At 45.3% G+C, this 56489-nt stretch carries 58 protein-coding genes and 1 pseudogene (1 of these 59 running past the window's edge); 17 read left to right on the top strand and 42 right to left on the bottom strand.

The features are described from left to right. The 24 genes and pseudogenes from traK to HDC92_RS21170 all read right to left on the bottom strand — a co-directional run. Positions 1–367: the 5' portion of a conjugative transposon protein TraK gene (gene traK, locus HDC92_RS21275; RefSeq protein ID WP_183877012.1), read on the bottom strand. The gene continues 254 nt to the left of window position 1, outside the view; 367 of the gene's 621 nt are visible here — the first part of the coding sequence; it begins with the start codon at positions 365–367; its stop codon lies off the left edge, out of view. Positions 368–387: 20 nt separating this feature from the next. Further along, a complete protein-coding gene (locus HDC92_RS21270) occupies positions 388–1527 on the bottom strand; it encodes a plasmid transfer protein (RefSeq protein ID WP_255484618.1) in 1140 nt (379 codons plus the stop codon). A 9-nt stretch (positions 1528–1536) separates the two neighbouring features. Then, positions 1537–2322 (bottom strand): hypothetical protein, encoded by a 786-nt coding sequence (locus HDC92_RS21265; RefSeq protein ID WP_183877011.1) that lies wholly within the window; start codon positions 2320–2322, stop codon positions 1537–1539. A 9-nt stretch (positions 2323–2331) separates the two neighbouring features. Beyond that, on the bottom strand, positions 2332–2997 hold the full coding sequence (locus HDC92_RS21260) for a hypothetical protein (protein ID WP_183877010.1): 666 nt from the start codon (positions 2995–2997) through the stop codon (positions 2332–2334). Further along, positions 2994–3674, bottom strand: a complete 681-nt coding sequence (locus HDC92_RS21255) for a hypothetical protein (RefSeq protein WP_183877009.1) — start codon at positions 3672–3674, stop codon at positions 2994–2996. The genes HDC92_RS21260 and HDC92_RS21255 overlap by 4 nt, the downstream gene beginning before the upstream one ends. Next, positions 3674–4339, bottom strand: a complete 666-nt coding sequence (locus HDC92_RS21250; protein WP_183877008.1) for a hypothetical protein — start codon at positions 4337–4339, stop codon at positions 3674–3676. The genes HDC92_RS21255 and HDC92_RS21250 overlap by 1 nt, the downstream gene beginning before the upstream one ends. A gap of 116 nt (positions 4340–4455) precedes the next feature. Next, complete coding sequence (locus HDC92_RS25260; RefSeq protein WP_255484625.1) at positions 4456–5664, bottom strand: TraG family conjugative transposon ATPase; 1209 nt, start codon at positions 5662–5664, stop codon at positions 4456–4458. Next, a complete protein-coding gene (locus HDC92_RS25255; protein WP_255484617.1) occupies positions 5654–6919 on the bottom strand; it encodes a hypothetical protein in 1266 nt (421 codons plus the stop codon). Before HDC92_RS25255 ends, HDC92_RS25260 begins: the two co-directional genes overlap by 11 nt. Then, a complete protein-coding gene (locus HDC92_RS21240) occupies positions 6891–7199 on the bottom strand; it encodes a DUF4133 domain-containing protein (protein WP_183877007.1) in 309 nt (102 codons plus the stop codon). Before HDC92_RS21240 ends, HDC92_RS25255 begins: the two co-directional genes overlap by 29 nt. Next, complete coding sequence (locus HDC92_RS21235; protein ID WP_183877006.1) at positions 7199–7513, bottom strand: DUF4134 domain-containing protein; 315 nt, start codon at positions 7511–7513, stop codon at positions 7199–7201. Before HDC92_RS21235 ends, HDC92_RS21240 begins: the two co-directional genes overlap by 1 nt. 41 nt (positions 7514–7554) lie before the next feature. Next, positions 7555–7869, bottom strand: a complete 315-nt coding sequence (locus HDC92_RS21230; RefSeq protein WP_183877005.1) for a DUF4134 family protein — start codon at positions 7867–7869, stop codon at positions 7555–7557. A 25-nt stretch (positions 7870–7894) separates the two neighbouring features. Then, entirely contained in the window at positions 7895–8227 is a 333-nt protein-coding gene (locus tag HDC92_RS21225) for a hypothetical protein (protein WP_183877004.1), read from the bottom strand. Beyond that, positions 8224–8601: a hypothetical protein gene (locus HDC92_RS21220; RefSeq protein ID WP_183877003.1), complete on the bottom strand. Its 378-nt coding sequence runs from the start codon at positions 8599–8601 to the stop codon at positions 8224–8226. The genes HDC92_RS21225 and HDC92_RS21220 overlap by 4 nt, the downstream gene beginning before the upstream one ends. Next, positions 8598–9236, bottom strand: a complete 639-nt coding sequence (locus tag HDC92_RS21215; protein WP_183877002.1) for a ParA family protein — start codon at positions 9234–9236, stop codon at positions 8598–8600. Before HDC92_RS21215 ends, HDC92_RS21220 begins: the two co-directional genes overlap by 4 nt. A gap of 17 nt (positions 9237–9253) precedes the next feature. Beyond that, entirely contained in the window at positions 9254–10510 is a 1257-nt protein-coding gene (locus tag HDC92_RS21210; protein ID WP_183877001.1) for a relaxase/mobilization nuclease domain-containing protein, read from the bottom strand. After that, positions 10507–10923, bottom strand: a complete 417-nt coding sequence (gene mobC / locus HDC92_RS21205; RefSeq protein ID WP_183877000.1) for a plasmid mobilization relaxosome protein MobC — start codon at positions 10921–10923, stop codon at positions 10507–10509. The genes HDC92_RS21210 and mobC overlap by 4 nt, the downstream gene beginning before the upstream one ends. A 91-nt stretch (positions 10924–11014) precedes the next feature. Next, positions 11015–11485, bottom strand: coding sequence for a hypothetical protein (locus HDC92_RS25250; RefSeq protein WP_255484616.1), 471 nt, complete (start codon positions 11483–11485; stop codon positions 11015–11017). Between the two features lie 151 nt (positions 11486–11636). Beyond that, positions 11637–11993: pseudogene (locus tag HDC92_RS25395) on the bottom strand (DNA cytosine methyltransferase); the annotation flags it as partial. Between the two features lie 648 nt (positions 11994–12641). After that, entirely contained in the window at positions 12642–13025 is a 384-nt protein-coding gene (locus HDC92_RS21195) for a hypothetical protein (protein ID WP_183876998.1), read from the bottom strand. Between the two features lie 87 nt (positions 13026–13112). After that, a complete protein-coding gene (locus tag HDC92_RS21190; protein ID WP_183876997.1) occupies positions 13113–14039 on the bottom strand; it encodes a hypothetical protein in 927 nt (308 codons plus the stop codon). Between the two features lie 33 nt (positions 14040–14072). Beyond that, positions 14073–14345, bottom strand: a complete 273-nt coding sequence (locus HDC92_RS21185) for a hypothetical protein (protein ID WP_221270996.1) — start codon at positions 14343–14345, stop codon at positions 14073–14075. A 277-nt stretch (positions 14346–14622) separates the two neighbouring features. Beyond that, the gene (locus HDC92_RS21180) at positions 14623–14901 is read right to left on the bottom strand and encodes a hypothetical protein (protein WP_183876996.1); all 279 of its coding nucleotides are present in this window, start codon (positions 14899–14901) and stop codon (positions 14623–14625) included. Between the two features lie 250 nt (positions 14902–15151). Then, positions 15152–16534: a hypothetical protein gene (locus HDC92_RS21175; protein WP_183876995.1), complete on the bottom strand. Its 1383-nt coding sequence runs from the start codon at positions 16532–16534 to the stop codon at positions 15152–15154. Between the two features lie 128 nt (positions 16535–16662). Continuing rightward, positions 16663–17547, bottom strand: a complete 885-nt coding sequence (locus HDC92_RS21170; protein ID WP_183876994.1) for an RteC domain-containing protein — start codon at positions 17545–17547, stop codon at positions 16663–16665. 120 nt (positions 17548–17667) lie between these two features. Here HDC92_RS21170 and HDC92_RS21165 point away from each other — a divergent pair, with 120 nt between their 5' ends. The 5 genes from HDC92_RS21165 (at position 17668) to HDC92_RS21145 (ending at position 22159) form a co-directional block, all read left to right on the top strand. After that, positions 17668–18270 (top strand): Crp/Fnr family transcriptional regulator, encoded by a 603-nt coding sequence (locus tag HDC92_RS21165; RefSeq protein WP_183876993.1) that lies wholly within the window; start codon positions 17668–17670, stop codon positions 18268–18270. 46 nt (positions 18271–18316) lie between these two features. Further along, positions 18317–19885, top strand: a complete 1569-nt coding sequence (locus tag HDC92_RS21160) for a hypothetical protein (protein WP_183876992.1) — start codon at positions 18317–18319, stop codon at positions 19883–19885. Positions 19886–19944: 59 nt separating this feature from the next. Continuing rightward, a complete protein-coding gene (locus HDC92_RS21155; RefSeq protein ID WP_183876991.1) occupies positions 19945–20301 on the top strand; it encodes a hypothetical protein in 357 nt (118 codons plus the stop codon). A gap of 464 nt (positions 20302–20765) precedes the next feature. Next, positions 20766–21713, top strand: a complete 948-nt coding sequence (locus tag HDC92_RS21150; RefSeq protein WP_183876990.1) for a hypothetical protein — start codon at positions 20766–20768, stop codon at positions 21711–21713. 38 nt (positions 21714–21751) lie between these two features. Beyond that, on the top strand, positions 21752–22159 hold the full coding sequence (locus tag HDC92_RS21145) for a hypothetical protein (protein ID WP_183876989.1): 408 nt from the start codon (positions 21752–21754) through the stop codon (positions 22157–22159). Positions 22160–22182: 23 nt separating this feature from the next. On the opposite strand, the gene HDC92_RS25390 is transcribed toward HDC92_RS21145, so the two are convergent. Next, complete coding sequence (locus tag HDC92_RS25390; protein WP_183876988.1) at positions 22183–22413, bottom strand: helix-turn-helix domain-containing protein; 231 nt, start codon at positions 22411–22413, stop codon at positions 22183–22185. A 558-nt stretch (positions 22414–22971) separates the two neighbouring features. Between HDC92_RS25390 and HDC92_RS21135 the strand changes: the two genes are divergently transcribed. Genes HDC92_RS21135 through HDC92_RS21125 form a run of 3 tightly spaced genes read left to right on the top strand, consistent with a single transcriptional unit; the run spans position 22972 to position 28671 of the window. After that, a complete protein-coding gene (locus HDC92_RS21135) occupies positions 22972–25953 on the top strand; it encodes a SusC/RagA family TonB-linked outer membrane protein (protein WP_183876987.1) in 2982 nt (993 codons plus the stop codon). Between the two features lie 8 nt (positions 25954–25961). Then, positions 25962–27326 carry a RagB/SusD family nutrient uptake outer membrane protein gene (locus HDC92_RS21130; RefSeq protein ID WP_183876986.1) on the top strand — a complete coding sequence of 455 codons (1365 nt, stop codon included), beginning with the start codon at positions 25962–25964 and terminating at the stop codon, positions 27324–27326. Between the two features lie 19 nt (positions 27327–27345). Then, positions 27346–28671 (top strand): TlpA family protein disulfide reductase, encoded by a 1326-nt coding sequence (locus tag HDC92_RS21125; RefSeq protein WP_183876985.1) that lies wholly within the window; start codon positions 27346–27348, stop codon positions 28669–28671. Between the two features lie 45 nt (positions 28672–28716). On the opposite strand, the gene HDC92_RS21120 is transcribed toward HDC92_RS21125, so the two are convergent. The 10 genes from HDC92_RS21120 to HDC92_RS21075 all read right to left on the bottom strand — a co-directional run bounded on the left by HDC92_RS21120 (position 28717) and on the right by HDC92_RS21075 (position 41846). Beyond that, complete coding sequence (locus HDC92_RS21120; protein ID WP_183876984.1) at positions 28717–29004, bottom strand: hypothetical protein; 288 nt, start codon at positions 29002–29004, stop codon at positions 28717–28719. Positions 29005–29039: 35 nt separating this feature from the next. Then, the gene (locus tag HDC92_RS21115) at positions 29040–29528 is read right to left on the bottom strand and encodes a MauE/DoxX family redox-associated membrane protein (protein WP_183876983.1); all 489 of its coding nucleotides are present in this window, start codon (positions 29526–29528) and stop codon (positions 29040–29042) included. Positions 29529–29641: 113 nt separating this feature from the next. Beyond that, positions 29642–30229: a Crp/Fnr family transcriptional regulator gene (locus HDC92_RS21110; RefSeq protein ID WP_183876982.1), complete on the bottom strand. Its 588-nt coding sequence runs from the start codon at positions 30227–30229 to the stop codon at positions 29642–29644. 181 nt (positions 30230–30410) lie between these two features. Further along, on the bottom strand, positions 30411–31184 hold the full coding sequence (locus HDC92_RS21105; protein WP_183876981.1) for an AraC family transcriptional regulator: 774 nt from the start codon (positions 31182–31184) through the stop codon (positions 30411–30413). Positions 31185–31398: 214 nt separating this feature from the next. Continuing rightward, positions 31399–32865 (bottom strand): TlpA family protein disulfide reductase, encoded by a 1467-nt coding sequence (locus HDC92_RS21100; RefSeq protein ID WP_183876980.1) that lies wholly within the window; start codon positions 32863–32865, stop codon positions 31399–31401. Between the two features lies 1 nt (position 32866). After that, positions 32867–34240, bottom strand: a complete 1374-nt coding sequence (locus tag HDC92_RS21095) for a RagB/SusD family nutrient uptake outer membrane protein (RefSeq protein ID WP_183876979.1) — start codon at positions 34238–34240, stop codon at positions 32867–32869. Positions 34241–34250: 10 nt separating this feature from the next. Further along, on the bottom strand, positions 34251–37808 hold the full coding sequence (locus tag HDC92_RS21090) for a SusC/RagA family TonB-linked outer membrane protein (RefSeq protein ID WP_183876978.1): 3558 nt from the start codon (positions 37806–37808) through the stop codon (positions 34251–34253). 232 nt (positions 37809–38040) lie between these two features. Then, positions 38041–39201: a FecR family protein gene (locus tag HDC92_RS21085; RefSeq protein WP_183876977.1), complete on the bottom strand. Its 1161-nt coding sequence runs from the start codon at positions 39199–39201 to the stop codon at positions 38041–38043. Positions 39202–39270: 69 nt separating this feature from the next. Continuing rightward, positions 39271–39852: an RNA polymerase sigma factor gene (locus HDC92_RS21080; RefSeq protein WP_183876976.1), complete on the bottom strand. Its 582-nt coding sequence runs from the start codon at positions 39850–39852 to the stop codon at positions 39271–39273. Positions 39853–40247: 395 nt separating this feature from the next. After that, complete coding sequence (locus HDC92_RS21075; protein WP_183876975.1) at positions 40248–41846, bottom strand: hypothetical protein; 1599 nt, start codon at positions 41844–41846, stop codon at positions 40248–40250. A 296-nt stretch (positions 41847–42142) separates the two neighbouring features. Between HDC92_RS21075 and HDC92_RS21070 the strand changes: the two genes are divergently transcribed. Both HDC92_RS21070 and HDC92_RS21065 read left to right on the top strand, forming a co-directional pair. Next, positions 42143–42391 carry a hypothetical protein gene (locus tag HDC92_RS21070; protein WP_183876974.1) on the top strand — a complete coding sequence of 83 codons (249 nt, stop codon included), beginning with the start codon at positions 42143–42145 and terminating at the stop codon, positions 42389–42391. A gap of 2 nt (positions 42392–42393) precedes the next feature. Continuing rightward, on the top strand, positions 42394–43212 hold the full coding sequence (locus tag HDC92_RS21065; protein ID WP_183876973.1) for an SOS response-associated peptidase: 819 nt from the start codon (positions 42394–42396) through the stop codon (positions 43210–43212). A gap of 4 nt (positions 43213–43216) precedes the next feature. Here HDC92_RS21065 and HDC92_RS21060 read toward each other — a convergent pair whose 3' ends face one another. Both HDC92_RS21060 and HDC92_RS21055 read right to left on the bottom strand, forming a co-directional pair. Next, positions 43217–43480 carry a hypothetical protein gene (locus HDC92_RS21060; protein ID WP_183876972.1) on the bottom strand — a complete coding sequence of 88 codons (264 nt, stop codon included), beginning with the start codon at positions 43478–43480 and terminating at the stop codon, positions 43217–43219. 129 nt (positions 43481–43609) lie between these two features. Further along, a complete protein-coding gene (locus HDC92_RS21055) occupies positions 43610–44482 on the bottom strand; it encodes a restriction endonuclease (protein ID WP_183876971.1) in 873 nt (290 codons plus the stop codon). Positions 44483–44624: 142 nt separating this feature from the next. Here HDC92_RS21055 and HDC92_RS21050 point away from each other — a divergent pair, with 142 nt between their 5' ends. Genes HDC92_RS21050 through HDC92_RS21040 form a run of 3 tightly spaced genes read left to right on the top strand, consistent with a single transcriptional unit; the run spans position 44625 to position 45642 of the window. Beyond that, entirely contained in the window at positions 44625–44870 is a 246-nt protein-coding gene (locus tag HDC92_RS21050) for a hypothetical protein (RefSeq protein WP_183876970.1), read from the top strand. After that, a complete protein-coding gene (locus HDC92_RS21045) occupies positions 44870–45100 on the top strand; it encodes a hypothetical protein (protein WP_183876969.1) in 231 nt (76 codons plus the stop codon). Before HDC92_RS21050 ends, HDC92_RS21045 begins: the two co-directional genes overlap by 1 nt. Before the next feature lie 11 nt (positions 45101–45111). Beyond that, entirely contained in the window at positions 45112–45642 is a 531-nt protein-coding gene (locus HDC92_RS21040) for a cupin domain-containing protein (protein WP_183876968.1), read from the top strand. Positions 45643–45647: 5 nt separating this feature from the next. On the opposite strand, the gene HDC92_RS21035 is transcribed toward HDC92_RS21040, so the two are convergent. After that, positions 45648–46274, bottom strand: a complete 627-nt coding sequence (locus tag HDC92_RS21035; protein WP_183876967.1) for an alpha-ketoglutarate-dependent dioxygenase AlkB family protein — start codon at positions 46272–46274, stop codon at positions 45648–45650. A 195-nt stretch (positions 46275–46469) separates the two neighbouring features. Between HDC92_RS21035 and HDC92_RS21030 the strand changes: the two genes are divergently transcribed. From HDC92_RS21030 to HDC92_RS21015, 4 genes are all read left to right on the top strand, one after another. Then, positions 46470–47216, top strand: coding sequence for an ImuA family protein (locus tag HDC92_RS21030; RefSeq protein ID WP_183876966.1), 747 nt, complete (start codon positions 46470–46472; stop codon positions 47214–47216). A 5-nt stretch (positions 47217–47221) separates the two neighbouring features. After that, entirely contained in the window at positions 47222–48730 is a 1509-nt protein-coding gene (locus HDC92_RS21025) for a Y-family DNA polymerase (protein WP_183876965.1), read from the top strand. An 11-nt stretch (positions 48731–48741) separates the two neighbouring features. Continuing rightward, positions 48742–51972, top strand: coding sequence for an error-prone DNA polymerase (locus HDC92_RS21020; protein ID WP_183876964.1), 3231 nt, complete (start codon positions 48742–48744; stop codon positions 51970–51972). A 75-nt stretch (positions 51973–52047) separates the two neighbouring features. Further along, positions 52048–52305 (top strand): hypothetical protein, encoded by a 258-nt coding sequence (locus tag HDC92_RS21015; protein ID WP_183876963.1) that lies wholly within the window; start codon positions 52048–52050, stop codon positions 52303–52305. A gap of 417 nt (positions 52306–52722) precedes the next feature. On the opposite strand, the gene HDC92_RS21010 is transcribed toward HDC92_RS21015, so the two are convergent. The 4 genes from HDC92_RS21010 to HDC92_RS20995 all read right to left on the bottom strand — a co-directional run bounded on the left by HDC92_RS21010 (position 52723) and on the right by HDC92_RS20995 (position 55913). After that, complete coding sequence (locus HDC92_RS21010) at positions 52723–53967, bottom strand: hypothetical protein (protein WP_183876962.1); 1245 nt, start codon at positions 53965–53967, stop codon at positions 52723–52725. Positions 53968–54075: 108 nt separating this feature from the next. Continuing rightward, complete coding sequence (locus HDC92_RS21005) at positions 54076–54516, bottom strand: hypothetical protein (RefSeq protein ID WP_183876961.1); 441 nt, start codon at positions 54514–54516, stop codon at positions 54076–54078. 61 nt (positions 54517–54577) lie between these two features. Beyond that, complete coding sequence (locus tag HDC92_RS21000; protein ID WP_183876960.1) at positions 54578–55294, bottom strand: hypothetical protein; 717 nt, start codon at positions 55292–55294, stop codon at positions 54578–54580. Between the two features lies 1 nt (position 55295). After that, positions 55296–55913, bottom strand: coding sequence for a hypothetical protein (locus HDC92_RS20995; RefSeq protein ID WP_183876959.1), 618 nt, complete (start codon positions 55911–55913; stop codon positions 55296–55298). Between the last annotated feature and the right edge of the window lie 576 nt (positions 55914–56489).

The raw sequence follows: 56489 nt of genomic DNA, 5'->3' as shown, positions 1-56489 counted from the left end.
CCGAATTGAAAAAGCCTTTTTCTTTCAGGTTTTCGTATTGCAGGGCCCCACTTTCATCGATCAGGTACATGGCCCGCTTCATCTGGTATTCGATGAACTTGTCATCCGGGGTCAGGGAAAAGAACAGGGTGTGGAAGAGGTTGATGTGCGCCCGGTATTCTGCCGGGCGGTTTAGCTGTACATCAGTTTGTTTGGCGAGCAGCGGAACGCTCGATGCGTCCATCACATAAATGCTCTTGCGGGCCGAACTTACCTGCTGGTAAGCAAACCAGGAAACCGCCAGCACAATCAGTCCGGCAGTGATAAAACTGCCCACAGAAAGCACAGTTGCCAGCCTGATTTTGGCTTCAATGTTTTTAATGATCATGAGGAATTGATTGGTGAGTGTTATTTGCCTTTCATTAATTTAGTGGCCATGCGCGCGAACGTAGAGGCGCCGCGGAACATACTGGAAGTAGCGGAAGAAATACCTGAAGTAGATACGATCCAGGTAGAAATGCTGGGTACGGTAAGCATGGTTAGCCCCCCGATCAGGAAAGTGACGATTACCATCCCATAGGAATAGATGCCGTTGGTGGAAAAAGCATACAGCCTGTCCATCAGTTCAGCATCAGGCTTTAAAAGCGCGCCATACCTGTAGATCTCAGCATCCAGGGCATACTGCTGGAACAAGCTGGCTACATACAGCACCAGGTAGGCAATCCCTGAATACAGGTTTACCGAAATGAACCTGGCGACCCAGGTACTGAAAGAGTCCCGGAAAGCAGGCAGAATGCTGATGGCAACTGAAAAAGGCCCCAATATGATCAGGATGGTTGAGAAAATGATCTGAATGAGCAGGATTACATACACGCAGATCCGCAGGAACCACAGGGCAAGGGTTTCAAGAATTGTCGTCACCAGGAGTTGCAGGTTTACCTGCATTCGGTTGCGCAGTTCCACAATGGGATTCCAGACTTCTGAAAATCCTTCCTTAACAGAAGATTTGACCGACTCCCAGGCATTTTCATACCAGGTGTCCGCTTCCACTTTGGCGGTTTCGGTCTCGGCCTGAACTTTCAGCAGCTGGTTGGATACCTCGAACATGAGCTGCGCACGCTGTAAACGCAGGTTGGTGATTACGGCCTGGTTGCCCTCGAACATGGCCTCGGTCTTATTGGCCACCAGGTCGGTAGGGTAAGCCACGACCTTTACAAAGATGCCCCACCAGAGGATGACCATGACCAGGCCGAATGGCCGGAGCAGGGGCATGATCTCCAGCTGCTTATCGCCTGCGATCATTTCATACGACTTGATCGCAAAGAAGATGAGCATAAAGATGGCGGCAAGCGCCTGGGCATCATTGATAAATGCACCATAGTGACTCCAGATGGATGACTTCATCACCTTCAGGAAATGCATCATGCCTTCCTCGTAAACGCCGTTTCCCTGTAAGTAATGAAAGGTCTGCTTAAAGTTTTCCGGGACAACCCCGGATCCGGGATCCTGCATAAAGGATACCCGGCTGGTTGGAATTAAAGAATTCATAAGGATGGATTAAAGTTTTGAATTGCGCAGGATGGCATCCGCGATCTGCTTGTCCGAGCGGTAACTGCTGCTTTGGGGGATTACAGTTTCCCCGGTGCGGATCTTACTGAGGCTTTCCAGCAGTCCCAGGTAATGGGCAGCATGCTGTTTTTTGCTTTCCCAGGAAGCCTGAAGCTTACGGTAATCTGCCAGCAGGCGGTGATAGTTGATGATCCGGCTGCCCCGGTCCGCATTGGTCTGCATGGCACCCAGCAGGCGGTCCCTGAGCAGATCACTTTGTTCACCATACCAGGCTGCCAGGCCTGAATTGTACAGGTAAGCCCTGACATTGGGAACCATACCTTCCAATGGGTCGTGCATTTCAGCTTGCAGCAGCGGCACAAATTCCGACTTATAGTACAATAGCCATAGCGGATCGATACTGGAAAAAGCGGCAGAATAATTGACCATTTCAATCAGGGCGGTGCCAGCCAGGGTGTCTGCGTGGAGCTTATAGGCACCGGCGGTTTGCTGCATGGCAAGGGCCAGCCCGAGCCTTTGGGTTTGCGGGCCGTATGGCCCTAAGGGACGAAGATCCGTTTTAGGATAGTTAGGATGCAGGAACCAGGTGATCCAGTAGTCGGGATTTAAGCCCAGGAAGCCGCTTGTGGGTGTAAATTTATTGCGGTCCCACTGTTTAAATACCATGCGTTCCTGCTGGTTGGTAATGTGCTTGTCCCGTATCTTCTTTTGAGCCGGGCATAACCCGGCCTGCCCTGCAAGTAATGCTAGGATCAGTATACCTCTGAAGTTCATAAGCTTAAATTATTGGAGCAGGTGCCGGGCATCACGGATGATCTGATCTGCCTTTTGCCTGTCCTGGTTAAAGAAATTCCGGTAAGGGTTGGCCGTTTTCAGTACCCCGTTGAATTTGGCCCAGTACATGGCCCTGCCCATGCTGTACACCTGGGAGCGGATCACCTGGAGTTCCAGGCTGACTTTACGCAGCAGAAAATCCCGCTTTTCGTAATCCATCAGCACCCCTTCGCCTTCTTTGAGCACAAAGTCCGAAACTTCAGTGACCAGGCGGAGCCCCCGGTTTTTCACCTGTGCGGCCACATCTTCTGCAAAAAGCAGCAGGTAGGGATCCGAGGAGGCAATACTGATCATCTGGTTGGATTCTGAAACGATCTCGCTGGTCAGCCTTCCGATCTGCACCACTGCAAGCCCCTCTTTAAGGGCCTGGTTCACTTCTTTGAGTGAACCAAGGATCAGGTTCTGCACCAGCACGACTGAGGCCAGGTTGAGTTTGATGTCACTTAGCCTGCCGTTTACAGTATTCAGGTAACTGTTGTGAATGTTATCGGCAGCCAGGCGCATGGCCCCGTTCTCATTGACGATGTTAAAATGATCGCGGTCAAATACCACACGCTGGGCAAAACCGGAAAGTACCGGCACCAGCAGCAAAAAACTGAAAACAACTCTTTTCATGGCTTGAATAAACTATTGGTGTTTCGGATGATGTCATCTACCATCCGCTGGTCCTGGTTGATAAAATCACGGAATGGACTGAGGTTTTCCAGGCTGCTGCGCCGCGAAGCGTAATACATAGTTGAGGCCAGGCCTCTTGCAGCGCCCGCAATCCGCCTGAGCTCGGTAAGCACGTAACTGAAAAGCATCCTGCGGTCACTGGCTTTCATCTGGTTCAGATCCCCGATGCTTAGGAAAAGCCCGTACAGGTAATTACATAACTTCCTGGCGCGCATGACCATATCTGCTTCACTGTCATAAGCCAGGGGCAGCAGCAATGGCTGGTGCCAGGCAAGCGTGAAAATATTGCTTTGCTGCTGGATGATCTCCTCAACAACGGGTGCGGCCTGCAAGCCGATCTGCGCGGCATCGATGGCCAGCGCGATGGCCTTAAACCTGTTTTGCAGTTCCCGGTACCGGGTTTTAAGTTTGGAAAGCTGGGTTTTGTTGTATTCCTCATTCGCCGAGACAACTGCCTGCCTGTTTTTTGCGTCCTGCTGCCTGCTGTGTTCGGACTTGCTTTCCTCTACCAGCTGGTGCAGCAGCTGAACATTCAGCTGCGCGCTGCTTTCACTTAAACCGCAAAAGCACAGCAGGATCAGAAAAATGCCGCCTTTAAAATTCATCAGTTTGTACATCAGCGTTTGAAAAGTTTAGAGTTCAGCAGGATGTCATCGGCGATCTGCTTGTCGATATTGATAAAGCCTGAATAGGGATTGAGTGAGTTCAGGATACCGCGCTGTTTGGTCCAGAACATGGTGCGGTGCATCCCGTAGGCTACCCCCCGGAGGATCATCAGGTCCGTGCGGATCTTGTCCAGGATCTTAGCCCGTTCCCCGGAATCCATGAGGCCGTTGATCCCGCCCTGCAGGGCAAAACTGCTGACCTCTGCGGCAAGGGCAAGCGCCCTGCTTTTGAATTCCCTGGCACCCTGTTCGGCAAAAAGCAGCAGCACCGGGTTGGCCTGGGCAAGGGTGACCGCTTTGGTGGCATCGCGGGCAATATCAGCGCTGATCTCGGCAATGTCCTTTACCGCAAGCAGGGACCGGACCGCGCCGGAGACCTCGGAAAGTCCGCGGTAGATCTGATTTTGCAGGTCGTTGGCTATTGCCAGTTCACCTGTGACGGCCAGCTGCGCCCTTTGGATCAGCGTCAGGTTCTCATTGGTCCTGCCCAGCTGGTTGTTGATGACCCCGGAATGGGCCGCTGTTGCGGCGGCCACCGCCGGGTCTACATAGATTTGCGCATGGACCTGACTGGCCCATGTGAGAAATAACACGAAGGTTGAAAATAGACGTTTCATAAAATAGCTTTTAATTAAAGAATAGCGGGTGCTTAATTGAAGGGATCGCTGCTGATGAAACCCAGGAAAATAAAAGTGCCGCAAACCGGAGAACCGTATTTGCTGAAAGCTGGCCCTCAGTTCCCTGACGACCAGGCGACCGATTGATTTACTTTGGTTACAAATTCTGGCAGCTGCATTCCCGAACTTTTCAGGTCAGCAACAAAAGCGTCGAGGCCCGACCGGTAAGAACCGTGCCTGGAAACATAGCCTTCCACGGCAGATTTTTCCGGCTTTTCGGTAGTATAAATTAAATACTGGTGCAGGGCATTCTCGACACCGTAGACCTCGCCGCTTGAACCCCTGCGAATGTAAACCTCCTTAAACCGGCTGCGCCCTTCTTTATTGTCCAGCTGGTTGATCGTAAAGATCTTACGCCGCTCCACCTCATTGATGGACAATAAGGCTGCGATTTCATCAAAGCGGTCCCGGAACTTGCTTTGGTCCAGCAGAAAAAAGGTATCTGAGTTGGCAATAATGCTGTCTTTTACTACAGCGTTGCCCACAATGTCACCCAGTTCCTGAGTCACCACCATCACTTCACCCCAGAATTTGCGTACGGTCTTATAGAGGTAGACAAGCTGGCCCGACATCAGCGGTGAAGACACCGCTTTCCAGGCTTCTTCCACAATAAGGGCCTTTCTGCGGTTGGTCCGGTTACGCATTTTCTGGATAAACACGTCCATTATGATCAGCGTCACCAGGGGAAATAAAATCCTGTGCCCCTTTATCGCGTCGATTTCAAAGACAATGAAGCGCTCCAAGAACAGCGACTGGTCGGCCTGCTCATTGAGCAAAGCTTCAAATTCACCGCCCTTGGAGTACTTTTTCAGCACATAACGGAATTCTTCCAGATCAAAGGAAATGCGCTCTGTTGCCTTGATCCCTGGTATCCGCTGACAGGCGAATTCATAGAAGGTGTCGAACTTAAGTTCATCAATCTTTTGCTCCCCGGAGAACCAGCTGCTGTAGTAAGCTGAAATTACTGAAGCGATCACATCCCGTTCTACAGTACCCAGCTCACCATCTGCGCCCTTCCAGGCCAGGCCGATCAGCGTGCACAGAAAATCCTTCTTTTCAATATTATATTCAGCTTCGCTGATTGCGAAGGGGTTCATCGTGATTGGGCTTTCCTCTGAATAGGTGATGTATTTGCCCCCGAAATAGGCGCAAAGGCCGGAATAAGAATGACCTGTGTCAATGATCACCACATCCATGTTATAGCCCAGGTATTGTTCTACAATACTGTTCACCAGGAAAGATTTACCGCTTCCGCTAGGGTCCAAGGCAAAACCTGTTCCTTGCGTTAATGCGGCCTGTGCGCATCGGCAGGTCAGAAGGATCAATGGCAACCGGGATACCCTGCCTGTCGGTGAAACGCAGCAGGAAATCAGACACCTCATCAATGGGCAGGGATTCCCTGAACAACAGGCAGCAGGCCGCATCAAGGGTGGTCAGGAACCAGTCATAGGTCTTAAGTTCAATGGCATTGCCGGGCAATGCGGTCCTGAAAAGTTCCAGCTGGTTGTAAGCATTCCGGGAAGGGACAATACCGAGGCGAAAGAGTTCGGTCTCAATGAAGTTGACCGGTTTTGCCAGCTGGTCTTTACCGGTACAAACCAGGATGGTGTAATGCGCATTGACCAGGAGCTGGTTTTCCCTGGCGACATCAGTCAGCAGGCGGTCAATATCTTCCACACAGATGTTGTTTGCAGGATCCGGTATCCCCGAATGGCGCTTCCGTTTCAGTTCCAGGCGGTTCAGGGTCAGTTGCTGCAAGGGTACTTCGATGACCTGGTTATAGACCATCACCTGGTAGCCCGGTACCCGCATTAAAAAATCAAGGTTGTCTGCTGGAAAGTCATGCAGGCTTTTACCGGGCTGGATCGTGCGGTAGGTTCCGATCTCTTCCGGCAAATTCACCTGGTCAGTATCGACCAGTGAAATGCATTTCATGGACTTGCCGCCCATTTCTAAATGCTGGTCCCCGCTTTTAATATTGTCCAGGACCAGTTTACCCGAAGTAAAATCCATGCTCAACAGGCTCATTAAATAAGTATTGGTCTCCGCAGCGGAAAGCAGCCGGGGCTGAAACCCGCCTGAAGTTAAAAGATCCGTTACCTTACCGATCTGCAGGCTGAATTCTTCCAGCTCAGCCTGGTTAAAAACATAAAAGGCCCCGCGTTTGACTTGCCGGGTAATGACCAGGTAACTTTGCACCGCGGTATATTCCCGGTCCCGGAAATGTTCCCCATACTGCTGTTGCAGGTAATCTTCAGCTAGAGCGGGCTGGTACCTGCGCCGGATGAAGACATCCTGTTTCTGGATCATATAACCCTGTCCCAGCACAGCGATCAGGTTTTGAATGGTGGCATGGACAGCATTGTATCCCGCCGGGTCAGCGGAATACTGGAGTACGGGGTTGGTCACCGAGAGTACCGCAGAGAAATCGCCGCTGTCACTGTAGAGCAGGTCCAGGCCGCCATAGCGGTCAAAACCTGCATAGGGCAGTTTAAAGGTTGTTTTTCTGTTTGTTGACATAAACTATTTTTAAGCGGTTTGGATGGATGAAAATGCCGGGAAACCGGGTTTTGGAATGCAGGCCGCCTTTCTGCCTGGAAATGGTGAAGGCCAGACCCGCAGCGGTCGCGGCCAGGGCGACAAAGCCGCCCAGGTACATATTGACCATTGTGCTTAGCAGCCCTCCAAGGACCAGGCCCGTGACCAGGGAAGTCACGCCCCAGGCGATGAATTTTCCTTTCAGGCCTTTGTAAATAAGGGGCCGCCGCAGCCCCTTATAGACCGGATACTTCCTGAGCATTAGAGCCCGAAGAATGCTTTAATGACTACGCCGACCAGCACAAGGAACAGGCAGGAGCCGCCCCAGGACATCAGTTCTTTGTTGATGTCATTATCGCCGGAGTTCCATTTGATGTACACGCGGACACCGCCTATGGACCCTACCACGGCACCGATGACCAGGATCAGGTCACCGACTGGATCCACATAGCTGGTCAGTGAAGAGGTTGCGGCACTGATACCGGCCACACCTCCCTGTGCCATTGCGGAGTTAACGGAAAAAGCCGCACAGATGAGCGCGGACAGGGACAACAGTCGTTTGTTTCTTACTGTCATAAACAAGAATTAAAGGATTAAAAAAAAATGGAGTTGCAGGGTTAGTGAATGCCGAACAGCGCGGAAAGGGCCACACTAAGCAGGCTGAGAAAAAGGCAGGCCAGCAGCCATCCCGCCACCTGGCTGTCGATGTGCTGTTTGCCAAACTGCCAGTTGTGGAATACCCGAAGGCCGCCGATCAGTCCGGCAATGGCGCCAAGGACAAGTACCATATCCGACATGCTGAAATACATCCGGGTGATCTGTCCTGAAGCCTGGTAGAATTCAGAAATTCCTGGCTGGGCGGCAGCGGCAGCAGGTATGGAAAGCAAAAAGGCAGCCTGGGCTGCCTTTAAAAACGGAACTGTAGTTTTCATTCCGATGGGTTTAATTACAAAAGGATTAATAAGCAATCGCCTTAGTGACCTGGAGAACATCGGCCTTGGCCAGCTCGAACATCTCGGCCAGGGACACGTCCCCGGTATAGCCGATGCCCGATGCAGGCAAAGCTTTATCCCGTTTTACAGCCGGTGGCGGAGATTTCCGAGTTACAGGGGCTGGCCTGCCTGCAGCGTCAACAATTACAGGTAATTCATCTTCAGAAAAAGTAAGCACCTGCTCCCCGGACGGCGCTTTTTGCTTTGGTGACCTGATGATCAGGTCAAAGGCGATATTTAACAGGTAATACAGCAGGTAAATGCTGCTGAGCCATATCAGGAAAATATTCCAGTTCATAAGTCAAATTGATTAAGTGAATCTTTGATGTAAGTGATCAGGGCAGGATTGCCCTTTAGGAAATCATGGAGTGCGAAAGAAATGAACTTGTTCATGTCAATGGACTGATCGATTTTTAGCTGCTTGAGCAGCTTGATGGTATTTGGTTGCAGGCGGATCAGCAATTTTTCATCGCCCAGTTTATGCGCTTTGATCCTGGTAAAGAGTGATTCCAAAGAAGCGTGATCCTGGGTTTTGGAAGTCTGGAGCGGTTTAACTTTTACTTTTTGCTGTGGCGGCGGACGTTCCGCTGCTTTTGGCTTGATGTCATTTTCGGGGCTGCCCCTCATAGCTTCTCTAAGCTCATCGGCCAGGGATTTGATTTCTTTGCTCATGGCCTGTCCTCCGCTTTAGAGATGTAGTGCTCATAGATAATGTGCATCAGTGACAGGACAACCGGCATCAGCGCAATTGGCGTTTGATAGGTACTGATCCGCTGGAAGTCTATCCTGTCCGGCAGCCCTGGCAGTATCACCCCGAAGCGCCGGAGTGCCTGCTCGATTTCTGTACGGGTATCGTACCTGACGGTGGCCTTAATGCGGTTTGGAATAAAAAGCATGGGTGCCAGGTTATTGATTTTTCGCAGGACCATTGCAAAAAGTACTGTCGAGTCAACAGAGAATTCATCATAGCCAAAGGGACAGATGAAAAGCTCACCCGCCGCGAAAACAGGAATAAGCCCGTCATCATCCATTTTTCCGGGCAGATCGATCAGCACCAGTTCTTCCGGCTTTTTGCTGAATACCTTTTGCAGGGCCGGGAATTGATGGAGTTCGGCTGCCACCACCTCATACAGCGGCTGGTTTTCCAGGATCTTTGCCTTTTCAAACTTGGTGGCCAGGCTTTGCTGGTAATCCATATCCAGGACAGTTACCACACGTTCCTGGACCGCCGTCAGGTAGTTGGCCAGTAACAGGCAGAACGTGCTTTTCCCGGCACCGCCTTTCTGGTTGCCTATAAGTATCACCATAACATTAATTTTAAGGGTTAGCGTGTATTTGTGCGGGCTTTGCGCTTGCGGTGCCGTTTCATGCCCAGGATGGCCTCATCATCAATATCGTCTGACAGCTCAATACTGAAGTGATCCATCGCTGAACCTTGCAGGTATTCCTCGCTGTATTCAGGTTCAGAAAAATCAGAAAAGTCATTATGCTCGTAATCCGGAGTATCAGGCACCGGATCATCTTCGATAAAATGATACCTAAGGCCTGATGGAACAGCACGACGACTTGGCACAAATACCTGCTCAGCTGTAATTTCAGTAGCAAAAGGAACATCCCGCTGCTGTGTTACTTCCCCGGAAAGCTCATTGGCCTTTGTAAACTCCGTTAAAGACATCAGCTCGCCACCTTTGCAGGTAAACTTTCTGGCATGGTCAATCAGGGTGTAAGCATAAGCGGGCTTCCCGTCCTTGCTGTGAAACAGCACCTTTATCCCGAACTTTTCCGTCAGCAGATCAGCCATTTTGGAATTCCAACCGGTGATCTTACCGGTATTTGGACCAGGTGTCTGCTCAGTAACCGGAAAAAGGGCCGGATCATGATCAGCCCGGTACCTGGTAAAGACAGCGCGCAGCTGGCTGAGCCTGTCGATATTGAGCTTATAATCTTTGATCCGTTCATCCACCGCAGCAAGGGAAACTTTCCCCAGCGCCGTACCGAACTTGAAAACCTGGTAGCTGTCACCTATAGGTGTCAAGGAGTAACCCTGGCTTTCCAGGATCATCATAAACTGGGCGCGGGTAGGAAACATATAGGACAGCGCAATTGCAATGTCTTTCTCCGCTTTCAGCTGTACATCTTCGTCCATAATCCTGTTCAGCACCTGGTACGCGCGGATCCGCTCATACTTGTGGTCTATCTTTTTACCGTCTCTTCCGATCCGCGTGCTCACGATATGCAGATGGTTGTTTGCTGTATCATTGTGAAAGACGAGCATGTAAGGCTGTTCCCCATAGCCCATGCCCTTCAGCCATTGCTCAGCGATCCCTGTCAGCTGTTCTTTACTGTGAGAACGGCCCTTACAGGAAATGGCCACATGCAGCTGGGGATATTTAATCCTTGAACTGCGGGCGGTAAGTGCTTCCAGGTAATTGATGTAATCCTGCGGGCGCAGGTTGTCCATGCCCTGCAAGGCCCCGAAGTTCTGGGCTTTCATGAGCTCACCGCGTGCGGCCACCATTTTTTCAGTATTGTAGCTTACGCCCTGAAAGGCACCGGCTTTTTTGAGGAATTTAACGATCATGATCTGCGGCGTGTCATCAGCCTGAGCAGCTGGCGGAAAGATTTTTCCAGTTCGGTCTGCAAGAAGATATACTGTTTAAAAAGGTGATTAAATTCATCTGCGGTCTGTGCTTCCAGCATGCCCTGCCTGCGCAGGATATTCGCATGTCGTGCCAGCTGGTTGATGTTGTTTCCGGAGCGCCCGAGTTCTGTGCCGATGCTGTCCAATAGGCCCAGCAGTTCACGGGCATTGACCAGCACCACATCGGAGTTTTTCAGCACCCGGATCCGGACAATATCAGCGCGGCTCATGCCGAGGGACTTTTCCAAAGCAACGAAAACATTGAACTCATCTTCAGTGAGCCGGAGTTCAAACCGGCGCGTGCGGGTATCGGCTGCGGGCTTACCGGAACCTGGATCTTCAGCGCCGCTCACAGCCGGTACAGATGGGGAAAGCGTTCGATGAGTTCAATAGCCCGGAAGATCTGTAAGGCAACTTGTGGTACGATGGCATTGCCGTAAGCTTTTACACTGTCTTTTCTCCACCGAGAAAAGGCAATTCCGTCCAGTTCACGGGGAAGCCCATCATTTCGGCCACAAAACGCGGGTTGAGCTGGCCAGGTTTCCCATCCGGGTATTGTGGTTTGCCAGTTTTGGGGTTTATCCTGACCACCGGCAGGCTGCCCCGCAAGCGGCTGAGCATGGAAGGAGGCATACCTGTTGAGATCTGTGTCACCTGATCTGATGGATCCGTTAATGCCAGAAACATCAGAAAATCCGTCAAGGAAACCTGTCCCGAATTGCCGTTGGCCTTCTTGCGCTGGTTCAGCTGGAGGCCGCCCAGTGCCGCTTTCACCGTAATGGCCGTATTGCTGATCTCTGTCGCTGTTGGCGTGGGCAACAAACCAGACCCGGTCCCTCTGATGAGGGGCGCCTGTGCCAGCAGCCGGAATACACAGAACGACTGGTGTGCCGTCTTTAAGTGTGGGTAATACATATCCTGCTGCACGGATTTCTGAAATGATACTTGCGATGACCCTGCGCTGGAGCCGAATGATGGTAGTGTCCGGCTGCTGGTCACAGTCCTCACAAAAAAGCTCGACCGCTTGGATTTCCATTTGAGAAAGAGTGTCCGGCTCGAGAATGCTGAAGAGTCCAGCAACATTTTCAAGAACGATCCAGCGGGGTCGTGCTTCTGTAATAACGCGGCAAGCCTCCGGGAAGAGGTAGCGGTCATCCGCTTTGCCCTGTCGCTTTCCGGCCTGGCTGAAGGGCTGGCAAGGAAATCCTCCGCTGATGAGGTCAACACATCCCCGATACTGAGCTGCGCTGAATTGGTAGATATCTTCATAATGATGGGTGTTTGGCCAGTAATGCTTTAAGATGCGTCCGCAAAAAGGGTTCTTTTCTGAGGAGAACACATTTTGCCAACCCATCCAGCTGGCGGCAATATCAAAGCCGCCGATTCCGCTGAAAAGGCTGCCGTGTTTAAACGGAGCGGTCATAAAACCATCGTGCTGAAGGTGAACAGGCCAGGGGAAATGCTTAACATTTCCCAAAGGGTTACATTCATAGGCTGGTGGGTTTTTTCGGTGATTAATAGTTGTTTTTATTTGCCCTCAAGAGGGTTGACACCGTTAGTGAAGAATTGAGTTGATTTACACTTCAGGGGAATACCTGAAGAAGTTCGTTATACCGGAAAGGCCGCAAGTTGCGCGCGGCCTCACTCCCTGATCCTGCCTGCCGGCGAAGCGGCTGCAAAGGATCAGGCAAGTTATCTTTTGTAGGTGCAGCCGGGCCGAAGGCGGCTGTACGTACAAAAGAACAACTTGCCCCTTCTAAAACATGAAAGTGCCAGTGGTCCTGCAGTGGTTTAAACCCGGTTTTTTGGTCTGATGAACCCTGTCGGGCGTATATCCGTATATGAGGGGATTTAAGGCAGGATTCAGTAAAGACATTTCCTGTTTTCCTGTAAATTATTTCCTGTTTTGCAGGATTTTGCAGTAAAACTTAACGATTTGAGTCGCTAGTTTCAAGTTTGGCAGGTGCAGTCCGGCCTGTTGCGTATAGCTGAATGTTTATATAGGCAGATATTCACATATTTGTATATTCATATATGGGATATACATATATATGAATAGCTGAATATACCATCAATCCTTTTTAATGGTATCAGCCGGTAGCGGAATCAATGCTTCTTCGGGCAGATCTGCTTTAACGAACTCGTCAAATTCATTCTTATACATGACCTTCCAGAAGTCTTCTTCTAAATAAGGGTAATCGCTGCATTTGCCCAGGATCAGGACGGTATCACCTGTGAAGTCAAAAATTGCCTTTTGACTGACACCGAACTTTTCGGGCTCGGGGTCCGGTGCTGCTTCCTCGTCGGCTGCATCCTCAGTAACTGGTGGCGGAGTATATGCATAAGGTGCCGGCACAGTTTCTTTATAGATCAGGTAGGTGCAGATACCGAAGATCAGTCCTGCCGCAACAATGAACAGCCAAATAGGAATTGACACATGGTGTTTCTCTCTCATAATAATTGATTAAGTGAAATGAAGTAGATAATTGTTAATTTATATACAGATATATGGATATAGGTATATGGGCTAATTGATTTTGCTTTATCTTTTTGGTCCCGAATACCGCAGTCCTGCTTCCGGGTCCGGCTGCCGAAACTGATAATCTGCCGGTCTTAATTTCAGATCAGTCTTTGCACTTGGTACAGCATTCATGATGGTCTCAGCAGCTTTACGACCCTGCTGATTGTCCTCAAAATTGAGCTTCACCTCTAAATACTTCTTCATACGGGTCAGCGATTTGGCTAAAAGGTCATAGGAATTCAACAGCAATATACTGTGAGGGGAATTTCTGTTTTTCAGTACGAAATCAAAGTAATCCAGATATACCTCCATTTTAAGCATTTCCGCATCTGGAGCCGGGTAATAACTGGTTGCGGCTTTGCCTATCGGCCCGTCAAAATATTTGTTTTTCACCCACCAGCTACCGTTCTCTGTTTGCCAGCCTGCTGAAAAAAAACTGGTCCGTTTGCCCTTCTCATCCTCTTTATAATAGTAAACCTCTCTCAGCCGCTCATCAGGCACACCTGGAATGCCAATTGTATTTAGGTAATCTGTAATAGCGGGATGATTGCCCAGGGGCAATATATTTTCAATGACATAATGCGGCAGTTTGGTAGCTTTGCGTAGCCTTGGTCTGTTTTCTGTTCGCTCCGGGATGTCCTTAAGTTCTAACGACGCGCCGTCCAGGTTGCAAAGCAAAATGATCTTTTCCAGCGCATCTTTAAAGGGGAGTTTCCAGTATGCTTGCCCGAAATCAATCAGGTCACCGCCTTTTCCCAGGCTGTGGTCGTACCAGCTGCCCAGGTCATTGTTTACGCAGAAAGAGGGTTTCAGGGTTTTAGCCAGTACATCTGTATACAGTAATTCGCTGCCTTTCTTGTTTGCGGGTTCATATCCCAGGCGGGAAAGCAAGTCAGCAATTTTCACCTGGTCCTTCAGGGACCGGACGTCATAAAATTTAGGGTTCATAATCAGGGATTTTGAATGTGAAATAGACAGTTGTTATATAAAGCGAAGCAGCTGGTAAGCCCTGGCCGCTGCTTCCAGTTCTATGCGTTCAATACGCCAGCATGCAGAATGGTCACCATCTTTGCGTGGCGTGATCAATCCATCCCTGACCCAGTGTTCCACATACATGCGTCCGTAGAGACGGAAAGCTTCAGATTTTTTAAGGTAAGGCTTCAGCCTGCCTTGCAGGACCTGCGTATAAATGGCGCCCATTTTGGCGGATTGCTCGATGAGCAGGGTTAGCGTATGGGAAGAAAATTCATTCATAATCAATTGGTTATGTCAGTGTTGTCTTTGTTGGCGATCTTTCAGGAAAGTCCTGAAACGAAAAAAGGGGCTCTAGGCCCCTTCCCGCATAAGGATTACTCACGTAGGTAATTATATACCCGCCGAAACCGGCTGACTATGGTGTTTGCCCTGGCAGGGACTGTCCGATACAAAGTAAAAGTCAGTGGTTGCCGGAACTACAGCTTTAATTCACGGCTCCCGCCGCAAACGCTTCATCCCTCGATGTCAAAGAGCAGACAGGGGCTTTGCCCTGCCATTACCTTTCCCTCACGGGTAGGTAGCTGATGCGGTTGCTGGCGGCTGCAATAGCCTCCAGCTGGTTTTTGTCGATACATTTTTTTGTTGTTTTTCCATTTGCGCTGATCAGAACGATCAGGCCTTCCTTGATCCACCTGTCCACATAGCTGCGCCCGAATCTGCGGTAAGCTTCGGCTTTGGTCAGTGCGGAATTCTGCTCCGGGTTATCTGGGCAAACGTTCTGCACACTGGTCCGAGTAACCGAGATCAGCAATCGGGCGAGCTCCTTATGCGTCATGGCGATAAGGTTTAAGGGTAAGCTGGAATACAGGAAAGGAATAATGACGTATCATAAAAAAACCTTTGTCCTTTTTCCCGGCAGCTCATTCCACCGGGTGACAGGACAAAGGTTCTAAGCCTTGGGAAGGCTATTTGGTGGCAAAATGGGGTGACCCTAAAAATAAATTATGCGTCAATACTGACGTGCCCAGTATTAGTTTGAACCAGATCGTGATCGTATGTCTTAGATTATTGAAGATTAAAATGAATTACATGCGTTGCTGTGGTCGGACAGCAATTCTCATGTCTTTACTATAAAACTCCGTGTCCTGAGTGGCACGAATCGTGTCAAGTACGAATGCTTCGGTCATCAGATGACTGGTGATGTAGGAAATAAACAGATCAAAATTTTGGATAACCCTTAGTTTTTTATCTCCGCTATCCTGATCATTGCTGTTATACTTACTTTCAACTTTGAACCCAAGTTGCTCCACATCATGTATGACATGTATTGGATTGAACGTAGAGACGACGTGCACGTCCTTAAAATAAATACTCTTCAAGACCTCCAGACTAAGAGGCATCCAAAAGACAGGAATGGTTCCGCGGATGGAATGATCCTCATCATGAGCGCTTTGTAGAAGTCCGCCGACAATTATGGAATTATCTTTTGTGCTTGGCTTCATTAGTTTGATCGCGGCTGCTCTTAAAGTTTCACCGTCCATGTTCATTTGTTTTTCGTAGTCTCTGAGAAACGTTCTGGAGAACAGACTGGCTTTTTTGAATTTGATACATGTGAAATTTAAACCAGGACTTACCTGATCGATATGGATACCATTAATTTTACAGAATTTCACCAACTTATTCACTTGCTCACTGTAAGATTCATTGATCAGGCTCTTGTCAATCGTTGGGGACTTGTCCTTGGGAGACAAAAATTTGGTTATGTTGGCTAGTTGTCTTTCTCGTTTGTCTTTGGGCAATTCCGACGGGAAATTTTTTGCTGGCTGTATTTCTTCTATCTTCTTTTTATCAAACAACGTTAATTTGAACTCAATCCTCTGATCATCGATCTTCTTAGTTTTTAACTCTCCGATTTCAACGATCCGCCTTGTTTTCAAATCAAAAAAGCTAAAGTCACCGTACCTCAGAATATTAGTGATCCCATGGAATATGGTCATCTTCGTGCCCATGTTTTTAAAGTTCCTGATGAACTCAAGTTCCCCAAGCTCGCCCAGACTGGCCGTATGATTGATAATTTTTTGGTGGGACAGATGCTCGTTCAGGAGTTCGATATCATTCCGGTAAAAAAAATGTATATAAGCATCTCCCAGGTTCTTTGCCAGAGAAACCACGTTATCTATTCCTGATTTGAAGTTCGAAAGCAGTTTCATCTTTGCTTTAAACCATTCGAAATTATAGGCGTTTTTATTCCTGACGTACTCCTTTTCTTCAAGAATAATCTTATCGCGGACAGATTGTAACCTATAGATGGTTGTAGCAAGCTGGGATTGAAATTCCAAAAGCCTAGCCGCAAAACCCTCACTGAATTGACTACGGACCTTCATCTCTGCCAGAACCACCCAGCAAAATTCAAAGGATTCCTCGGCCTTAGCGAATTCGGTTTTAATAACTTTAGTTGTAATGCCCATTTTTATAATCCTGACTGTAAATGTACAGGTATTTGGTGATTTTGGGCCAAGGGCGTCTACATCTTCAATTGAAAGAAAAGCAGCCGGCACAATTGTATAAAAGGCGAACCGGCTATAAAGTAACATCGTTACTTCAGCGCATTCTCTCCATCAATACGTTTATTGATTGCTTCTTTGCAGGCGTCAAGGAACTTGGTAGTACTTAAACGCTTACGTTGAGAGATCTCTTCCCACCTGCGGTGTGCCCGCCCGATCTTGACCTGGAAATGCTCCTCCATCCAGCGGATGATCTCCGAGATGTTCGCATTCCCGTCATTCAGCTGACCCGTCAGCCAGATTGCATAGGCGATCTCCACCAGGTTGATCGAATCCCCCGTCCAGCGTAACAGTTTACCCGGCGGCGTCTGAAGATCTGTATGGATATCAATCGGCTTCAGCAGATCAGCGATCAAATAATCGATCAGGTTCAGCAGATCGTCAAAAGCCCTGAACTTGGCAAACAGATAATCCAAGGCAGTCGAGAAATCAGAACCCGGTACCTCCACTTCCGTCATCACCGGAAAGGGCACCTCAGCTCCCCGGACAAAACCCAGCATATCAAGCTCATCCAGACCGAAGCGGTAATAATCATAATAGAACTTATCCAGGTTCTGCTCATGCCTGATAAACCGCAGTTCCTCCTCGTAATAGGAAAGTTTGGTTTCCATACCCCCGTGCGGAACATGGTCGATGATCTGCACCATCCGGCGTTCGTAGATCAAATTGGCCGTCAGGATAGGTTTGACATACTTAAATACATGGATCTCCTCGGACTGATCGGCAAAAGGATTCTCCTGTACTAGCCTTTTCAGTTCAAGCAGCCAGCGGTTGGTATGCCAGTGCATCACCTTAACACGGGTCAGCGGTTCATGGTCCCGTTCGATGATCTCTGCCAGACCGTCATTGAACCCTTGTAAAATTTCATTGCTTCCTTTCAGGATAGGGCTGAGTGTAGATTTTTCAGTTTTTTTCATAAGGATGATTCGTAAAGTTTTTTATCTGCTGCGGGATTTGTTATATTTGGTTAATCCCGACAAGGACTAATGTAAATAGCAATAAGGATCGGACGTTTTGATTCAAATCACAATCGTCCAATGAATTTAAACTATTCTTTGTCCCCCGATGAGGTCATCAAGATCCTCACCTTCATCACCCCGCTGAGCGACCGCTTCCAGCAGTACATCATCAAAAGATTGAAGACAAAAAAGTTCGCCAAAAACGAATTCGTACTTGAAGAAGGGCAGGTCTGTCAAAACGTCTATTTTGTATACCAGGGACTATTGCGTTCCCTGTTCTATAACGAAAAAGGACACGAATGTACCGGCTGGTTTGTCCAGAAAGGAGACCTGATGATCTCCGTTTACAGCTATTTCAACCAGGTTCCCGCCGCCGAATCCATCCAGGCACTGGAACCCTCCATCCTGCAGTACCTCAGCTGGCAGGAAATGCAGACCGCCTACAACGACTTCGTGGAAGCTGACAAACTCGGCCGTTTGATCGTAGAAAAATACTACACGCTCAGCGAGGGCCGGAGCATCCTGCTGAGAAATCCGGACCCTACATTCCGCTACAAACTTATGCTGGAAACATACAAAGACATCATGCTCAGGGCAAGCAAAACCCAGGTGGCCAGTTACCTCGGGATAAGCCGCGAAACCCTGAGCCGGCTGCTCAGCGCTGAGATGCTGAGATCCTGATCACAAAATCAACCGAAAAATTATCCTTAAAAATTCTTAAACGAACATGAATACTAAAAAAAGTTCAAAAAACCGGGTAGGTAAGACCCTGGTCAAAACCCTTAAATTGTCCCTTTTCTTTGCCTTGATACTGGGCACCATACCAACAGGATGCGAGAAAGAACGACACGAAACCAACAAAACCGAAAACAAGAACCCAGGCTTAGACCTGCAGCAGGCCAAAGACTGGTACTTGCAGCAGAACAGCCAGGCTGACAGTGTGCTTAGGTCTCTTTTGCCGGATTGGAAAAATGCCAGGCAGCCCGATGGCAAACCGAACACCTGGATCATCCCCCTGCCGGGCACGCCAATTTTCCAGGGCATACACCAGGGAAAAGCAAGTCTTGTTCTGCAAACCGACAGCACAGGTTGCATCCTGCCCAAAATTATAGAAGTCATCCCTGACGCCTATACATTACAGGCCGAAAAAAAAATGGATCGGGGAAAATTCACCGGAAGGATCCTGTTTTATAATAAAAATTACCAGCTGCAAAGCGGCAGGCTCATTTATCAGGGGAAGGCCGTCGGGGAAATCAAAAACAAACCCCTGCCGGCAAAACAGCTTGCCAGCATGAAAAAAGCCTATACCAGCGCCTTACAGGAAAATATCAAAACCGGCCTGCTCACTGCAACCCAAGCATACAATCCAGGTAAAGACAACCAAATCAGCATCCGGCCCATACCAGACCAGCCTGCCGATCATTACAACCCGCAAACCACATACCCCAACAGCACCCCGAACAACCCGGACACAGCTGGCCCGGTTAGCCTCATTCCGGCTCAAACCTCCGGGCTGCAGGAAGTCTGCACCTGGTACGACAGCTTTTACTTTGACGCCTATGGAGTCTTCACCATCCACAGCGAAAAGATCTGCAGCTACGTGTGGGTAGATGATGAAGACGACTGGGACGGATACTACGACCTGCCGGGTTCGCCCGGTAACCCGAACAACCCCGTCCCGCCGCCCAGTAACCTGCCCGCAGAAGATCAGCCTTCCATTAACCCGCAAAAAATGATGGATTGCTTCACAGCCGTCTCAGGCCCGTATGCCAACTACCAGGTCAAAATACACGTACAGGAACCCTTGCCGGGAACCAGCTTTAACATCGGCCCAAACAGTTTCGGCCACGTAGCCATCGAGCTAACCGTAACTAACGGAGGCCAGAGCGTCACCCAGGTCGTCGGCTTTTACCCCACAGGCACAGGACTCGACAAAATGATCAGCTCCTCACGCATCGTCAATAATGCCAATATCGAATACAATGTCAGCGCAACCTTCTACGTCAACCAGTACTACTTTCAGAAGATCACCGATTTCATCAGTCACCCGCCTGAGGGCTACCATTACCTCACCTACAACTGTACCGCATTCGTGTACAACGCCGCAACCCTGGGCGGCATCAGCCTCCCTATGGGCTACACCACGGTAGGCGTATCTGGTCCGGGAGGCGCTACCGTAGCGCAAACACCCGCAGGTCTGGGTTCTGAACTGCGCAATATGAAAGCAAATAATCCTTACCTCAACATCACCACAGGGGGTGGCAGGGCGAGATCAAGTAAAGGCGAATGCAACTAAACCATCACCAACCTACGGAAGACAGAAAAAAACTGAAATTTATCATACAAATACTAATTATGAGTACAACTAAGAACAGACAACAGACAGGCGCAAGAAAAAAAAGGACCATCCTGATCTTTGCCCTTGTCGTTATCATACTTTTCAATACCCCACCGGCGGCATTCTTCCTGCAGCCCGCCTACCACTACCAGACCCGGGACGCCAGCTTCAGCTACAGCGAAGAACCCGGAAAAGGTATGGACTATGAGGTTTTGCAGATCAGGTATGCCGAATACCGCGAAGCAAATAAAAACAAATCAGATCAACAATTACAACTCTACCGCACTTTCAAATTCAAACCCTGGCAGTTCTGGCAGTGGTGGGAAATGATCGTAAGAAATCAAAGGTTCAGGCTCCCTTATCTGGAAAGATAAAAATCAAAAGCCCCGGAGGTTTTCCGGGGCTTTTCATAGTACAATTAGATCCGTAAAAATTTCATCAGCTGATCTCTAAGTCTACTACCAGTAAGCAAAGTTCTGCCTTATACGCTGAGACCACTCGATACTCACGTTAAAAAAATCCAAGATAAAGTCAAGCTTCCATTTAACATTTCTACTCCAGATTTCGTTAATTTTGCCCATAAGCAATACAAATGGCCAAAAGCAATAAAGGTAACTCCGGAAAACCGGGAGTATTCAACGCAAAACAGATTCGGGAAAACTCAGAAAAACTGCTTATAGAGACTTGCGACAATCTTGCTGGCCCTGGACATTTTCTAAAGTTTTCTTCTTACTCCAGAGAGCTGATAATCGCCAATCGGTATGGACCCGTTAAACTCCATGGCACCGGAGACAAAATCCTCGACACCATCTTCCGAAAAAACATGCACGCCACATTTGTGACTAGTGAAATCGGCGCACAGATTCCATTGGACTGCTACCTGAGAGAAGGAATGATGCTGATCCAGTATGTTGAAATGATGACAAGGGAAAACCAGGATATCCATCCAGACCTGGTTACCGCTTTTGAACCTTATTTTCACGACACGGAAATTTACCGCAGTAACCTGAATAAATTGGTCAGCATCCTCCGCCGCATCGCATTGCTGCAATCCTCTTGGAAGGAAACAATTTTCAGCTATGACCTAAACAGTCTTTGTGCAATCAATGGAATAGCCGTTGCAAACTATATCCCCACGACCATCCACCAGCCAGAAACCCTGAGCCTTCCGCTTGACGGCCATAAACGTGAAATATTACGGATAGGCTGGCCAGAAATCCTTGGCGGAGTCAAGTGGATCAGCATTGCGCCTTCTAAGGTCGGGTTTTTCAACAGTAGCATGGCAACCTGCCCTATCTATATACAACGTCACGCATTGAATAGAATCGAAGAACGCCTGGGCCTGCTCGACGGTATCATTCAGGAAGCGATAACAGAATCGCTGCTAGCAGACAATTGTAACTGGCAGCGGTTCAACGAAAAGACGCTCGTTCCTCTTCACATTCTGAACAAAAAAGTCGGATACCTGGTGATTTCTTATAATGACAACAAAATCATCATAAGAAGCTTCCTGTTCCTAACCAATAACGGAACACCAGAGGGAAACCGCCTCAGCAAACTCACCAAGCTAGCCCCTCAGGATAAAAAATACCTGGATATGGATACACTGTCAGGCTTTGCCGGATTTAATTTCTCGTCCGATCCAGAACTTGCCGCACTTTTTCGCCAGTCTGGCTGTGAAGACTTGCTGAAACTTGAAGACCTGTTATTATTCAGTGAACACATGTCAAAGAAAAAAGATCCTAATCAATTAATGAATTACCTTGCTAAACATGAAGTGCTGTAAACTGCAATCAATTCATTTTGATTGCTTACTTTTAATATATGACAAGCCAACGAAGCATCAAAGCAGTTAACCTGCTAGACATCGCCCTCAACGAGTTGAAAGACAGCGGCCCATTTGCAGACGAAACCTCACAACAGCTAAAAAACAGCGAAATAGACAAAAAACTTATCGCGAGAGCTTGGCAGCACCTGGAAAAAGACGGGCTTGCTTACACGGAGAAAAAACAGGATTCACCGAATCACTTTACAAACAGAATTTACATCACGCTCGAAGGAATACTGGCAATCGAAGCTTGCCCATCGATTTACAAAGGAAGGCCCTACAAATGGAAAGAAGTTAAAGCCAATTTAGCAACAACATGGAAAGTTGCTAGTCTAATAGCGGTTATCATCAATGCATTGATTATAATCATCTTCACTTATCTGACTTACATTAAACCAACATAGCTTGCTGGCAAAGTCGAGACTGGCTATTTCCTGAGTTCGAGATTATTAAATAATTCCTTTGAGATCTCATTCATCTCAACCCCAATGGCTAAGGAGATCAAATATAGTTCATGTGCCTTTAGCTGGGTGTCTGAATTGTTGGACAATTGATTTAGTCTAGATGTACTTATACCAGTTTTCCGTGCAACCTCAGCGCGGTTAATTGATTTTTTGTTGAAGTAGATTCCTAAACGAGTTGATTTATCCTGACCCAATGCTATTGTTTTGCAATAAAAATAACCGGTCAGTTCTCTTATAAATAATATATTTGAATATATGTATATATTAGATATATTTGTATATAAAGTATATATAATTGTTTATGACAAATATATGATTCATGACAAAAAAGTAATTTAGCGTTTTACGCTTAAGGATATTAAGCGGCTGCGCACTATAAATCTCGTAACTGGAACCTTGGAAATTTCAAATGAACACGAGAGGATGAGTGACCAAGCCTGCGCCAAATGGCGTGGGCCCACTTGTTCATGTTCAAGGCTTTCCAAGGGCCTCAGTTATGTTCAAGATGGGTTCCACGCCTTTTGTTTTACACCTAACGTTGGTCCCATATTAATTGCAATTAATAACTGTTAATATGAATGCGAATCAACAAGAATCCAAGAACTTCAAATTAATCATCTGCCCACCAGATTAAACTCACTGTCAAACGGGCGGCTGAGCGGTTAATAAATTAGTTATTTATAAAGGCCGCCTGATTTGGCATTTCCAAAAACACACCGCATCAAATATTCAATCAACTAACCATTATTTGTATGAAAAAAACAATACCATTTATTGTAGTGGCCGTGTTATGCCTTTTTTTCAAGACCACGGCGCAGGACATCAAAGTCAGAGGTAGAGTAACGACCCTTCCAGACCACCAGCCACTGCCAGGAGCAACTATCAGAATCAAGGAAACTTCGGGCAGCACTCAAACTGATTCCAAGGGCGGCTTCACCATCAATGCCACAAGAAGTGAAGGCACTTTAACAGCAAGTTACACTGGGTACAAAACCCGGGAGATCAAATATGATGTAACAAGTGGCGAGCTCAACATTGAGCTGGAAGAAAACAAAAGCGACCTCGATGAAGTCGTTGTTATCGGCTATGGACAGACTACCCGGAAACTCAATACAGGAAGCGTGGCCTCCATCTCGGCCAAAGAGATCGAAAGGCAGCCCGTGACCAACGTACTCTCAGCCTTGTCCGGCAGAATGCCAGGGGTGTTTGTTCAAACCACTAACGGACTGCCAGGAGGCAACATCAACATTCAGATCCGGGGAAAAGGATCAATTGCTGCCGGGACAAATCCACTGTACATCGTTGACGGCGTTCCATACGATGGCAATGCGCCTGTGGCTGCAAACCTGCCATTATCAAATAATGTCAGTGGGGCAATTAGTCCCTTGAACAACCTGAACCCGGGTGATATCGAATCGATCACCGTACTCAAAGACGCAGATGCCACATCCATTTATGGCAGCCGGGGCTCCAACGGCGTAGTGCTGATCACTACTAAAAGAGCGATTTCAGGTGCTACTACATTTAATTCCAGTTTAAAACAAGGATTTACCAGCCTCGCCATCAAACCGAGGCTTTTAGGCCTGAAGGACTATCTCGATATTCGCAGAGAGGCCTATGCAAACGAAAACTTAACACCTTCTTCCGATCCCTTATCACCAAATTATGCACCAGACCTAACCATATGGAGCCAAACAGAAGGGACTGATTGGGCAGATTACATTTTCGGCAATACGGCGAACACCACCGATCTGCAGGCCAGGTTATCCGGAGGCCAGGGAAATACCACCTTCTCTGTAAACGGCAATTACCATCATGAGAATACTGTGCTTCCCGGATTTAACAGCTACAAACGTGGAGGGTTAACTTCTCAGTTCAAGCACCGATCACAGAACAATAAACTGAATTTATCAGTCTCCAACCAGTTAACTTATCAACTCAATCAATTATCTAATGTCATAAACGGCGTAAGCAGAAGTTACCTGTCCCCGCCAAACCGCCCGGTATACCTTCCGGACGGCTCTTACAACTGGTACCCGGGTTCAAACATAGAGGCAGAAAAGAATGCCAAAAGCATCACAAAAACCGAGAACACCATTACCAATCTGGAAATCGGATATGCGCTGCTTCCGGTCCTGAATGTAAAGGTCAGCGCCGGACATACGAAAACGTCCTATGACCAATCGCAAATATTTCCGACAAACGCGCTTGCTCCCGGAACAATCAACTATTCCCAGCTGGGCGACAATTTTTCAAACTCCTATATCGTGGAGCCGCAACTGGATTACGCGCTGACCATCGGCAAATCCAAACTGTCTTTTCTTGCTGGAGGAACCCTGCAGAGCCGCATAAACGACAGAATATATATTCAGGCCAGTAATTTTAAGCTCGAAAGTCTAATGGAAGACCTTGGTTCAGCTGGAACCATTGACAGCAGGACGACCAGTTACAGTAACTACAAATTTGCCTCTCTTTTTGGCAGAGTTACCTATAACCTGGACGATACTTATATTATAAATGCAACTTTAAGAAGAGACGGTTCTTCTAAATTCGGACCCGGCAACCGCTTTGGCAATTTCGGGTCGGCAGGCGCAGCATGGATATTCAGCAACTGGTCTGTGGTAAAAAAATCCCTGCCGTTTTTAAGTCATGGCAAACTCCGCGCCAGCTTTGGAAGCACAGGTAATGATCAAATCCCGGACTATGGATACAGTTCTACTTACGGAAGTCCGGGCGCTAATATCTATCAGGATGTTGCCTCCATTCGTCCATCACGCATCAGCAATGCCAACTTTCGCTGGGAAACCACGCGCAAAACAGATATTGCCGTAGAACTGGGCTTCCTGAAGGACCGGATCTACCTGACAGCAAACTACTACAACAACCAAAGTGTCGATCAGCTTGTCCAATATGCCATCCCCCAAATCACCGGCTTCACCGGATATCAGGTCAATTTACCTGCGGTAGTGGTAAACAAAGGATGGGAATTTGCCACAAACATCCGGTTCATCGAATCAAAAGGCCTAAGCTGGACTGGCATCGCCAACCTGACCATTCCTAAAAACAGGCTCAAATCATTTGAAAACCTGGAAACCTCCAGCTACCGGAACACCTATCAGATCGGAGCAGACATCAGCCGCTTTTTTGGATACAAGTTTATGGGAATGAATCCGGCAACGGGCAAAGCGCAGTACGCCGGGCAGGATGGAAATATTTCAAGCAGCCCTTATTCCTTCTTTCCAATCGGCGTACAGACACCTGACTATTACGGAGGCATAGGAACTTCCTTGGCCTATAAAGGCTTTGAGCTGAACGTATTTGCACAATTTGCAAAACAGGAGTCAGCAGGAAGCATCCCAACAGCCCCCGGTTTGCTCAGTAATAATTTTGAATACATTAAAAACAGGTGGTCAGGCTCCAATCCAAGTTCAACAGTCCCACGTGCCTCGGCCTTAAATACAGACTTTTACCTCACAAGTTCCTCCCTCAATATATTTGACACTTCCTATTTAAGGTTAAAAACAATATCACTCACCTACAGCCTGCCCGGTAAAATCCTATCCAGAGCCAAGATCAACAATATGAAAGTGTTTGCCGACGCACAAAATATATTTACCTGGTGGAACAGTGATGCAGCAATCCTCGACCCAGAGTCCGGGGCTGCATCTTCCGCACTCTCCAGGAATTTTCCGGCGCTTAAAACCATTGTTTTCGGACTTCAATTCACTCTATAACCACTATCATGCTTAAAAGATTAACCTATTTTTCAATGTTGCTGATCTTTGCCATCTGCTCGGGTTGCAACAAACTGGTCGAAATTCCTGAGTCTAAAAATCAGGTTGAGTCCAGCATCGTTTTTGCCGATAGCACCCTCGCTTCCTCGGCACTCCTTGGGGCTTATTTTACCATCGGCACATCAAGTTCTTCTGCATACTCCCGGATGAAAAATCTCAGCCTCTATGCTGACGAATACGCATTTACTTCAAGCGCAACCGCACAATTACAATTCTTTCAAAGTCAGCTTTCGGTTGACAATGTCGAAGTATCGGGGCTATGGGGTACATTCTATTCCACCATTTACCAGTGCAACTCCCTGATAGAAGGGATAGACGCTTCTCCTGCCATCTCTGCTAGTGCAAAAAGTAAACTAAAGGCAGAAGCGAAATTCCTGAGGGCACTCTCCAACTTTTACCTGGTCAATTTTTATGACAGAATTCCTTTAATTTTAAGCACCTCGGTAAATGAGAATGCCCGGGTCGAACAAACTGAAGCGACAAAGATCTACGAGCAGATCATCCTGGATTTAAAAACCGCTAAAGACAATTTAAATGCGAGCTACACAGGAACAGGAAAGGTACGGGCCAATAGCCTGACGGCCAGTGCGCTCCTGGCAAGGGTATATTTGTACCTCGGGCGATGGAAAGATGCCGAAACGGAAGCGTCGAACGTCATAAATTCCGGGTTATACCTGCCGCTTCCTAAACTGGAAGATGTATTTTTAGCAGGCAGCAGGGAAACGATCCTGCAGTTCTGGAACCAAAACGGATTCCTCAGTGATGCAGCCCAACTCGTACCTGCATCGTCCACTGTGCTGCCAGGTTATGCGTTAACGACCGGACTATACAAGGCTTTCGATCCCAGCGACGGGAGAAGATCCAAATGGATCGGTACGAATACGGTTTCCGGCGTACCCTATTATTATCCGTCAAAATATAAGAACCGGGTGGCAAGCACGACCAGGCCGGAATACGTGATGGTGTTAAGGCTCAGCGAACAGTACCTGATCCGTGCCGAAGCCCTGGTACGGCAGAATCGCATTGCCGATGCCGCTGCTGACCTCAATACTATTAGGGCAAGGGCGACTGGTCTTGCCCCGTTATCATCCGATATGTCACCGGAAGCATGTCTGGCAGCTGTCGCAAAAGAAAGACAACTGGAGCTTTTTGGAGAGTGGGGAAATCGCTTTCTCGACCTGAAACGCACAGAACAGCTAAATACAGTCATAGGCTCGTTGAAACCAACCTGGAAAGCAACGGCAAAGGCATTCCCGATACCAGTCTCTGAAATTACTTACAATTTTAATTTGAAACAGAATGACGGCTATTAAAAACAAATGTTTGATTATAATGATCTGGCTTATTAATGCAGTTCCTGCATTTTGCCAGCAAAAAGAAATAAGCATCGGAGATACACTTCCAGATGTTGTGATCCGGGGTATTCTGAACCGTCAATTAGACAATGTTCGCCTGAGGAACCTTCACAACAACAAATTGCTGATCGTTGACTTTTGGGGAACGTTCTGTATTCCCTGCATTTCCGAAATGAAATTTTTAGATTCATTGAGTGCAAAACACCCTGATCAGTTTAGCGTTGTAATGGTCACCGCCGAAGACAGCCTTACAGTTAAGAAATTCCTGGCCCGCCCGAATAATAAGGACATCCATACCTCAAACCTGCTGCTGGCAACAAATGACACCCTTCTCCACCAATTCTTTAAACACCGGAGTGTGCCACACAACGTGTGGATTGATAAAAATGGCATAGTCAGGGCAATCACTCAGGGTAATCAGGTGACTAAAGAAAACATCCTGAATTTCGATAGTTCAAATGTTGCAAAGACGCTTAAAGTAAAAAAAGACAACATGACCTTCAATGTCCTGGAGGATTTTACGCTGGGCAACCCGGTTTACACTTACCGATCTATTATAACGCCGTTCATAAGAGGTATAGGAGGAGGATCCACCCACAAGTCCATGTCTGGCAAAACTATGAGCAGCTTCTACTACAACACTACCATTTTACATCATTTTTGGGCGGCATACAGCCATTTCAATCCGCAATTGAGAGAAAATCTGATTGAACTGTATACGGCTGATTCGCTGAAGTTCTTTTTCCCATCTAAAAACAGGAAACACCTGTTGCAAGGCTCAAAGTATAAGGACATGGAAGAATGGAAAGAAGAAAACACTTTTTGTTATGCCCTAAAGCTTCCTCAGTTTGTCCCCGATACAGTCTTCAGGGACTATATGTTTAATGACCTGGAACGCCAATTCCCAGGCGTAAAGGCAACAATAAGGAACAGAAATATCCCATGTACAGTTGTAACCAGGACGGAAAACAAACACATTGACCAATCTGATTGCAACAATAACCCGCAACCGGTCATATACATTAAAGGACGCTCCCTGTTTATCAAGAATTCAAGGATAAAGGATGTTTTAAATTATATATTCGTGACGTTTGGTTCCAAACTGGTGCCCGATCCTTTTGTGACGGAGCTTGGTCCCAGAGAAGATGAATGCTTTAATGCGGAATTAAGATTTGAAGAAGAAAGGGCAAAATCCGGGATCTACCCCGAAATGGTCCTGGAAGAACTCAGAAAACTTGGTTATCATTTTGAAAAGCAGGTAAGGCCGTATCCGATCCTCGTGATAAGGGATCTGGGCATATGAAATTAAGCTTTGGCAGGATTATGCGCCTGCCAAAGCTAAAAATGGCTAAGGCAGCTCTTCGTACCTTACAATCACTGGGTCAGCCTGTGGGTTGGCCAAATCTGTCCCGATAGCACAGATCTCTTCCTCACCTGAACACTCAGTGAAAGGATTTGTCGGAGAAACCTGCGGAGGGGTAGTGGTATCAACACTACCGTCCCTGTTATATTTGACCCAATTGTATGGGGCAAGTTTTTTGCCACTGATGGCATTGGCAATGTCCGAAGCGAAAGCTCCGGTCACGCTGGCAAGTAATGCAACTGCAAGCGCTAGGGTTTTGAAGTTTGTTTTCATCTTTTGTAAAGATTAAAGTTTAAAAAATTGATTGTTTATATACTCCGCGGCGAATATTCTTTGGATAGAGTTTTAAGATACCGTCTGTAGCATAACGGTGCGATCGCGATTAACATAAAAGCAGCATTGAAAACCAGGTGTTCTTTCCAGTTTAGCTTTGAAATCACCCCTCCACAGGAGCAGGGCAGTTCCAGCCCGCTGAGCAGCATACCGGCAATATAGATCTGGAATAACAGCAACAAAAAGAATGAAGCGATCAAGCCACGCTTTCTCCAAATGTCTGTAAGTAGCATTCCTACGATGGTAAACTCTGTCAAAGGAACCAGTACAGCCAGCAGAGTTGCCGCATTTTTCATAAAAGGCATTGGAGCAGCCTTCATGGTCATTACGAAACGCTGGTATTCAGTTAATTTTGAAGCTGCGGCGTATCCGAAAAGAAGGATTAATAAAACGGCGGAAAAGAAAGTAAGGATGTCAGCGATTCTCGCTTGCTTTAATTCACGTTCGATAATCTGAAGTTTCATAACAGGGATATTTGATTGCTGCTAATATCTGAAGCAAACCAGCCCGAAAGATTCCACATCCGCGGAATACTAAACGGCAGATGTGGAATTGTTATTTTAAAGGCCAAAAAATGCTATTTCCTTCCGGAATACCGGTCCAGGCCTTTGTCCCTGATCCCGATAAAACTGGCAATATGTTTATGGTTCAAGGTGGCCAGTGCCTTTGGATGGGCAGCGATGAACTGGTCATAACGCTGCTGGTTACTGAGCGCCGCCAGGTCAAAAGCATATTTTTTAAGCAGCTTCAGGTAATAATCGCGGATCATTTCTGACAGCTTATATGCAAGGGGAAAGTCTTTTACGAACTCCAAAAAATCGGCACGTTCGATATACACCAACACACCATCCTCCATCGCCTCGATATGGCATTCTGTTGGCTCTTCGCTGAAAAAGCCAGGGTTGGTATAAATAAAATCATACATGAACCACATCCAGGTTGTCTCCTCCTGCATGGTCGAGGGGTGTATCATAACTTCCCTTGCCGACCCGCTAATAACAAAGGGAACGAAGGTTGGAACCACACCTTTTGGAATGATTAATTCTCCTCTTTTCACCCGCAGTTCACGCAGCAAAGGCCGCAGTTTTAAAATGAATTCCGGGTCTATCGGCCGGAACCTGCTCATTCTGGTAATCAGAATATTAAACGATTCATCTGAAATCATAAGTAATTGTTTAGGACGTTGAACAAAACAAAAAAGCGGAGGTATAATAGTACCCCCGCTAACTAATGTAAATGGCTATAAAGAACGAACGTCATGATTAACGGTTAATAAATTAGTTAAACATAAGTTCCAAAGTTCTTTATGTCACCATCTGGATCATTACCTGATTTTACTTAAAAACTTACAAACTGGAATTATAAGCCCTGTATTCCAAAGGGGTCATGCTGGTGGCGCGTTTAAAGAAATTGGAGAAATGGCTGTCCGTTTTAAAGCCCAGGTCAAGGGCGATTTCTTTTACAGACTTTGAAGTATTGGCCAGTTCGGACTGTGCAGCTGACAATCGCGCGAGCCCGACCAGAGGCAGAATGCTTCGGCCTTTAACTTTGCGGCAGATATTATTGAGTTGCTGAAGCGTTAGTCCAGAAGCATCGGCATAAAAAGTATCCGGCTGCTCTTCCCTGAAATGAGCCTGGATAAGTCTATCGATCTGCACATATTGCTGATCTACCCAAGAATTCAGTTTTAAATCATTAAATCTGTCAAACTGCATTCCGGCATGTAGCAGCATGGTATCCAGGATGGGCTGCATCATCAATGCCGGACTGTTTTTACTGATCAGAATCTGAAGGTCAACGGCGTACTGGTTAAAGCGGATCAGCATCTGGTAGTCCATTTTAATAAAACCCTGTGATGCTATCCGGGTAAAAAGGAGCATGTCTTTTGCCTGAGGAAAGTGGGACAAAAAATCCCGGTAGAGGTTATCTTTAAACAATACAATCCACCCGTCTGTCAGGTTGAATTGTTTAATTGCTTCTTTTAGACCAGCGTGTAAAAAAACCATACCACGGCCATTGTCTACCCAGAAAAGCCGGTAGTACAAAGCATTGGAAACTTCAAGAAATTCGTTTTTATAAAATACGGATAGACGTAGGACGATTAGTGAGAGGTGAAGCATTAAACAATAGGTAGATAAGGGACATGAGTTGGTTAATTATTATATCTGATTATTTTACTGAATTTTTGTTTTCCGGACAAAAATAGGATTCTCGCATTTCATAAGATTGGACTTTTTGGTTGATTACTTGGACGTTTTAAATTATCTTTCAAAGTAGTAAATGGCAGGAAATCCATCCTGCCATTAAACTTATTATTAAAACTAACCTTCAGGTTCAATGAACCTGAGAAGATCTTAATGCAGAACTCTTTACTTGTTTCAAAGCCGTTTCTATTTTAGCTGCCATGTCTGCCCCCTTATCATTCCTTGGATCGTTAGGTTTTGCCATGAGTTTTCCATCCTTATCAATGAGTTTAAATGTTGGCGCTCCCTGAGCCTGGTAATTTTCAATTACCGGATGTGCCATTCCTTCAGCCCCTGTGTTTAGGTTCAAAACCTTCGGAGTTGTTATCTTCGAGCTGTATAAACCGGTAGCAATACTTTTTAGCCAACTGGCTTTTCTTTTATCCGTGTTAATACTGATGAAAACGACATCTTTATCCTTAAAAACCTTCCGCAGACTATCCACGTATGGATGCGCATCAATACAATTTTTGCATCCGGTAAACCAAAAATCAAGCAGCACGACCTTGCCTTTAAATTCAGAGAGACTCCTCATTTTTCCGTTCTGGTCTGCCAATGTAAAATTGTATGCAGGCACACCAGTTACAAACTTACTTTTGAATTGTCGAAGTTCACGAATGTACAGCGGATTCCTAAACCAAGTTAAAGCATCGTCAAGTAAATCCCTAAGGTCTGTTTTCCCACTGATAGATGACTCGATCAACTCAAAAAGAATCCGTTCCCGTGGTTCGCCTGAATACTTATTCTTGAAATAGTCGTAGCAATTAGCTAAGTCGTAGTTGAGTCCTGATTTCAAGAGATAGTCAAACCGATAATGCTGAAGCAAAAAATATATGTAGCCCGGAGAGTATTTAAAAGCTGGACTGTCTTTAAATTTATCTTCTTCTGTGTCGTTCCAAATCGGATTATGATAACTGGTAAACACAAGCTTCCTATCAGCCTCTGTCAATAAATTATATTGAACTAATGATAGTTTCATTCCCCCAAATCGAGCAATGGTTTCCATTCTCAAATTATCGAACGCATTCTTTGACATATGCTGCCTAATTTCATCAATGATCTTCAAACTTTCATTGGTCAGGGAATCGATTCTTTTAAAATAGGATAAAATATCCTGACCATTGTTAAAACGACCCGCAGACTGCCATAATCCCAAAATTCTGTTAGTACATTTAAGCTTCACGTGCCCCCGGCCTTCAAAACTAAACTCATTATTGGCAATCCTTGTAATTATTGAGTCTCCAGGTTCCGCAAGAAAATTAAATCCCTTCACTGCTCCGTCTGGAGATACATAATATACATCGAGTTGCCGCGGATGAAAATACTGATTCGATTTATATCCTAAAAAAGTCGCTTTTGGACTCCATCGAATACCTTGCGTGAATCCGTCTCTCTTAATCCCCATGCTATCTTTAAAAGTGAAAAATATAGAATCCTTCTCATTCTGGTGGTCAAATTTGAATTGAAAAGAAAAGTCATGAATTTTTCCCTCTTGAGCGCTTGTGTCTTTTGTTATCAATATGATACCAAAAAGAATTATAAATGGTAATTTGTCCATGCTAGCGCTCGTTCTGTTGAATACCACTTAATTGTATCTCCTGATCAGGGATTGGAAATGTATATCTCCTGTCGTTAGCTGACAAAATATAATTTTGGCCCCTGTAAGTCCGGGTTAACGTTGTCGCAAATCGAGGATCAGAATTCAATCGTCTTAAATCTGACCATCTTATGCCTCGGAAGCATAGTTCTTTTCTTCTTTCAAGTAATATTAGTCTGAGTGCTTCATCATCATTCGCCGCTATTTTCGGTAGAAACTCCCCGGTTTTGTACCTGTTAATCAGTAAATCGTTTAGATCCTTTATTGCGTCATCCTTTCTTCCTACCCGTGCAAAGGCCTCTGCTCTTATCAAATAAATCTCGTCCAATGCGATTCCACAATATGTGCCATTGTTTTTTAAGTCATACTGCCCCTTAAATCTGAATCCACCGTTATAGTGTACGAAGAACATTGTCTTGCGCAAATCATCGTTGTCGTAAAGATCATACAATTCCTGGTTGACAATTGCCCTTGTAAGACCTGTTATGTAAGAAGGTTGAATTGTTGCATGAAAGAGGTTTTCTGGCAAATATCCTGTAGTCTGATCTGTGAAGGTATACATTGGGCTAACTAGATGATTATAATTCATCAAGCCGTTGCTTAATTCTATGCATTTACTACTATTTACAATTGCCTCCGTAAAATTGCTCATTATTAGATTTGTTCTAGCCAAAAGACCATAAGCAGCAGCACTCGACGGTTGCGTTGGAAAAGACATTTTCTGATCCCCTAATAGATTGATAGCTTCCGCTAGATCTTTTTTAATCTGATTGATACAATCATCTTGTGTTGACCTAGTTGATTTTATATTAAGATCCGAATTCAACCGTATTGGTATTCCCAATGGATTGGATGTATTTGGATTATATGGGTTACTAAACAATTCCATCAATTGATAAAATGCCAATGCTCTAAAAAACAGAGCACTTCCCTTTATCCTATTATATTTATTTTTATCACTGGTAGATAAATTTTTTAAACCGTCCAAAACTACATTTGAATAGTAAATTCTGATGTAATTTAAACTCCAAGCGTCATCATTGGGCATGTTGTATATATTCTTTGCCCAGAGATAACTATTACGACTCACTGCCAAATCACCATCCAGATTATCATCTAAAGTCGTAAATTCTTCTCCAGCAATATATCCAAGGTTGGGATAGGTCGTATTAAAATAATCTTCATTATTTAACAATAATTCAAAATCGACTAACTTTGTCGGCACGATTAGAGCGTCATTTGGCTTTGCATTCAAAAAGTCATCCTGTTTCTTACAACCTGTAGAGAAACAAAGGAAAATTAGAATGACGATAAGTATAATATTGAAATCTTTCATGGTTTTATAATTAAAAAGTAGCTTTTATGCCAATAGCGAATGTTTTCTGTAAGGGAAAGGTGTCGGCATTACGTCCATAGTATAAATCAGGATCAAGACCATCTTTATTAGCTTTCCAAAGCAACCCGACATTATTGATATAACTGTAGACGGTCAATGATTCGAAAGGCAATTTATTCTTCGCATTTCTACTTAGTTCGTAACTAAGCATAATATCTTGAAGCCTTATGTGATCCCCTTTCAATACAAGTTCGGAAGACCGGGTATAAAAGAGGTCCCTTAATTCATCAACCGGCGGATATTGTAAAGATGGCACATTTGTCGACATCTCGTCACCAGGATTTTGCCATCTTTTATAATAGTCCTGATGAGCGATACCATAATTGAACAAGCTTGAATATTGTACTGATGATTTAAAGAAATAGTAATCAAACTTGTAAACTAAGTTGAATGATAGCGCAAGCTGTTTGTAACTAAAAGTATTTTTTAAGGATCCGAAAGAAGTAGGGCGAGAAGTCCCATGAAATTTAAGATTTTCAAATGGAACATTTAATATGTTTTGATAATCATTGCTAATTTCGCCATTGACATAACCCCGGGGATCACCTGTTTGTGGATCAAGCCCAGCAGATGGATAACTATAGACAGAAAATACAGGTTTACCTTCGACTGGATAAATATATCCACCCACCGCTCCAGATTCAATTGCTCCACCATTTGTGGGCTCATTATAATAGTCAACCACTTTATCTAACGCATAACTGTATAACAAATCTGTCGCCCATTTAAAACTGTCAGATTTGATATTATTGCTTGTCAATACAATATCCCATCCCCGACCTTCCGTACTCGCCGTATTACCGAAAAAGCTTGAAAAGCCTGTTGATGGCGCAAGGGCAGATGTAGCGAAAAGATCTACAGATCGTTTTTGATAAAACTCAATGCTTCCTGTAAGTATTTGATTTTTAAAGCTGAAATCATAGCCAATATTCAACATTTTTACTTTCTCCCACCTCAACTCAGGGTTTCCAGGCGTATTTACTTGTGAATACACTAGGCCGTTATACCAAGACCCACTTTGCTGTCTAAGTGTTGTCAATGCTGCGGCGCTCTTGTTTACGTTCCCATTATAACCATAAGTGACTCTTAGTTTTGATTGAGATAACAATTTTGAAGGAAAGAAATTCTCCCTACTCATATCCCAAGACACTCCAACTGAATAGAGTGGAACTGATTTCTGGTTAGTATTTACGCCAAAAAGATTTGATTTGTCAATTCTTCCGCTCAGTGAAACTATATACTTAGAGAAATAAGAATAAGAAGCATTACCAAAATATGAAACATACCTGTCAGTAATTCTATAAAATGATAAGTTGCTAGGAATCTGAGCGGTTTGTCCAAAGGACGGAATAAAGGGATACTGATTTACAAAATCTACGTTTTGAAAAGTTTTATTCTCTTTATTATAACCATATGTTAAGACGTTGTCATTTTCGTTAATCACATTGCTGACCTCAGTACCAAATATTGCTGTCAAATTGTGATTGTTGTTAAAATCATGGGCATAGTTCAATTGTCCCCGGAATCTATTTGAATTCGTCACATTATTACCTTTGTATAAAATACCTCCGATGGGAACCGGATTCCTTGGACTACCATTTACATTAGTAAATCTATTAATGATATTCCTAGCATAATAACTGTCAATGCTGTTATAATTCTCATGTATGTTTATGGATCGTTGATATGCATATTTGATTTCCGCACTAAAACCATCCAGGAAACGATAAGAGGTTCCTAATGATACTCTGGCGTCAGACAGTTTTTCCTTATTGTCCGCCAATCTCAATTCATCTAAGGGTCTAAAGTTCCAATCCAATAATCCCTCTTGACTCGTCGGATCTGCTAACCAAAGTGGATTGAGGTCTTTTGTGATTGGCAATGCATTATTACCCTCATCAGAAAACCGAACATATGGATAGCTTCTTCCACCAGCGAAATATTTGGTATCATTTAAAACGGTATTAATGTTTTCATTGGTTTGTATGAAATTTACAAGGCTGGACAATTGCCAATCTTTATTTAAAGAATAATTATAATTAGCATTTAGGGTATAACGGTCGTTTGTGTTGCCGACCAGATTACTTTTATTATTGTCATAACCTAGTGAGAAAGCAAAGTTGCTGTTTGTTGTACCACCTCTAATATTTGCATTATACTGCTGGTTAACATTTTTCTGGTAGAAGTATTTAAGTAAGCCATCTCGTCTGTCAACTTTTCTTAAGTCATCGATCTGTTTTGAAGCTTCCGAAGCCGAAATTGAACCGGCATCTCTTCTAGCAAGTATAGCTATCACAGGCGAAATAGGCTGTGCTGCGTCTAAAATTTCATCATCATAATAACCTTTGTTGTACATTTCTAGTTCCAAGTCAATGAAATCTGTGGTATTGATGTAATTAGGAGAATACCAAAGATTTGGCTTTTCGGCAATCGTCAAATTTGTATTAATCTCAGCTGTAGTCTTCTGATTGAGCTTTCCCTTTTTGGTAGTAATTACAATGACTCCATTACCTGATCTTGATCCCCAAATGGAAGCTGCTGCAGCATCCTTCAGCACTGTAATAGACTCAACATCATTAGGATTGATATTTTGTATCCTTCCGTCATAGGGAAAATTATCCACAACTATTAAAGGTTGGGCATCTGAAAACAAGGTACTGTATCCTCTTATACTGATATCTGTAACTCCTTGTGAGGCGGCTCCGGTATTCCTATTAAAAAGTAAGCCAGGCACAACTCCTTCCAATCTACTCAACACATCCGTGCTGACCCTCCTGTTAAATAGCTTGTTATCTACCTGTGCAAATGATCCAGTAGCTCTTTCTTTCGGCAAAGTCTGATATCCCGTATTTACTTCAACATTTACTTCTTCCAGATCGCTACTGCCCATTTCCATTTTTATATCCCCAATTTCTTTTGCAGCTTTAACCTCTCTGGTCTTATACCCCACATAACTAATCTCCAACACTGCATCCTCGTCCACATTCTGTATAAAGAATACACCATCATTATTAGTCGTTACAGACCTGTTCGTTCCTTTAACTCTAACAGTCGCCCCGGCAAGCGGCTGTCCGTTTTCATCTAAGACTTTTCCCCGTACGTCAATTGCCTGGAACCGGGCAATCAATCTTTCTAAAAAAGACGGTTCATCACGCTTTTTAATGTTTATTTCTTTCTCCCCGACTTCAAAGGTCAGCGGCAGCCCTTTTAGCACCCTAGTCATAGCTTCCTCAACGGTTGCCCCGCTGAGCTTCACACTGACCTTCTCGTCTTTAGAAATGATTTTGCTATCATAGAACACGTCATACCCGCTTTGTTTCCTGATCTCTTTGAGAACAGAACTCAAGGGTACATCGTGCTGGTTCATAGTGATACGCTGGCCGAATGTCGATGCAGTGACCTGCAAGAGAGATATTATTAATATGACAGTGGTTAATCGCATAATCAGCCATATTTTGCGGTATAACGCATGCGCTATACCTGATTTTTTGGTAAAAAATTGATACATTTAGGTTTCGGTTTGGTTCTGTGCGGCTTGCCTCCGACCTGAGAATTGTTGGCCTGCCGCGGTTAAACAGTTGATTTATTTTAATTGTCCAAACACAAACCAGGGGTGCTTCACTCCTGGTTTGCTTTTTTATCGGTTATTTCTGCTGATATTCATCCTCCTTCTGATGGTTAACGTCCTGACTTCTTGTTGTTTGGTGTATACAAAGGGAGATGAATTTTCTTTTTGGGCCTTATCGAGATACATACACTTTCCTTCCTTCCACTTTAAAATGTACCAGCCCTGATTTTTCTATAAATTTCAATATGCCGGAAAGGTTTTTGTCCCTGGAGATCCAGCCCCCGGTTTCCAGGTCAAGCGGAACGGAATCATCATAAATAACCTCCACGTCGTACCACCTGGCAATCTTCCGCATCGCCATGCGGAAATTAATTCGCTCTAGGTTAAAATCACCTTCTTTCCAGTCTGTAATATTCTCGATGTCGGCGGTACTGATCTTAACAGCTATCCCGTTGTTGAGCGCCATTTGTCCGGGTTTAAGCAGATGTCTGCCTTTACCGGAAGTGATGCTTACCGAGCCTTCTGCCAGTGCAGTGGCCACAACCTGTTCATCAGGGTACGCATTGACGTTAAAGTGGGTTCCAAGTACTTCGATTTCCTGTTTGTCTGTCTCCACTATAAAAGGATGCGCTTTGTCCCTAGAAATTTCAAAATACGCCTCGCCTGTGAGCTTAACCCTCCGCTCTCCACGCTCATTTAGAGCGGTAGCATAGATTAAACTTGAAGCAGCGTTCATCCAGACTTTTGATTTGTCAGGTAAGGATAAAATATAGGTTTCGCCTTTAGCGGTGGTTAAGGTGTTAATTTTATTCTTGGAACTACCATCATTAGATGCGGCACTGTAAACAACTTGGCCATCTGCGGATTTGCTGATCGTCAGTCCTGCTTCCTTAGCAAGTTCACCATTTGAGGCATCAGATAATTTTATCTTTTTGCCGTTAGCCAAAGTTAAGGTAGCTCCCTTTTTTCCAGGGGTGATGTCATTGGCATAGGCAACAATTGCGGGTTCAGTCTTTTGCTGATTTTTATAAAAGAACAAGCCAGCACCAAATATGACGGTAGCAACTGCAGCAGCTATGGCAATTTTCCTCCACCTGTAATTAAATAAAGGAACCGCGGGCTTTTCGATAGCCTCGATTCCCATGTCAATGTTCGATTTCAGATAATCTTCAATATCACTGAGTTGCTCTGGGTTTATCCCATTAAGCGGCTTAGGCGCATCATCAAATAGTTTCCAGTAGGCTTCAAGCAATTCTACCTCTTCAGCAGAAGCAGTATGGTCCAGATATTTTCCTACCAGGTCCAACAGTTGATTTCTATGCAATTTTGACATTTTCCTTTGGTCTATATCCATATAGTCTAAAGAACTGAGGGGGCGTACTAGTCAGGAAGGAAAAATATTTTAATTTTTCAGGAGCATCAGGATAGTACAAGCAGTTATTGTAACGCCGAGAGAATTTTTCAGGCTGTTGGTAGCGGTGAGCAGGTGGTTCTGAACCGTATTTTGTGAGATCTTCAGGATCTCGCTGATCTCTTTGGTGGAAAGGTCATCCATGAAACGCATCTTAAATATCTCCCTGCGCTTTTCCGGCTGCATTTTCAGCCACTCTTCAATATGCCCCTTTAACTCTTTTAAATTGAACAGTGAATCTGCCTGAAGGTAAGATTCGGCCATATGGTCAAGCGGCTCTTCAAAAACAGGGGCTTTTTTATTTTTCCGGTAAAGGCTAAATACCTGGAAACGGACTGCTGTGCTGAGATAACCAGAAAGATTAACAATTTCACGTTCTGATCTTTTAGTCCAGAGATTAATAAATAAGTCCTGTACAAGTTCCTGGCAGACTTCTGCATCCCTCAATTTACCATACGCATCATTGTAGCATTTTTTCCAGTAGCGGGCATAGATCTCATCAAATGCATCCTTGTCATTTTGTTTTACAAGGCTGGTCAGTTCCAGATCAGTAAGAGTGCTGCGCGCGGCCATGAATACAGTTAGTTATTTCCCTCTATTAAATTTACGGAAGATTACGTCAAATATCTAAAATATTTCAAGAATAGATACATAAACAGCTCATTTTGGTTATGTAAACTTAATTGATGGAATGAACCTAATTTGAGCTATCTATCCTTTTAAGTTTTTAATCGAAAGACGGAATATTAACAGCTCAGTTATGGCTACAAAACTCTCGTTGATTTCTGGTTATCATAAGAAAGGTCTGTCTTCTTCAAAAAACTTCCTTTATATTTTATGGATACGGCAGGCGGTCAAACTGAGGAGTCTCTCTGCTTATCAAGTTTATATACGACGATACCCATCCAGCCTATGATGCAAACAATTTCTAATATCTCGAACAAATTGGGGAGCTGGAATGATTGGTATCAATTTGAAACATAACTGTCCATGTATCCCTGTAGCTCCTCATCCATTCCCGTATGATAGTCTAGCTTGCACTCGTCAAGCGCAGACAAATTAAACGCTCTGTGCTGACCGTCGATCCTGCAATATACTTTCAGAACCTGCCAGATTTCTTTACCCCTGCGGTTAGGAACAAGTCGGTAAACCAGATTCTCCAACTCTTCCACTTGAAATATTGCTAGCGGCCTGACGTCAAGATGGGTATGCTTTATCCTGAGCAGCTCCCATTTTTTAGCAAATGCGATTTTCATTGTAGGAAATTCGTAGATCGGGTCGTTCAATACGCACACCGGATATATCGTCAGCCGTCTCCCTTTCTCAAGCTTCCGGTCAAATTTTTCTTGGAGTAGGTCTAACTGACTAATAACGTTATCTAGCTGTGTTAAATTTTTAAAAAACGTATCTTCTCCGTTTGAATACAGACCCTCAATTGTACCCGAATACCTGTCCTCATCATTCAGATTACCCTGCTTGAATTCCGCGATGACCAGTTTCCGGTTCTCCCTCGCATAATAATCTATCATCTCTTTTTCTCCATCTCCGGAAATGTAGACGAGTTGATCCAGGGATAGCGGTGCGGGATGCCGCAGGAAAGAAAATACCATATTGAACAGCTCTGCGCAGTACTGTTCAAAAAAACGGCCTATTTTAGAAAAGTATACCTCGGCTGCAATTTTGGGTTTCGCCTTTTTAACACAACTGAACCAAAATTCATAAACAAACTGATAATAGATCTTTCCGACAAAAAATGCTTTGTCCAGAATGACAAATTCATTTGCGGAGACTTGATATACCGGGGAGATCCGAACTGAAGTTAGTTTTTGCACATCTCTACCGCTGTTAGAACTGGCAGCAAGTTTTTTAAAAATTGGATATTCGGGATCCTCAGCATCAATTGACACTGCGGAGCTTTCAATAAGACCCCAGCGTAAGTAAAAACCAAGGTACTGCTCAACACTGCAGGAATATTCCCTTTTAAAATAACCTTTGACCAGCTCGAGGTATGTCGGATCTTCCATTAAGAAGCGGATCAGGCGAACCCCCTTGATGCAACATGTAAATGCATTGTAATCCGGAATATTATTTGCAGGTAACAGTGATGCATTGAATTCCTCCAATGTAGAATCATCTTTGAGGTTCTCGGCTTTGAAATACAGCCCGTTTAGACACAGCAGGTAGTTAAATACATCAATCGTAAATTGTTCATAGACTACCTCGTCAACCGCACCGTCTGGCAGATTTGACAGCAGAATTTCCTCCATTGCGTACAAAATTGTTTCTCTCGAATAAGCTACGACCAGAGCACCTTGAGGTGGTTTTAAGGCATCGATAACCCCTGCTAAAAATTTAGGCGAGAGAACGAACATCTCTAAATACTTCAAATGCGTGGCTTCTTCATTGCTGTCTAACAGCGCATGCAAATATTCATCAGCTTTTCCTGAAAGAAAGGAAAGGCGTTGAAGCAATTGATTTTTAGGATATTTCGAAATTAGGTCGAAATAATCTTCCGGAACTTCAGCTTTATATACTGTTTTGAAATCTAAGGAAATTACTACTACCATGCCATAACGCTGCTCAAAAATGTTTTGAAAGATGCGATTTTAATTTAAGATATGGCGGGTTTTTCCTATATCCAACTGATGCGCTGCATGCCATGCGAAAATTAACTGTTAATAAAGCGGATCACCGTGACAGATAAAGTAAATGTAGACGAAGGGGCCATATCGGAAGCCCGGGAAGCTGTCGGCGATGACTAGGAGAAGATCAACGAATACCTGATCAATAACCGGGGCTTATAGTACGACGATAAAGGGTTAAAGCTCAGGATGATTTTGAAATAAATTTCTTAAATTTAAGGATGAGGGAAATTGAGGCGCCTTTCGCGCTGGAACTGGATGGAAAAGATATTCGTATATCAGAACATGAGCTTCAGGGCAAAAGGGTATTTCATGTAAATTTCGGGGATGGGGCAAACCCTCTGGTTATTACAGTGGGACTGAGCGCCAGGAAAGAGAAGTTCTGGACATCCATCCCCCAAGGCCGGGGCGCTGAAGCTGAAAAAATAGGGAAATTAATTGCGGAGCATATCCGCGCTAAAAGGAAATAAATATGTGCTACTACAACGGACAAAAAGTAACAAGGGCAGAGTTTATTCAATTGAAGCAATTGGAAAAGGCAGTAAGAGATTATGATTTTTTAAATGTCGATGTCCATAATGGTTTTAATTATCCACCCTGCGCGATAGCTATTGCAACCGATGACCGCCGGGATTTTGAGCTGGTGCAGGCCCAATGGGGATACGTGCCAGGAAAAATGAGTGCAGAGGACGCCATTGCTTTCCGGCGAAAACTAACGACTCTAAATTTCAAGGGCGAAAACCTTTGGGTGAGTGAATCCGGCAAGCGGTCTATGTGGAAAGATGCTGCAAGAAGCCGAAGGTGTCTGGTGCTGTCAACCGGAATCGTAGAATCCCGGCACATCCCAAAAATCGGAAAAAAAGGCCAGGAGCTGAAAGAAACGATCAAGTATCCCTATCAGATAGGTTTAAAGGAACGTGAATATTTTTGGCTGCCTGGATTATACAGCGACTGGGTCAACACCGATACAGGCGAGGTCACCAAGACATTTGCCATTGGCATTACCAAAGCGAATGAACTGATGAAGCAGGTACATAATTCTAAAAAGCGCATGCCAGCTGTGTTGACCGATGAATTGGCCTGGGAATGGCTGATGGGGGACTTAACCGAAGACAGGGTCACCGAAATTGCCATGACCCAGATCCCTTCAAGTATGATGGAGTTGTGTACGATCGGTCCTGAGTACAGGACTGCCGGCGAGGTGAATAAAAAGGATTATCCGGATCTTGAACCTATCAATCAGACCTTTATTGACCAGGAAGTACTTGAATTTGACCATTGGGAGCGTTAATTAATTATGCGTAATGGCCATCTATTGCCGCACCGATTAAATCCACTTCTTCCTGTTCCATATTTCCTTCCAATTGCTGCCAGCAGTGATCGGAATCAGGTGCCAGGACCGCTAAGGTTTCGCTGTCTTTATCCCGCTTGATTTTAAAGGTTAGCGCGTGTTCCGGGCCACTTACCTTGTTTTCTTCTGCGACCACATTGAGCGTGGTTGGCTCCATGCCTTTGTTGATCTGCACGGTAACCTGAAATGTTTCTTCCTGCTGTTCCACGGTTATATTATTGATTTAAAGGATAAACAGTCCAGTTCTGGATTTGTTAGCCGGAATCGTACATGCTTTCAATTTTTACTGAATGGATCCTCAAAATTGCTTTTATCTCATGCTAATCCCATTCATCGGCTAAGACTCCCCGGCGTCCCTGAACAACAAACCGCCTTTGGACAATTTAAAGGTGTTTTTTTCAAAAATTTCTTTCATGATCATCCATACCTGATCGACAAGCTGGAATGATTTTTTTGAACTTGCGTCAATCTCTGCCAGAAATCCGCTGAATTCCATTTTTTTAATCTCGGCTTCCGCATCGCAATAGTTCCTGATCAGTTTCCCGTTAACATGCGGAAAAGCTAAAGTAATCGTTTTTAATAGTTGCTCCCTCTTACCAACTTCCACGCAATAGGCATTGACAAATTGGTCAAAAGCGATTTTCCTGCCATCGGGAGTCAGAATAAATGCATGACCCGGAAAGCGCAGCATCATCAGTTCGTCTTCATCGGTAATCCCGAGGCTGCCAAGATCGATAGAGACAATCTTTGTGCGTTTGATGGTGATCCTGGCATTTATTTCCAGTGTGCCTATTTCGACATTTTCCCCGCCTTTCTTTTCATTTTGCCCGGCTTCCCGCAGTTCAACCAATTTTATGCCCAGATGGTCCGCATAGGTCAGGGTATCTGGAGTAAATCCTGTCTTTGTAACAATGATGCCGCTGGAGATATCTGCATCACGCATGATTTCGGAAAGCTCCATGACGATTTTCTTAGTCACCTTCTTTTTCAGATACTTGCATTCTATTGCCGTCAGGAGTACCTTGTCACCAACAATCTGTTCGGTCAGTACATCGATCTGATGTTTTACCCCTGATTTTCCCCGGACCTTGGATTTAGTACCGTAGCTTTTGATCTTGATACCATATCCGGCGCCGAGCATCTCATAGATGTATTTCGTGATTTCCTCATAGCCTTTCCAGTCCAGCCCTGTGTTGTTATCCTCAGCCATACGCATTAATGTAAATATAAAACTAAACTATTTTTTAGAATCCGCGAGGTAACGATCAGCGGCCTTGAGCAGCAAGCTTCTGGATAAGAAAATTAAGAGGCTGCGGGGCCGAAATGTAACCTTCTTTACAATGTGGGCCTTTTTGGAAACTGAATTGGTAAACTATTGTTATGTGATCATGGAAACATTTGAAATACAGTTATTAGCAGATCGCTTTCAGATCGAACCCCTGGAAAACGGGCTCTACCGGATCATGGAAGGCGAGCATAAAGTTGGCGTGATCTTCCCTGAGCCGGACGGCGACCAGGTGAAATGGGCAACACAGGATGAACTGGACGAGGGCTTTGTTCAACAGATCGGTGAATTGATCACCGAGCATAACATGTAATGAAAACCTTTTTCCATGCGGTAGAACCTTATCACATCCAGGCTTCTGGCATGCGGCTTACCGTGCTGCCTATGGAAGATGGGGTTTACAGGGTTTGTCATCGGGATAAAGTGCTGGCTGATCTTTATCCGGAAATCACTGCGGCGGGTATATTCTGGAACGGCTTTGGCCAGCTTTCTGTATGGGTTGCTGAAGAAATCGGGCAGCAGATCTGCGCCCATGAAATCTAAATCTTTTATTCATGGAGATTACTTTTGAAATTTATAATCTGAGTGATGACGGGACTATTCCCAATAGTAAATACCCAGTCATTGTTTATCATCACGCTTTTACCATGGAGGGAAAACCAGCGGCTGATTTCCTGGAGACCAGGTTTGCAGAAAATGGCTGGAGCAATGCTTTTCGCTGGCGGGTTTATGATTATCACCATTACCATACCAACACGCATGAGGTTTTGGGTGTATATGCCGGAAATGCGTTGTTGCAGCTCGGCGGCCCAAACGGAGAGAAATTGCATGTCCGGCCGGGCGACGTCATAGTGCTGCCTGCCGGTACGGGTCATATTTCGCTGAGTCGTAGCGATGATTTTGCTGTTGTGGGTGCTTATCCTGATGGCGCGGAGCCTGATCTGATTAAGCTCGGTGATAAGCGGCCGGATGGCGTGCGGGAAAAGGTGGATGGAATCCCGGTTCCGGATCATGACCCTTTATATGGTGATGCTTCGGGGGGTATGGTGGGCTCCTGGAATGAGCGCGGCGCCAGGGATGGCTGACTGCCCTAATGGCTTGAAAAATTAACCGGTTTTGAGGATTCTGAAATCCTGAAAGTGAGGTTGATCCTGGGACCTACTGCTCTTGCAGTCTTAGGGATGTGGTGCTCATAATGCGCCTGCATGGTTTCACCCATTAACAGCAGGCTACCATGGGTTAAGGGGATGTCAAGCGCTGTGATGTCTTTCCTTGTTTTATGGCGAACCTTGAAAATCCTGGTATCTCCAAAGGTGACTGAAGCGATATGATGGTGCTTACCGTCCGCCGGGAGGTTGTTACTGTGCCAGGCTACCGAATCTTTGCCGTCCCGGTAAAGGTTCAACAGTACCCGGTCAAAGCTGATTTCGGTGACCTTTTCTACTGCCTGTTTAATTTCTAACAATAACGGTGTCCATGCGTGCCCGTTTTCTCCGCCGTAATAAGCGATTAGCCGGGGATCCGGGACCATTCTGTCATACATCTTTCTCATGCGCTGCTGCCAGGGAGCCTCCTCCAAAAGCGTGTTGTAATAACCATCGGCTTCCTGCTTCCCAAAAAAATGCTGCCAAAGCCGCAACTCGGTATCGGGCAGTTTAAAGTCGGTATACCGCTTTATGCCCCCGTCAAATAACTCGGTGTCTGCAAAAAGGATCATACTTCAAAGATACAAAATTTGTCATTTAACTAAAAAAATTAGTATCACAAATTGTTTTAGTGTTTGTTTTAAGCGGAATTATGAACAAAAATTGGCTAATTATCAACATTTCATAAATTGCTAACATTTTTAGTTTTATTTTGTTGTGTAATTCGATGGTGCTGAAATAGGGGCCATGAATTGGGGGAATAAATTATGGATGCTAAAAAGGAAATATTGATCAGGCTGCAGCAGGATATCCTGCTCTGGCAGGGCTTTAAGCCTCAGGCTGCAGGTAAAGGCGAACGTGTCGGGCTTGGGGAGATCGAGCAGGCTTTTCCCGGCGGGGTTTTTCCGAAAACAGCCATCCATGAATTTATTACAGTTTTACCGGAGGATGCCGCGGCCAGTGATGGTTTCATTGCAGGTTTACTGGCCATCCTGATGCAGGACGGCGCGGCATGTGTTTGGGTGAGTACCTCAAGACGCTTATTTCCGGCCTCACTTAGTGGTTTTAATGTAGAACCTGAGCGCATCATTTTTATGGATGTGAAGACTGAAAAGGATGTGCTTTGGATTACTGAGGAAGCGTTGAAGTGCGAAGGGCTGGCGGCTGTGGTCGCTGAACTGAATAATTTGAGCTTGATTGAATCCCGCAGGTTGCAACTTGCTGTTGAGGAAAGCGGGGTGACTGGGTTTATCCTGCGTAAGGATGCAAGCAAAGGGGTAAGTACGGTGGCTACGGCCAGGTGGAAGATCAGCCCTTTGCGTACAGAAACCGAAGAGGGAATGCCTGGTCTGGGTTTCCCGCGCTGGCGGGTGGAGCTGCTGAAAGTCCGCAACGGCAATCCGGGCAGCTGGATACTGGAATGGGCAGGTGAATGTTTTGAGGAGGTAGCTAAAGTTATGGAAGTAGCTGATGAGTCGGCCTGGTCTGAACAACAGGACAGGCAAATTGGATAAGAGTTATGCAAAGGCGTTTTGTTTCCATATGGTTCCGCCAGCTGCTGGCTGACTGGCAGCTGATCCGCCGCCCGGAACTCTCTGGTGTGCCTTTTGTTTTTGCTGCGCCTGATCATGGCCGCATGATGATCACTGCGGTGAGTCCGCTGGCAGACCAATCAGGTGTTGAACCGGGGATGCGGGCAGCGGATGCTAAAGCAATTTGCCCGGGACTGGAAGTGCTGGATGATAAGCCGGGGCGTCCGCGAAACCTGCTGCGCGGGTTGGGTGAATGGTGCGTGCGGTATTCACCTGTTGTTGCCATCGATGAATTTGGAATGGATGGCCTGTTGCTGGATGTTTCCGGTTGTAGCCATCTCTGGGGCGGCGAAAAGGAATATTTGAAAGAAATTGTTTCCCGGTTAAAAAGTAAGGGATATACCGTTCGGGTGGCGATCGCTGACACGCCGGGCGCTGCCTGGGCGGTTTCCCGTTATGGTAAAGTGACGCCACTTGTCCCGGCCGGCGGGCATACTGAGGCTTTGCTTGGTTTGGTGCCGGAGGCTTTGCGTTTGGAGTCGCCGGTACTTGCCAGGTTGCGTAAGCTCGGGTTTTACCAGATCAAAAGTTTTGTTTCGATGCCAAGGTCTGTTTTACGCAGGCGTTTTGGTGAGGAGTTTCTATTGCGGCTGGCGCAGGCGCTGGGTACAGAAGATGAAGTGCTGGTTCCCTTGCAGCTGCCTGTTCCGTTCCAGGAGCGGTTGCCCTGCCTGGAGCCGATAAAAACCCGGACGGGAATTGAAATCGCCATTACCCGGATGCTGGAAAGTTTATGTAAACGGATGCAAGCTGAAGGCAAGGGCTTACGCACGGGTGTTTTGACCGGTTACCGGATTGACGGTAAGGTCGTACAGGTGGTTATCGGCACCAGCGGTGCTACACATAGCGTGAGTCATTTGTTCAAGCTTTTCCAGTTAAAGATAGATCAGATCCGGCCAGCATTGGGCATTGAGCTGTTTGTGCTGGATGCGCCGAAGGTGGATGATGTGGAGGTTCCGCAGGAAGAAATGTGGACGGCAAAGCCTGGGCTGGATGATCAGAGCCTGATCCGCTTACTCGACCGGGTTGCGGGAAAGGTTGGCCCCGAAGTGATCCACCGGTATTTGCCTGCAAAGCGTTACTGGCCGGAGCGATCAGTTTTGCAGGCAGGATCAGTTACCCAGAAGCCCTCGTGCAGCTGGCGGGTGGAAAAACCGCGACCGACAGAATTATTGAAAAAGCCTGATCCCATTGAAGTGATGGCGCTGATCCCGGATCATCCGCCTAAGTTTTTTATATACAAAGGGGTTCAGCATATGGTGATCAAAGCCGACGGGCCGGAAAGGATTGAACGGGAATGGTGGCTGGATACCGGGGAACACCGGGATTATTACCAGGTGGAAGATGACCAGGGCAGACGGTATTGGCTGTACCGTTCTGGTCACTATGGTGGTGATCAGAAATATCAGTGGTTTATTCATGGATTTTTTGCTTAAGGGACGGTGTTATGGGATATAGTGAATTACAGGTAACTTCTAATTTCAGCTTTTTGCGGGGGGCTTCTCATGCGCATGAGCTGGTAGACCGGGCAGAAGCTTACGGATATCAAAAGCTTGCGATAACTGACCGGAATACGCTGGCGGGGATTGTTCGCGCACATGCGGCCTGCCGTGGAAAAAATGTGAAACTGATCCCGGCTTGCAGACTTGATTTACTCGACGGGCCAAGCTTACTGGCGTATCCGACAGACAAAGAGGCGTACGGCAGATTATCGGCGCTTTTGACGCTGGGTAACATGAGGGCGGAAAAAGGGTCTTGCTTTATTTCCCGTGCTGATGTATATGCACACAGTAAGGGCATGATTTTTACTCTGGTAATGCCGGGAGTACTGAACCGCAGGTTTGAGTATGACGCTGGTTTTATCGCTGCGGTTGCGCAATACCGGGAAGCACTGGGCGGGCAGCTATATTTAGCCGCCACCCGGACTTATTTGGGAAATGATGATAAGCTGATTTTCCGCACTTCCCAGCTTTCTGATTTTTACGGGATACCGGTAGTGGCGACAAATGATGTGCATTACCATGATCCTTCGCGAAGGGAACTGCAGGATATACTGACCTGCGTCCGCGAGAAGTGTACGATCCAGGAAGCGGGTTTCCTGCTGCACCAAAATGCGGAGCGGCATATGAAGGAAGTTGCCGAGATGGAGCGGCTGTTCAGGAATTATCCTGAGGCGATTGAAAACACGATGGTGATTGCTGAGGCCTGCAATTTTTCATTGGATGAATTGAAATATGTTTATCCTGAGGAGATCAATCCAAGCGGACGCTCCCCTATGGAAGAGTTGGAATACCTGACCTGGAAGGGCGCACATGAGTTTTACGGGGAGGTGGTACCTGAAAAGGTCGTGAACATGATCAATCATGAGATGGCTTTTGTTAAGGAAATGGATTACGCCAATTACTTTCTTTTTGTGGAGGATATTGTGCGTGAGGCCAGGTCCCGCGGCATCCTTTGCCAGGGCCGGGGATCGGCTGCAAATTCAGCGATATGTTTTGTTTTGGGCATCACCTCAGTCAACCCGATGAAGTTTGATTTGCTGTTTGAACGCTTCATTTCCCCAGCCAGAAATGAGCCGCCGGATATCGATGTGGACTTTGAGCATGAACGGCGGGAAGAGATTATCCAGTATATCTATAACAAGTACGGACGTGACCGCGCGGCTATCGTAGCTACAGTTACCCAGCAGCACCAGAAGGGTGCGATCCGGGACGTGGGTAAAGCGATGGGCTTGTCGGTAGATACCATCAACCGGCTTTCCGGTTCGCTTTGGGAATATACGGATGAATGGTTTGAAGGTAAGCGGGTGACAGAATCGGGCCTGAACCCCAATGATCCGCATTTGAAAAAGACCCTGGAACTGACCTCGCAAATGATGGGTTTTCCGCGCCAGCTGGGTCAGCATACCGGGGGATTTGTGGTGACCCAGGGTAAGCTGACCGATCTCTGTCCGATCCTGAATGCCAGGATGGAAGACCGCACAAATATTGAATGGAACAAAGATGATATCGATGCGCTGGGATTTTTAAAGGTGGATGTGCTGGCCTTAGGGATGCTGACCTGTATCCGTAAGGGCTTTGACCTCTGCCGCGATCATTACGGCAAGCATTTTACGCTAGCCAATATCCCGCAGGATGATCCGGAGGTGTATGACATGATCTGTCTGGCCGACACGCTGGGGGTGTTCCAGATTGAAAGCCGGGCACAGATGTCGATGCTGCCGAGATTAAAACCCAGGGAATTTTATGACCTGGTGATTGAGGTGGCAATTGTACGGCCCGGACCGATCCAGGGAGATATGGTGCATCCGTACCTGCGCAGGCGCAATGGAGAGGAGCCCATTGTTTATCCGTCGAAAGAACTTGAAGAAATTCTTGGAAGGACACTGGGCGTGCCGCTGTTCCAGGAACAGGCGATGAAAATAGCGATCGTTGCGGCCGGGTTTACACCAGCCGAAGCAGATGGATTGCGCAGAAGTATGGCCACTTTCAAGTTTAAGGGCATGGTCAATCAGTATGAGCAAAAGCTGATTGACGGTATGGTCGGCAAAGGTTATACTGTTGAATTTGCGAAGCGGATCTTTAAACAACTCGAAGGATTCGGCAGTTATGGATTCCCTGAAAGTCACGCGGCAAGTTTCGCCTTACTAGTTTATGTGTCCTGCTGGCTGAAACATTATTACCCGGATGCTTTTGCTGCTGCGCTGTTGAACAGCATGCCGATGGGTTTTTACCAGCCTGCGCAGATTGTAATAGATGCCCAGAAGCATAGCGTCCAGGTCCGGGAGGTAGATGTTAACCTTTCGTTCTGGGATAATAAGCTGGAAGAAAAATCAGGAAAGTATTTTGAACTTCGTCTGGGATTCCGGGAGATTAAGGGGATTCGTGAGGAGGAAATGGAGATATTGGTGAATGCCCGTGGCGAGGGTTATACCAGTCTTACGGCATTGCGGGATGCCGGTGTTTCGCTGGGCACTTTGGAAAAGTTAGCTGATGCGGATGCGTTCCGCTCGTTGGGAATGGATCGGCGCAAGGCGCTCTGGGAGGTTTCAGCTCTGCAGGATATGCCGGTAGAGTTATTCAAGGGGCAGGCGTCGGAAAGCGTGCTGGAAACCCAAGTGGAATTGCCGCTGATGAGTCAGGGCGAACACGTCGTGCAGGATTATAACACCATTGGGCTTTCTTTGAAAGCACACCCGGTGAGTTTCGTCAGGTCTCAACTGGATATGTTAAATATTAAATCCTGTCATACGATTAATAACGATTCCACCAATGGGCAACTGGTCAAAGTGGCTGGACTTGTACTGGTGCGTCAGCGCCCGGGAACTGCTGGCGGGGTTTGTTTTATCACGATTGAAGATGAATCAGGGTATTCTAACCTGGTTGTATTTGAAAAGCTGTTTGAAACCTACCGTAAAGAGATCCTGCATTCCAGGCTGCTGATGGTGGAAGGCCGGTTACAGCGGGAAGGTCAGGTGGTGCATGTGATTGTCAGCAAGTGTTTTGATTTTACCAGGATGCTGGGTAAGCTCGTGCAAAGGAAGATCGATGATCTGCCGGTATTGACCCTGGCACGAGGTGATGAAAAATCTGCGCCTTATCCTTCCCAAAATAAACGAGCTCAGGTCCGGGAGGACGTTTCAAAAGAAACCTTTCATGGCGGCAGGAATTTCAGGTAACACCTTCAGAACCGATATTCTACACAAAGGCTTGGAATCTTTGTTATATTTATAAATGGACTAAAAATTAAAATTATGCAGGGAGAAGAGGAAACTTTTATGATAAATGTAGACATCAATACCGGCCGTGAACAACTGGAAATGACTGTTTTCGGTTACGAAGATTTAAAAGAAAAACCAAATCATGAGCTCGTGTTTAAGGTTATCCTGGACGGCGTGGATCTTACGACTGTGACCAATAAAGGAGGCGAATCCTGGTATCAGGTGGAAGGTCTGCTCGATCGGGAAAGCATCGATAAAATCGGCGGTGCCATCGAGAAGCATTACCTATAAGCCATGGCCCACGTTATGTTCTTCTGCATTTTCTACCGTTCGTTTGCCAATACCGAATATTTCGTTTTCTAGAAGTTGCTTTTTCATGTTCTAAAGGTTTTGTTGCTGCAAAATTCTACCACAATAAAAAATAAATGCGAAAAATATCCGGATTAAACCCGAGTGTATCTGGTAAAAGCCGTGTAATAATCGAATAACCAACACCCTTCTTAGTTATGAACAAGCTGAAATATTTATTTTAGCATATAACTACTTATTGGAAATTCAAAAACTGCTTCATGACAAATAACACCAGTGAAGAAAGTACCGCATCAACTGCGGCGACCCCTTTCTTTTGGGCAGGGTGAACAAGGTCTATTTATGTCAAGGTTTACATAAAAAGCCGTTATGAAATGTTCGCAGTTAATGGCGGAATCCTTAATCTGGTACAACAGATGTGATACCGATGCCTTCTTTGGAAAAGGGATCCCCAGGGACATGCATGCCTATCCCGTCTATAAGCAGAATGGTACGTTCAAAAGCCTCCGTGCAGATGATAAGTTCGGAATTGACAAAGGATTTAATTTCGTCGAATTTCTGAAAAACCTTCATGAGCTCCTTTTCGTCACCAGTTGCATGATTTAGCCAGCCCCGTGTAAATGAAGTTAAATACGAACCCTTTATAAACTCATTACCAGTCTGATAATGGATCAACGGGTGCCGGTTTCGGGACAGTAATTTGTGCTGGTGATTAGCTCTTCTTGAAAACCAGATAAAATGTTCATCTGCAGCAAGATGCGGATACTTTTCTTTTAGTTCTTTTTTTGTTCGTTTTTGAAATAGCCCCTGAAAGGAAAGGTATTTGGCCTCGAGTGTAACAGGATCCATCATTAAATACATCAGGTATGCCAGGCGTTCATAAAAGGTATATAGTTCCTCAACGGCATTCTCAAGATAGAATAAGTACTTGGAATCGTAAAAATTTAACTTCGCCGGATATACCTTTCTCCCCTGGAAGTCGTAGGCATGTTCGGTGTAATGTGTCGTATACCTGCCCCACATATTTGCACAGGCAACACTGTACCGGAGATTTCGCTGGCAATCATAGATCTCCTGAAAATAATCATGACTGGTATCAGCAACCATTGTTGCATTGCTGTGATCGACAAGTTTCCAGATCCGGGTAAAAAAGGAGAATGCATCCTCTCCTTTGTATTTATAATCAAAAAGCAGTTTTACATTCAGCTGGTCGGCCTCCCTTTCGTAGGACTTGTGAAACAGCAGCAACGATTTTTGCTCTTTGTTCATCAGCCGGATTTCCCTGTCATTCACTCCGTATTGAGGATAAACAAATGACTGAATGGCAAAATCAAAAGTGACAGGAACAGTGTAGATCTTTCCAGTCTTCAAATTTTGTTCATTGAGTGTTCCGCTGATCTCGACATCTATAATGATTTCATCATATGGCTCCTGATATTCATCGATGAGACTCATTGAAAGTGCTTCGTTTGCCCAAACTATGCTTTTGACATCAGGTTCAAAGTACGCTTCATCAGGATTCCTGATCTTTCCTGACATAAAATGCTTGTTTTTTTTTAGCCTGAGCAGAGACCAGAACATAATGCCGTTGTTCATCTCCATGCATTCTTTCAATTGCACTATGGTACCCTTTAATTCACTCATGATCCCGGAGTTAGAAGTAAACAGTAAAAATAGGGTTTTAATTCTGGATATTATTTGTTTAAGCAGTCAACATCTGCTAAACCAAATTGTGGACCCACATCAACATCATTATTCAAAGCCCTTTAAATAATCCTCTGTGACAGTATTGACGTTTCGCAGATCTGCCCTGAAACAATAGGCGTTCACATACTGATAGATCTGTTCAAAAGAAATCAAAGCGGATTTTTCGTTCTGAGTGAGTTCACGCCAGCTAAGCATATGTGAACAGGCCCAGCATAACTTGATGTCACTGATCTCTTTTGACAAAGCCGCTGCTGAAAGATTCTCACCTTCGTATCCTTCCTCGTTATAAGGTGAAAAGCATATCCGGTCAAGGGAATGAATGATACATAAGGCTTCATGTGTTAGCTGATAAACTGTTTGCAGCTGACGCACTGTTTTTTCTTCATCCCACGGCTGTAACAAACTAAGGTATTGAGAGTGCCATGTCCTGACGGAATTTTCAAGAATGGCGAATTTCAGTTTCAGGTTTTCTAAAGTGATCTCCATTTTTACAAATGAATTGATTCTGCGAAACTATATCAAGAATAATTATTCGAATATTTAACAGTTACACGGATCGCAGATCATTCTGTTTCTCGAAATGGCTCTTCAGGTCAGAACCAATTTTCTTAAAACCCATTGATTTCAACTCTTCGGACTTCATCAGGCGTGCAATATCCTCAATCGATCCTATTTCAAAACTATAGTCATCTAGTACAGGACACTTTATCCAGAACCTAAATTCTTTCTGATGGGTAAAGCCGATGTCTTTTTTGAATTGTGATTTCCAGCCATTATATTTTGAGAAGTCCTCATACTCCACAAACCTACTTTCAAATTCCATATTATTGAATTTCAATGCAGATTCGATTCTGTTCTTGAATTCCTGCGCATCTATAATCAATATAACCCATTCCTTGATGTGATCGATGTCCCCTCCGGCAGTCACATCTAAAACCTGGTGACTAATATCATGGAAATACAAACAGAACAAATTCCCGCAGATCTGGTTAGGAAAATACGATGCCGTTTGTTGCAATGGCCCTATGTACAATGGTTTAAAATCTGCGCCGTTTTTGTACTCAATCTTCCCGAGAATATTCTTGATCGCAAATACAGTTTCGTACTTATCACCGATGAAATTTTCATCTTTGAGATTCGCAAAATAATGCATCGGCCTGCAAAATATACTGCCTTTTTTCAACAGAGATTCAAGATGCTGTTTTTCTCCGAATTTCAGAAAGCAGCCGGTAACCTTTTTTGTCTTTTTCACTTTAGTTCCCATCCTACTTAATTAGCGCTGCATTTACAAATACTTTATCTTCAATTCCCTTTGTATCGAAGATATACGCAATGTCTTCTAGATTTCCTATTTGAAAAATATAAGGTTCGTTAATTTCGGTATGGAGTATTAACCGCCATTCTTTTTGCCACCCATAGGCGAGATCCTTCGTAAACATATTTTTTTCCCCAGAAAATTTTGAAAGATCCCTATAAGTGACTTCATCGCAGCTGTATTCAACTCTGTTCTTCGTCAGGTGATCGAAAATCCGATTAAAAAATTTGTCGCCGTCATGTATGCTTACACAATGGCTGCCGAATTCTTTAAGTCTGGCATCAAAAGGACTGTGAAGGATTGGCAGAGACGGATCAATCGTGGTCAGAAACATGCAGTATAGATTTCCTGTCGGATTTGCAATGATCTTTCTATGCCTGATCTGTGAAGCATTTAAAGTGACTATCTTATTTGGTTCATCTAGTGGGATCAAATGCAACAAACTGTCTTCGTGATATTGCATTTCAACTACCAGTTCGTTTTTGTCGAAACGACAACTATCATCCTTTTGAGCAAAAAAACTGATTGGCTTACAGTAAATTGTTCCGTTTTTTACTAGGTCTGTCATATCGCGTTTAGACCCGAACTTCAAAAATAAATTCATACTGTAATTTACATTAGATTCTTTGCATAAAACAAATCCCAATATTTATTGGATCGAATTGGAACAAAAACTATCTTTAGGTATCCCGTAAGGATAACGGGAACTTTGTTTTACAATTGTTTTACGTAAAAGCAAAGTTGATAGTTAAAATACTGAAAATTAGAAAGTTGTATCGGCGTCTACAGAGGCTGAAAATCCATGTGTCGCCGGTTCGATCCCGGCCCATACCACAAGCCTCCTAGAAACTCTAGGGGGCTTTTTTTATGCCTAAAGGCTGATTCTTCAGATAACCAATGGAATATTGCTAAAGTTTTGATTAAGTTTGTACATAGTCTTTTGTACAAAATCCTGAAAAAAACTTTAGTAAAACTTTAGTATGGCAAAACTTACTCCTGTGATCCTTAATGATGAGCCGGTTCAATCGGACTGGGTATTTCAGGGAAAATGGTTCTTCCCCACATTTGGTGGTTAAGTTGGTTTGAGTACTAATCTTTTTCTAAGTAATTCGAAACTGGCCCTACCATACATTTGCCGTTTGAT

It is taken from the genome of Pedobacter sp. AK017 (assembly GCF_014200825.1).
GTDB lineage: Bacteria > Bacteroidota > Bacteroidia > Sphingobacteriales > Sphingobacteriaceae > Pedobacter > Pedobacter heparinus.
Note: the sequence above shows the minus strand (reverse complement) of the source record. Positions and strands in the feature narration are given on the sequence as shown.

What these genes read in the sequence shown, in the direction of transcription:
- HDC92_RS21000 (WP_183876960.1), bottom strand. Translation starts at nt 55,294, where the DNA reads ATGGGAACTAAAGTGAAAAAGACAAAAAAGGTTACCGGCTGCTTTCTG.
- HDC92_RS21160 (WP_183876992.1), top strand. Translation starts at nt 18,317, where the DNA reads ATGAATACTAAAAAAAGTTCAAAAAACCGGGTAGGTAAGACCCTGGTC.
- HDC92_RS21045 (WP_183876969.1), top strand. Translation starts at nt 44,870, where the DNA reads ATGAAAACCTTTTTCCATGCGGTAGAACCTTATCACATCCAGGCTTCT.
- HDC92_RS21040 (WP_183876968.1), top strand. Translation starts at nt 45,112, where the DNA reads ATGGAGATTACTTTTGAAATTTATAATCTGAGTGATGACGGGACTATT.
- HDC92_RS21135 (WP_183876987.1), top strand. Translation starts at nt 22,972, where the DNA reads ATGAAAAAAACAATACCATTTATTGTAGTGGCCGTGTTATGCCTTTTT.
- HDC92_RS21075 (WP_183876975.1), bottom strand. Translation starts at nt 41,846, where the DNA reads ATGGTAGTAGTAATTTCCTTAGATTTCAAAACAGTATATAAAGCTGAA.
- HDC92_RS25255 (WP_255484617.1), bottom strand. Translation starts at nt 6,919, where the DNA reads ATGTCAACAAACAGAAAAACAACCTTTAAACTGCCCTATGCAGGTTTT.
- HDC92_RS21175 (WP_183876995.1), bottom strand. Translation starts at nt 16,534, where the DNA reads ATGGGCATTACAACTAAAGTTATTAAAACCGAATTCGCTAAGGCCGAG.
- HDC92_RS21065 (WP_183876973.1), top strand. Translation starts at nt 42,394, where the DNA reads ATGTGCTACTACAACGGACAAAAAGTAACAAGGGCAGAGTTTATTCAA.
- HDC92_RS21270 (WP_255484618.1), bottom strand. Translation starts at nt 1,527, where the DNA reads ATGAATTCTTTAATTCCAACCAGCCGGGTATCCTTTATGCAGGATCCC.
- HDC92_RS21025 (WP_183876965.1), top strand. Translation starts at nt 47,222, where the DNA reads ATGCAAAGGCGTTTTGTTTCCATATGGTTCCGCCAGCTGCTGGCTGAC.
- HDC92_RS21085 (WP_183876977.1), bottom strand. Translation starts at nt 39,201, where the DNA reads ATGTCAAAATTGCATAGAAATCAACTGTTGGACCTGGTAGGAAAATAT.
- HDC92_RS21170 (WP_183876994.1), bottom strand. Translation starts at nt 17,547, where the DNA reads ATGAAAAAAACTGAAAAATCTACACTCAGCCCTATCCTGAAAGGAAGC.
- HDC92_RS21225 (WP_183877004.1), bottom strand. Translation starts at nt 8,227, where the DNA reads ATGAACTGGAATATTTTCCTGATATGGCTCAGCAGCATTTACCTGCTG.
- HDC92_RS21165 (WP_183876993.1), top strand. Translation starts at nt 17,668, where the DNA reads ATGAATTTAAACTATTCTTTGTCCCCCGATGAGGTCATCAAGATCCTC.
- HDC92_RS21265 (WP_183877011.1), bottom strand. Translation starts at nt 2,322, where the DNA reads ATGAACTTCAGAGGTATACTGATCCTAGCATTACTTGCAGGGCAGGCC.
- HDC92_RS21195 (WP_183876998.1), bottom strand. Translation starts at nt 13,025, where the DNA reads ATGAGAGAGAAACACCATGTGTCAATTCCTATTTGGCTGTTCATTGTT.
- HDC92_RS21190 (WP_183876997.1), bottom strand. Translation starts at nt 14,039, where the DNA reads ATGAACCCTAAATTTTATGACGTCCGGTCCCTGAAGGACCAGGTGAAA.
- HDC92_RS21180 (WP_183876996.1), bottom strand. Translation starts at nt 14,901, where the DNA reads ATGACGCATAAGGAGCTCGCCCGATTGCTGATCTCGGTTACTCGGACC.
- HDC92_RS21015 (WP_183876963.1), top strand. Translation starts at nt 52,048, where the DNA reads ATGCAGGGAGAAGAGGAAACTTTTATGATAAATGTAGACATCAATACC.
- HDC92_RS21125 (WP_183876985.1), top strand. Translation starts at nt 27,346, where the DNA reads ATGATCTGGCTTATTAATGCAGTTCCTGCATTTTGCCAGCAAAAAGAA.
- HDC92_RS25250 (WP_255484616.1), bottom strand. Translation starts at nt 11,485, where the DNA reads ATGTATTACCCACACTTAAAGACGGCACACCAGTCGTTCTGTGTATTC.
- HDC92_RS21260 (WP_183877010.1), bottom strand. Translation starts at nt 2,997, where the DNA reads ATGAAAAGAGTTGTTTTCAGTTTTTTGCTGCTGGTGCCGGTACTTTCC.
- HDC92_RS21090 (WP_183876978.1), bottom strand. Translation starts at nt 37,808, where the DNA reads ATGTATCAATTTTTTACCAAAAAATCAGGTATAGCGCATGCGTTATAC.
- HDC92_RS21055 (WP_183876971.1), bottom strand. Translation starts at nt 44,482, where the DNA reads ATGGCTGAGGATAACAACACAGGGCTGGACTGGAAAGGCTATGAGGAA.
- HDC92_RS21230 (WP_183877005.1), bottom strand. Translation starts at nt 7,869, where the DNA reads ATGAAAACTACAGTTCCGTTTTTAAAGGCAGCCCAGGCTGCCTTTTTG.
- HDC92_RS21030 (WP_183876966.1), top strand. Translation starts at nt 46,470, where the DNA reads ATGGATGCTAAAAAGGAAATATTGATCAGGCTGCAGCAGGATATCCTG.
- HDC92_RS21080 (WP_183876976.1), bottom strand. Translation starts at nt 39,852, where the DNA reads ATGGCCGCGCGCAGCACTCTTACTGATCTGGAACTGACCAGCCTTGTA.
- HDC92_RS21255 (WP_183877009.1), bottom strand. Translation starts at nt 3,674, where the DNA reads ATGTACAAACTGATGAATTTTAAAGGCGGCATTTTTCTGATCCTGCTG.
- HDC92_RS21010 (WP_183876962.1), bottom strand. Translation starts at nt 53,967, where the DNA reads ATGAGTGAATTAAAGGGTACCATAGTGCAATTGAAAGAATGCATGGAG.
- HDC92_RS21120 (WP_183876984.1), bottom strand. Translation starts at nt 29,004, where the DNA reads ATGAAAACAAACTTCAAAACCCTAGCGCTTGCAGTTGCATTACTTGCC.
- HDC92_RS21005 (WP_183876961.1), bottom strand. Translation starts at nt 54,516, where the DNA reads ATGGAGATCACTTTAGAAAACCTGAAACTGAAATTCGCCATTCTTGAA.
- HDC92_RS21130 (WP_183876986.1), top strand. Translation starts at nt 25,962, where the DNA reads ATGCTTAAAAGATTAACCTATTTTTCAATGTTGCTGATCTTTGCCATC.
- HDC92_RS21105 (WP_183876981.1), bottom strand. Translation starts at nt 31,184, where the DNA reads ATGCTTCACCTCTCACTAATCGTCCTACGTCTATCCGTATTTTATAAA.
- HDC92_RS21215 (WP_183877002.1), bottom strand. Translation starts at nt 9,236, where the DNA reads ATGGTGATACTTATAGGCAACCAGAAAGGCGGTGCCGGGAAAAGCACG.
- HDC92_RS21145 (WP_183876989.1), top strand. Translation starts at nt 21,752, where the DNA reads ATGACAAGCCAACGAAGCATCAAAGCAGTTAACCTGCTAGACATCGCC.
- HDC92_RS21035 (WP_183876967.1), bottom strand. Translation starts at nt 46,274, where the DNA reads ATGATCCTTTTTGCAGACACCGAGTTATTTGACGGGGGCATAAAGCGG.
- HDC92_RS21235 (WP_183877006.1), bottom strand. Translation starts at nt 7,513, where the DNA reads ATGACAGTAAGAAACAAACGACTGTTGTCCCTGTCCGCGCTCATCTGT.
- HDC92_RS21220 (WP_183877003.1), bottom strand. Translation starts at nt 8,601, where the DNA reads ATGAGCAAAGAAATCAAATCCCTGGCCGATGAGCTTAGAGAAGCTATG.
- HDC92_RS21185 (WP_221270996.1), bottom strand. Translation starts at nt 14,345, where the DNA reads ATGAATGAATTTTCTTCCCATACGCTAACCCTGCTCATCGAGCAATCC.
- HDC92_RS21020 (WP_183876964.1), top strand. Translation starts at nt 48,742, where the DNA reads ATGGGATATAGTGAATTACAGGTAACTTCTAATTTCAGCTTTTTGCGG.
- HDC92_RS21110 (WP_183876982.1), bottom strand. Translation starts at nt 30,229, where the DNA reads ATGATTTCAGATGAATCGTTTAATATTCTGATTACCAGAATGAGCAGG.
- HDC92_RS21155 (WP_183876991.1), top strand. Translation starts at nt 19,945, where the DNA reads ATGAGTACAACTAAGAACAGACAACAGACAGGCGCAAGAAAAAAAAGG.
- HDC92_RS21070 (WP_183876974.1), top strand. Translation starts at nt 42,143, where the DNA reads ATGAGGGAAATTGAGGCGCCTTTCGCGCTGGAACTGGATGGAAAAGAT.
- HDC92_RS21100 (WP_183876980.1), bottom strand. Translation starts at nt 32,865, where the DNA reads ATGGACAAATTACCATTTATAATTCTTTTTGGTATCATATTGATAACA.
- HDC92_RS21210 (WP_183877001.1), bottom strand. Translation starts at nt 10,510, where the DNA reads ATGATCGTTAAATTCCTCAAAAAAGCCGGTGCCTTTCAGGGCGTAAGC.
- HDC92_RS21095 (WP_183876979.1), bottom strand. Translation starts at nt 34,240, where the DNA reads ATGAAAGATTTCAATATTATACTTATCGTCATTCTAATTTTCCTTTGT.
- HDC92_RS21115 (WP_183876983.1), bottom strand. Translation starts at nt 29,528, where the DNA reads ATGAAACTTCAGATTATCGAACGTGAATTAAAGCAAGCGAGAATCGCT.
- HDC92_RS21240 (WP_183877007.1), bottom strand. Translation starts at nt 7,199, where the DNA reads ATGCTCAGGAAGTATCCGGTCTATAAGGGGCTGCGGCGGCCCCTTATT.
- HDC92_RS20995 (WP_183876959.1), bottom strand. Translation starts at nt 55,913, where the DNA reads ATGACAGACCTAGTAAAAAACGGAACAATTTACTGTAAGCCAATCAGT.
- HDC92_RS21250 (WP_183877008.1), bottom strand. Translation starts at nt 4,339, where the DNA reads ATGAAACGTCTATTTTCAACCTTCGTGTTATTTCTCACATGGGCCAGT.